The following is a 51,136-nucleotide window of genomic DNA, read 5'->3' as shown; positions in this document are numbered from 1 at the left end:
GGGTCGGACGATAGCGACGGGAACGACGGGTCGGACGATAGCGACGGGAACGACGGGTCGGACGATAGCGACGGGAACGACGGGTCGGACGGTGCGGGTGCCGGTGGCGCGGATATCAACCCGGACGTGCCCAACCCGCTGGACTTACAGACCGACGGCGACGACTCGGCGAACGGTTCGACCAACGACTCGGCGGTGTCGGTCGCGGCCGTTCGGACGAGTCGGGCGACCGTCGACGCGGGCTCGCGGGTCGAGATCACGGTCGAGTTCGACGGGACCGGCAACGGAACGGAGCAGGTGCCGCTGACGGTCGACCGCCGGGATGCGAACGGGACCGACAGCGTGGCCGAGGAACTGTCGGTGGCCGTGCCCGATACCGAGACGGAGACGGTCTCGGTTGCGACGACGATGGAGCGACCGGGCGAGTACCGCGCCACCGTCGGCAACCGGACGGCAGCGTTCTCCGTACTGGCACCCGTGCCGGACGGGAGCGACGACGGGTCGGCGACCGACCGGTCGACGGCCAGCCGATTCGATGCGTCCGCCCCTGCGGACGACCCCGGCGAGTCGACCGCAGCGACGACGACAGACACGACGACGACGGCCGACGGTCCCGGATTCGGACCGCTCGCGGCGGCGATCGGGCTGGTGCTGGCCGGGTTGCTGGCCGCCCGTCGGCGGCTCGACTAGCGCTCTCGCTGGGCGAGTCCGGCGAGATGTGGGGCCTGTTCGACGATGATCTCCTCGGCCCCGAGGCGGGCGGCGTTCTCGCTGCCCGGGAGACAGAAGACGACAGCGCTGTCGACGATGCCCGCGGTAGCGCGGGTCGCGACGACTTTCGTCCCGATCTCGTCGTAGGAGAGGGTTCTGAACAGTTCGCCGAAGCCGGGTAACTCCTTGTCGAACAGTGGGGTGACGGCCTCGATGGTCACGTCGTCGGGTGTGACGCCGGTACCGCCGGTGGTGACGACGGCGTCCACGTCGCCGCGGCCGGCGACCGCGTCGACGGTGTTTTGCACGCCGTCGTGGTCGTCCCGGATCACGTCCCTGACGGCGACCTCGTGGCCCGCGTCGGTCAGGGCGGCCTCGATGGTGTCGCCCGCGGGGTCGTCCTCCCGTGTCCGTGACGACGAGACCGTCACGATGGCCACGCCGAGGGACTCGGGATCGTGTGCGTGGTGATCGTGGTCGTGTTCGTGGCGATCGTGATCGTGGTCGTCACTGTCGTGGCCGTCGTCCGCCTGGTCCGACGGCTCCGTATCGGCCGCCTCCGCGTCGGCCTCGGCGTCGTCTTCGTCCTCGTCGAGAGAGCGTCGCGTGTCGCGTGACTGGAAGTCGACCATAGCGGACCTTCCGGTCGCGTCCCCTAAACACTCCCGCACGTCCCCGGTGATCCTGGCCACCGGGACCGATTCGGCCCGCCCCTCGAACCGACGGTTCGATGGCCAACGGTCCAATGTGCCGAAGAGAAGCTATTAATAATAATGCGAACTGAGTTACATATAATGGCACGGTACCATTTCGTCTGCCACGACTGCGAGGCAGAAGCGATCGTGGCCGATCGCGAGTCGGCCGCGGGACGGCGCGACGATCACGTTGCACGGACCGGGCACGAGGCGAGTTTCGCGGCGTTCGTCGCCGCTTCCGACGGGGTGTGACCGAACGGCTCGGTCAGTCGTCAACGTTTTGCACGCGCCGGCCGAGCAGACGGGTATGCAGGCAGTCCAATTCTCCGAGCACGGCGACACCGACGTCATCGAGTACGGCGAGTTCCCGGACCCCGAGCCGGCCGACGACGAAGTCCTCGTGGACGTGAAGGCGGCGGCGCTCAACCACCTCGACGTCTGGACACGGCGCGGCCTTCCGGGCATCGACCTGGAGATGCCCCACATCCCCGGCAGTGACGCGGCGGGCGTCGTCACCGAGGTCGGCGCGGACGTGGACCGCTTCGAGGAGGGCGATCACGTCGCCGTCTCGGCGGGCGTCTCCTGTGGCTCCTGTGAGTTCTGTCGCGACGGCGAACCGACGATGTGCGTGGACTTCCACATCCTCGGCGAACACGTCCGGGGCGTCCACGCCGAGCAGGCCGCGGTCCCCGCGGACAACCTCGTGCCGGTGCCCGACCACGTCGACTGGGAGGTCGCGGGGTCGGCGTCGCTCGTCTTCCAGACCGCCTGGCGGATGCTGGTGACCCGTGCTGACCTCCAGCCCGGCGAGAACGTGCTGGTACTCGGCGCGAGCGGTGGCGTCGGGCACGCCGCGCTCCAGATCGCGAAGTACCTCGGTGCGGAAGTGTACGCGACCGCCAGTAGCGAGGAGAAACTCGACTACGCCGAGGAACTCGGCGCGGACGAGGTCATCAACTACGAGCAGGAGGACTTCGCCGACGCGGTCCGGGAGATTACGGGCCACCGCGGCGTCGACGTGGTCGTCGACCACATCGGGGCCGCCACCTGGGACAACTCGCTTGCCAGCCTCGCGAAGGGTGGCCGGCTGGTCACCTGCGGTGCGACCACCGGGCCCAACCCCGAGACCGACGTGAACCGCATCTTCTGGAACCAGCTGAAAGTCATCGGCTCGACGATGGGTACCCCCGGTGAGGTCGACGACGTGCTGGAACTGGTCTGGGAGGGCGAGTTCGAGCCCCGGATCCGGGACACGCTGCCGATGAGCGAGACCGACCGCGCCCACGAGATGCTCCAGGATCGTGAGGGCTTCGGCAAGGTCGTCGTCAGACCCGACAGCGAACTGTGAGCGACGACACGTACGTCCACGAACCGGGAGCCGTCGAAGACAGCGACGGCGACACGACCGGAGACGGTGACGATCCCGGCGATGCCTACCCGCGCAACACCGTCGGCGACGTGGACGAGGAGTTCGACTGGCGTGGCTGGCTGCTGGTCGCCGCCATCGTCGTCGCCTTCCTGCTGGTCCCGGGCGCGCTGTACCTGCTGCCCGCGGCCCGCGGGAGCGTTGCCGCCCTCGGCTGGGGCTGGCGGAACACCTATTTGGCCCTGCCGCTGATCCCCGCACTCGTACTGGCCGCGATCGCGGTCTGGTCGGCAGTCAGTTCGCGCTCGAGCTGAAGCTGCTCTCAATTTTGATAGCGACGAGGGAACCCTTATTCTCGGGGTTGGCGTTGTCCCGACAATCGGAGCGATGCAACTCCAGTATACGCCCTACACTGCGCCCGTGTTTCTCTCGGCAGTCGTCGGGCTCGGTGTGGGTGCCTTCGCGTTGAAACATCGGGAGCGTCCAGGGGCCTTCCCGCTCGCGGTGTTTCTCATCGGCGCGAGCTTCTGGTCGTTCGCGGAGGGAATGAACCTCGCGACGGTGCCGCTCGAGTCGAAGTTCTTCTGGACGCGCATCGAGACCGTGTTCTCGTGTGTGATCGCGTTGGCCTGGCTGACACTTGTACTGGAGTACACCGGGAACGACGAGTGGGTCACGCCCCGAACTATCGCGCTCTTGCTGATCGAACCGGTCGTCGTCGTCGGGGCGACCGTGCTTCGACCGGCGCTGCTGTGGACGGAAGTGTCGACCGTCGAGACCGCCGGGTTCGTCGCGTTCGAATCGGTCACCGGGCTGCTCTACGACGTCCACGTCATCTACTCGTACCTGCTGGTGTTGCTCGGCGGGGCGCTGTTGTTGCGTGTCATCCTCTTCGCCGAGGGCGTCTACCGGACGCAGGCCACCGCGCTGTTGATCGCGATGTTCATCCCGCTCGTGGGTAACGCACTGTACGTTTTCGGGTACCTGCCGCCGGGAATCGACCCGACGACCGTCGGGTTCCTGATCAGCGGGATCATCGTCGCCGGCACGATCCTGCGCGGCCAGTTACTGGAACTGGTTCCGGTCGCCCGCCATCTCGCACGCGACGAGATTCTGGAGAACATGGAGGATCGCGTGATCGTCCTCGACGACAACCAGCGGATCGCGGACATCAACCCGGCTGCCGCGGAGTTGCTCGATCGGTCCGAAGCCGCCGCGATCGGGGAGCGACTCGAGACGGTCCTGCCTGACCTGGCCGCCTTGCTGGACGACGAGGCTGGGACACACGTCCAGACGGAACTCTCGCTGGAGGGTGAGGAAGGTGCCCGATACTACAACGTTCGGGTCTCGCCGCTTCGCCGTGCGCGCGGTGCCGTCGCCGGGACGCTCATCAGCCTGCGTGACGTGACCGACAAACGCCAGCAGCGCCAGCGACTCGAGGTCCTCAACCGACTGCTCAGACACAACCTTCGCAACGAGATGAACGTCGTCGCGGGCAACGCCGAACTCGTCGAACGTCAGCTAGCGGATCCGGACCTCCGTGAACGCCTCGATCGGATCACGGAGACGGCGACCCGGATCACCGACCAGAGCGACAAGGTCGGACAGGTCTCACGGACGTTCGACGAGGACGGGACGGTGATGGTCGACCTCGGCGAGGCAGTCAGGACCGAAGTTCGGGACGCCCGCGACCGCTATCCGGCCGCGGAGATCACCGTCGACGTGTCGACGGATCTGGACATCGAGGTCGACCCCGCCATCGCCATCGCGCTCGACGAACTCATCGCCAACGCCGTCCAGCACAACGACACCGATCACCCGACGGTGACCGTTCGGGTCCGCGAGGCCGACGACTTCGCGGCCCTGGAGGTCGCCGATAACGGCCCGGGGATCGACCCCCACGAACTGGCCGTCCTCGAAGAGGGCGAGGAGACGGCGCTCGAACACGGGAGCGGCGTCGGACTCTGGGTCGTCTACTGGACCGTCGAGCAGTTCGGCGGCCGTCTGGAGTTCGAGAACGACGACTCGGGCTGTACCGTCACGGCGTTGCTCCCGGACGCCGACGAGGAAGACGATCCGGGGACCGAGCAGTCCGACGGTATCGACGGCTTCCGACAGGCCCTGAACCCGTCGGATATCGGGTTCTCGGCCGACGACTGAGTTACCAGTCGATCACCTGCCGGTCCCGCCAGAAGCGCCCGCGGGGGCAATCGGGCTTGAATCGCGCGAGCCAGACCGGCGTATCCGCGCCTTCCTCGGGACTGCGCTCGGCGTCCGGGCCGCCCATAGCCGTGCGGGTCCAGCCCGGACAGGCGGCGTTGGCGATGAGCCCTTGATCGCCGTACTCGGCGTCGAGGTAGGCCGTCAGCGCGTTCAGGCCGGATTTGGAGATCCGGTAGGCGGGCATTCCGCGTCCGCCGTCTCGCCGGAGCGCCGCCAGCGCCGAGGAGACGTTGACGACCCGACTGCCCCTGCGCCAGAGCAAGAGCGGGAGCGCGTACTTCGTGAGCAAGAGCGGACCGCGAAGATTGGTGTCGAGGGTCTGGTCGATGACGCTCGTCGGCATCTCGGCGAGCCCCGACCGACTGTCCATCACGCCGGCGTTGTTCACGAGGACGTCGAGCCGGCCCTTTTCGTCGTCGACACGGTCGACCGCGTCGACGACGGCGTCCTCGTCGGTGAGGTCGAGTTCGAGCGGGACCAGCTCCGAGCCAGTCACGTCTTCGGGGTCCCGAGCGCCCGCGTACACCGTCGCCCCGCGGTTCGCGAGGTCCGAGGCGATAGCCGCCCCGATGCCGCGGGTCGCGCCGGTGACCAGGGCGACCTGGCCCCCGAGCGAGTTGTACGTCTCGACCTCCATGCGTCACCGAGCGACGGCCATCGGCAAAAAGCCGACCCGCCAGTTACCAGCTCTGAGAACCCTTCTCCACCGATCCCGCTCCTCGCTCGACGATTTAGTTACACCCTCGAAGGGGTAAATTACGCCAAATATATAGCAAAATATTATATGTGTGGAACAACCTATGAAGATGTGGGGGTAGCGGAATGCAAACCTTGCAAGCAAATCGTAAGTTACTGTACTCAGCCGGGTTGACGGCACTGCTTATCGCTGTAGTGGCGATGGGGATGGTGGCGGTCCAGCCCGCAGCGGCGACAGGCGTATCGACACAGACGACGGACGAGGCCGAATTCGGGAACGTTACTGCCGAAGTAACGAAAGAGACGCTGTTCACCGGGAAGGTCTCGAAAGTCGAAGTCACGTACACCGCACCTGAGGGGGAAACCGTCGACATTACGGTCGCGGACGAAACGGAGACCGTGACGGCCGACGGGACCGAAAGTCACGTGACGCTCCGCGTCGGGGCGTTCTTCTTCTTCGGTGAACACTACCCGGTCGACGTGTCGGCGTCCATCGAGGGCGGCGAGACGGTCGACGGGACGATCAACGCGGACGACGGCGTAGTCACGCTCAAGTCCGTCGGCGGCGAGCCGGAACCGGAACCCGAACCGGCGAACTTCGACGTCGGAACGCCGAGCAGCAACTCGCCAGTCGTCGAAGGCGAGACGCTGACGGTCGACGCGACCGTCGAAAACACCGGCGAGTCCGCCGGCACGCAGACGGTCGAACTGAACGTTGCGGGTAGCGTGCAGGACAGCACGGACGTCTCCCTGGACGCCGGCACGAGCGAGACCGTCTCGCTCTCCTGGACGACGACCGAGGGTGACGCTGCTGACTACACTGCGACGGTCAGTAGCGCGAACGACAGCGCGTCCACCGACGTGACGGTTACTGCACCTGCCACGCCCGCCGACTTCCAGGTGTCGAACCTGAACGCGCCGGCCGAGGCGACCGTCGGCTCGACGATCAGCGTCTCCGCCGACGTGACCAACGAAGGCGGTCAGGAAGACACGCAGTCCGTCGCGTTCGGTATCGACACCGACGACGACGGCGAGCTGGAAGAGATCACCGCACAGGACGAGACCCTGGCGAGCGGTGCCAGCACGACGGTGACGTTCGACGTGGACACCAGCGACCTCGCCGCGGGCACCTACACTCACGGCGTCTCCACGCAGAACGACACCGACACTGCCCAGATCACCCTGAACGCGCCCCAGCAAGCGCCGAACTTCCAGGTGTCGAACCTGGACGCGCCGGCCGAGGCGACCGTGGGTGACACGATCTCCGTCTCCGCCGACGTGGAGAACGTCGGTGACGGTGACGACACGCAGTCCGTCGCGTTCGGTATCGACACCGACGACGACGGCGAACTGGAGGAGATCACCGCGCAGGACGAGACCCTGGCGAGCGGTGCCAGCACGACGGTGACGTTCGACGTGGACACCAGCGACCTCGCCGCGGGCACCTACACTCACGGCGTCTCCACGCAGAACGACACCGACACCGCCCAGATCAGCCTGAACGCGCCGGTCGTTGATGGTACGATCGAAGGGACGGTCACCGACCAGAGTGACAGTGCCATCGAGGGTGCCACCGTCTCGGCCGGCGGGCAGTCCACGACCACCGCCGCCGACGGCAGTTACTCGCTGACCGTCGAGGAAGGCGACTACACGGTCGAGGTCACTGCCGACGGCTACCAGTCCGACAACGCCACCGTCTCCGTGACGGCCGGCGAGACGACCACGCAGGACTTCTCACTCAGCGAGACGGGTCCGACCTACCAGTCGTTCACGGCGTACGCCGAGAGCGGCTATCTGCAGGTCGGGACGAACAACCTGCGCTCGCCCCTGCCGGACTGTCCGAACGGTGTGCCCGAGAACGAGTCCAAAGGCTGTGTGAAGTTCACGGCCGACTACGACCCGGAGACGGGTGACTACACGGTCTCGCCGGAGAACTTCGAGTTCCCGCCGATTCCGTTCGACGACACCACGCTGGGTACGGTCCCGGCCAACAACACGCTTCAGGGCACCATCACCGGCAACCTGAACGCAGAGACGGGCGAGGCGTCGTTCAACGCGCCGATCTTCTCGTTCCTCGAGGACCCCGCGCTCGACGACAGCTGTGGGCTCGAGGTCAACGTCGAAGGGACGACCGGCACGAGCGGCAACCTGACTGGCTCACCCGGTCCGGTTCAGGACGACGGCACGGCCCGCTCGACCCTGGTCGACGGGACGTTCAGTATTCCCGCAGCGACCCAGGAGACCTGTGGCTTCCTCGCCACCGCGGTCAACAACGACGTCGGCCTGCCGGCCGGCGCTGGCGAGAACGAGATCGTCCAGAACCTCTACATCGAGTTCAGCGAGGAGACGGTCGAGAACAACCCGGACGCCCCGAGCAACTCGGGTAGCTAATCCGGATCGCGACGCGGACACTCACTTCATTTTTCACGACCCACACACGACGAGCAACAGCACGGCTCTCCGGCGTCGGACAGCCGGGACTCGGGCACGGAAAACGGCGAGAGAGTTGTGAAACGTCGAGAAAACGAGTTTACTCTTCGGTGTCCCGGCGCATCGCGATCTCGAACCAGGGACAGAGCCGGAGCTGGCGGTACCACTTGGGGTTCTGGTGGAGCCGTTCGTAGGGGACCCACATGATGCCGGCCACTTCCTCGGGGTCGGGATCGAGCGTCCGGTCGGTCAGGGTGGCCTGCAGCACGGAACAGACCTCCCACTCGATGCCCTCGTTGGGGTAGTAGCGTTTGTACTCGAAGCGGTCGGTCACTTCCAGATCATCGTACTGGTCGGGTGTGACGCCGAGCTCCTCTTCGAGGCGCTGGCGGGTCGCGTCTTCCTGACTCTGGCCCTGGACGGGGTGGGACGCGACGGTGCCGTCCCAGTGGGTGTCCCAGAGGCGCTTGTCGGGGCTGCGCTGGGCCAGCAGGATGTTGTCGTCCTCGTCGAACAGCAGCGACGTGAACGCGCGGTGTCGGATCCCGTCGCCGGTGTGGGCATCGAGGCGATTGACCGTCCCGAGCTCCGTGTCGTCTTCGTCGACCTTTACGACCGCCTGTCGGGCGTTCTCGTGTTCGGTATCGCCCCCGTCGGAGTCTATACCTCCAGCCGTCTCCTCTGAACTCATGGCTGTGCAATCGGCGAGCGGGTTGAAAAAGGAATCGAGGTTGCTCAATCAGTCCGTCGCCGGATCGGGGCGGTAGGTCGGGCCGACCGGAAGCCGGACGGTCCCCGGATCCGTCCGCAGATGGACCGCACTCGCCGTCCGGAGTTCCCCGTCGAGGCTGAACGTCGCCGACGCGTCCTCGACGACCGACACCGACAGCGCCGGCGTCCGGAACCGGGTCACGCCCTCGGCGTCGGTACCGAGTACCCGTTCGAGCATCGCGGAGCGCGCGAGGTCGGCCAGGCTCGACCCCGGTCGCTCCTCGACGACGGTCACGTCGAACCACGGGTTCGCGCCGCGACCCACGCCGGCCGCCCGCCCGGGTGCGAGAGCGCCCGCAGCGGTCGTCGACGCCATCCGCGAGGATCGGGTCGCGCCACGGGTCGACACCAGGCCCCCACCGACTGCACGGAGTTCTCTACCGGCGGATACACTCCGAGAAGGGGAACCTGACCGAACCGGAGTGGGTTTCGCCAGGCGTCGGCGCACCGCCCGGAGCGGAGTGACCGCGACGGCGGCGTCCGTCTACAGAGCTACTCCCAGTCGTACCCGAACTCCTCGGAGGACCGGTGGATGTAGTCGTTTTCGAGGACTTCGCTGACGATCCGACCGAGGTCGTCGAGTTCCCCTTCGATCTCTCGGGCGTCGTCCCGATCCAGCCCCGCCTCGGCAAGCGTGTCCGGACCCTCGGGGAGCGACGGCGCGCGGTAGCCCACGTCCTCGGCGGTGGGGTTGTAGTGGAAGTCGAGGCGCTGGAACGCCCCCAGCTCGCAGGTAGCCTCGAACTGCGCGACCGAGAGGGAGGTCCCTCGGCGCCACTCCTCGAAGCCGTCCTCCCACGCTCCGGCCGACAGCATCTCCGAGAGCGCTCGCCGGGGCGCGTCGTCGCCGGTCCACTCCTCCGCTTCCTCGACTGATTCGTAATCGCCCGGATCGCCGGGGCCGCTGAGCCGTGGCGGGTCGGGAACCTCGACATCGAGTGACATGGGCTACCGTTCGGTCGGCAGGTGTATGTGCGTTCCCCCGGCCTGCGCTCGGCGAGGCCGACCCGGGGGCTCGCGGGCAGGTTCGCTCCCAGATTCCGAGGTCGCGGCGCGACTTCGCCTCGCTACCCGAGTCGTTCGTCCAAGATTCGGCTCAGATCGATTTCGTGAAACGGACGGGTTCGCGCGGTCGCTCACCCGAGCCGCTCGTCCAAAATCAATCTGGTCTTCGTACTCACGACTTCGTCCAACTCCCGGGCTTTCGTAATCAACTCGTTGACCCGCTCGGTGTCGGCGGCGTCGACGACCAGCACGATATCCTCCTCGCCCGAGACCTGCCAGACCGAATCGACCTCCTGCCACTCGACGATCCGATCCGAGACCGCGGCGGTGTCGACGTTGACGTCGACGCTGATCTCGATCATCGCCTTGACGTTCCCGGTGGACGTGGCGACGGTAAAGCGCTCGATGACACCGTCCTCGACCAGCCGCTCGACGCGGTTCCGGACCGTCCCCTCCGAGGTCCCCACCCGATCCGCGATCTCCGTGTAGGCCGTCCGGGCGTCCCGGCGCAGAATGCTCAGGATCTGCCGGTCCAGCTCGTCCATTGAGATATGCAGGTACTCACCCGCCGTACTTGAGGATTGCGAAATTCGTAACTGCGCTTCGAAAGCAACACTTATCAGCGCCGGACGGATACGCATCTCGTAATGACGGACGCCTACGTGGCTATCGAGGGCGGACGCGTCGTCGAGGCGCGCTCCCGCGCTCCGGGCACGACTCGTGGGGAACTGGTATTCACGACCGCGTACACGGGATACGAGGAGAGCCTGACGGATCCTTCCTACGAGGAACAGATCCTGACGTTCTCGTACCCGCTGATCGGGAACTACGGCGTCCGAGAGGAACGCTTCGAGTCCGACCGCGTCCACCCGCGTGGCGTCGTCGCCCGCGAACTCACCGAGGACGTGGCCGAGTGGCTCGAATCCGAGGGCGTCCCGGCGGTCGACCACCTGGACACGCGCGAACTCGTCACGGGCATCCGCGACGAGGGCGCGATGAAGTGCGGGATCGCCGCCGGCCCGGACGCCACCGAGGAGGACGCACTGGCCGAACTGGAGCAGTGCAAGCACATGTCCGATCACACGGAGATCGGCGCGCAGGTCAGCGTCGGCGAACCCGAGGTCTTCAACGAGGACGGTGACGGCGAGACCGTCGCGCTGATCGACTGCGGCGCGAAGGGCTCGATCATCGACTCGCTGGTCGAACGCGACGCGACCGTCCACGTCCTGCCCTACGACGCCACCGAGGACGACGTGGCCGCGGTCGACCCCGACCTGCTGTTCATCTCCAACGGCCCCGGCGACCCCGAGAACTTCGAGCAGACCAAGACCCTCGTGGACAGCTACGCCGGCGAGACGCCGATGGCTGGCATCTGTCTCGGCCAGCAGGTCGTCGCCAGCGCGCTGGGCGGCTCGACGGAAAAGATGGAGTTCGGCCACCGCGGCGTCAACCAGCCCGTCCGCGACCTCCGGACCGATCGGGTCGTCATGACCACCCAGAACCACGGCTACACCGTCGCCGAACCGGGCGAGAAGCTGGAAGTCACCCAGATCAACGTCAACGACGACACGCCCGAAGGACTGGAGAACGACGACCTCGAGATCATCACCCGCCAGTACCACCCCGAAGCGAACCCAGGGCCCAACGACTCGAAGGGCTTTTTCGACGACGTGCTGGCGATGGCCGAGGACTAGTCCCGCTCGACCGGTTGGCCCCGGTAGGTGACAGTAAACTCTTCCTCCGTTTCGCCGTCGGCCGACTCCGCCGAACCACTGCTACCGTCACCCGACCCGTCGGTCGGGTCCCGTGCGACCGGTCGCCCGCGATACATCACGCGGCTCATCGCCCCGTCGTCCTCGACTGGCTCCGGTCGCTCGACCATGTGTTCGCTGACGAACTCGGTTATCCCGTCGAGGACTGCCTCCTCTGTCTTCCGGTGGACCCAGCAGTGGTACGCGCTCTCCGGCGTCTGTAAGACGAGCCTGTGCTTCCGGAAGCCGGTACTGTACCGGACCGCCGCGACCGACTCGTGGGGAACCGTGACGACTGCGTCGCCGTCGCTCTGACCGACGAGACAGAGCGTTCGGCGGCCGGTCACGAGGACGACCGTCCTGAAATCCCCATCTGGCGCGATGGTGTTGCTCTTTATGCCGCGGCCGATTCCTCGCTTCCCGTTCGTCAGGACGTACACCGGTGCCTCCGTCTCTTCGAGGTACGTCACCGGCGGGTCGTTCAGCGGAGCCTGCTGTGAGAACCGGCCCTCGCGCCCGGCCAGGACTGACATCGTCACCGAATCGTCGGACGCCATCTCCGCGAGCACGAACGCTCGCTCGGCGACATCGGAGTCCGTCATTCCGCCTCCAAGTCGACGTAGACAACTACCGTTGGGTGGCTCACACGACAGTCGTCGTATCGCTCCGTTATCAGGGTTCCGAACGTAGTGTTTTATGTCTTATATGGGTCTATTATTCTCTTGTCTGTGAATTGAGCGAACGTATGTCCAGCAAATAGATGATTCGTGTGGGATGCGCCGATTCGGGGTCGCGGTGCTGACGGGGGACTCGTGGTTCGTCGCTCGCAGTGAGAAGGAGACAGCAAGGATAGTCACAGGGTCGGGCCGACTCTACACCGCCGACCGGCCGCCGGCCTTGATCTCGCCGAGTTCGGTCTCCATGATCTCGTACTCGGCGAGGTACTGGCTGCGCACGTCCTGGAGGCGTTCTTCCATGTTCTCGTCGTTCTCCTTGAGCGTCTCCAATTTCCGGTGGACCAGATCGATCTGGTCGGCAACCGCCTCCTCGCCCCGCAGGTTCATGAACTCCCGGCGGTAGGCGTCGACCAGCAGGACGGCGTAATCCTCGGTGTCGAGGTAGGCCGATCCGTTCAGGGACGGTTCCGGGTTCGTCAGCACGAGGCGGGCGAACAGGCGCGGGTGGGCGTCGACGAACTCGTCGGGTTCGGCCCACGGGTCGACGCCTTCGGCGCGGGCGGCCCCCTCGTAGTTCTGGGGGACCACGTCGTCGATGACCTCGGGCGGGTCCGAGAGCTCGAAGGCGTGGTCGACGATCCGTGCGAGGTCGGTGTGGAGGTCCTGCCAGGCGTCGCGGTACTCGCGGCTCGCCGTGAGGAAGGCGCTCACGTCCGAGACGAGATCGGGGTAATCGCGGGAGATGTCGGCGACCACGTCGTCGGGCACGCCGGTGTCTTCGATCTCGGGATAGGCGGGCATCCCCGCCGGCGGGTTCGTCCGGTCCCAGCGCTCGCGGTTGGTCGTGAGCCACTCCAGAATCCGGTCGATGCCCGTCGCGACGATCCGTTTGACGTACGGTCGGCGACGGAGCTTGCGGCTCTCGGCCGCGGCGTCTTCCAGCCGTCTGGCGTACCAGCCCACGATCACGAGCAAGACGACCGTCCCCAGCGCGCCCGCGATCGTCGCCAGCGTCTGGGCCGCCTGCAGGCTCTCCGTGAAGGCGGTGATGAGCACACTTACGACGACCCCCACCACCGCGATCGCAAGTATCTGAACCACTACCGAAAGTATCCGTGTCGTACTGTTGTCCCTATCTAGCATCTCCCGTCCCCTCCGATACGTCTCCCCGATAACCTGTGTGGGTACTTAGGGACTAGCATCTTTCACATCTCCTGTCAAGCGTCCCGGATATCGGCGCGGGCCACGGCCCGAACCGCCGCGAGGCCGCTTCGTCGGCCCGGCGGACGATCCGAGTTTGGGAAGACGTCGCGGACAGGCTCGCGGCTCCGATCCCGAGATCACCACAGCGGGTGAAAAACAGTCCCGGCAGATCCGGGTCGCGACGTTGCGCGTTCAGACGCCCGTGCGACCGGCTGACTGGTTCTGCTCCCGGTTCTGTGCCAGCACTGCGCCGATCGCACCGAGGACGAGCGGGTAGAGCAGACCCGTGAGGAGGACCGCAGTCGCCAGTTCGGGGCCGATGGTGACCGAGACCGACCGACCGCCGATACTCGCCGACTCGGAGTACTGGAAGAGAAAGCGCCCGATGACGGCGAGTGCGAGATAGCCGGCGACGACGGACGCACCGACCGCGGCGACCCGGTCCGTCTCCAGGCCGCGAACACCGGCCTGCTGGTAGGCAACGTAGCCCGCGCCGATCAGCACGACGACCGGCACGAGCATATAGACGAACGACGGGATCGTACTGGTCAGTCCCGTCCCCGCCGAGGCGAACTCGTTCCCGGCCATCTCGAAGATGTTGTAACTCTGTGACCGGCTCTGTCCGGCCGCGGTCTGTGTCGAGGATAGCTGGACGTTGTGCGCGCCGTAGAACACCCACCCGACTGCCTTCCAGGCAGCGAACTCACCGGCTGACTCCAGGCCGTCGATCATCGTCAACAGAAAGGTGACTAGATACCCGACGACGTACGCTGCGGCCCCAACGATGGCCCCCGTCTGGAGGCTCTGCTTGAACACGTCTCCGACACTCGCCGACTGCTGTCTAACACCTGCCATACTGTCGTGTTGTGAAACACCTGTGAAATTACTGCTGATTTACTCGATCGCCCCATCCGCGACGCTAGGGACCAGTGAAAACTGGCAGAAAAGGGTACAGCGACCGGACGAGCGACGGCGTCGCGCCCTCAGTAGTCGCCCCAGTCGCGGGTGTCCTTGGGACGGGTCGCCACGTCCTGGACGTTCAGCGGCTGATCGGCCGACTCGATGGCCTCCAGGGCCGCCTCGGCGCTCTCGATGGTCGAGAAGTACGTGATCGTCTCCTCGACACAGACCTCGAGGATCTCGCGGTTGCGCGAGACCACCAGGTCGATCTCGCCGTCGCGGAGGCGCTGTTTCACGTTCTCGATGTCGGCGCTGTCGAGGTCTTCCACGTCGAAATGGTCCTCGAAGCCGATCACCGGCAGGTCGACGACGGCCGTCCCCTCGGTGGGAATCGGCTTGCCGACGGACATCTGGGCCTTCTGGTAGGCCTTCCCGAAGGAGCCGGCGGTACCCATGACCTCACCGGTCGATTTCATCTCCGGACCCAGCCGCGGGTCACTGCCCGGCAGGCGGTCGAACGGCAGGACGACCTCCTTGACCGAGACCTGATCGGGAATCTGTTCGTCCACGTCCAGATCGTCGAGGGTCGCGCCAGCCATGACCTTCGCGGCGAGTTTGGCGATGGGGACGCCGGTCGCCTTCGAGACGAACGGCACAGTGCGCGAGGAGCGCGGGTTGGCCTCCAGCACGTACACCGTCTCGTCTTTGACGGCGAGCTGGACGTTGAGCAGGCCAACGGTATCGAGTGCGGTCGCGATGTCCTCGGTGACCTCGCGGACGCGTTCGAGTACGTCCTCCGAGAGCGAGCGCGGCGGGATCATACAGGCGGAGTCGCCGGAGTGGACACCAGCCGTTTCGACGTGTTCCATGATGCCGCCGATCAGCACGTCGTCGCCGTCGGCCACGGCGTCGACGTCCAGTTCGACGGCGTCGGCGAGGAAGTCGTCGATGAGGATCGGTTTGTCCGGGGAGACCCGAACCGCTTCCTCGATGTAGGTTTCGAGGTCCTCGTCGTTGTAGACCACGTCCATCGCGCGGCCGCCGAGCACGTAACTCGGGCGCACGAGGACGGGGTAGCCGATCGACCGGGCGATCTCCAGGGCTTCCTGCTCGGAGGTCGCCGTGCCACCCTCGGCCTGGGCGATGCCCAGGTCGTCCATGAGTTTGTTGAAGCGGTCCCGATCCTCCGCGAGGTCCATCGCCTCGACGGCGGTGCCCATGATCTCACAGTCGAGGTCGCGGCGTTCGAGCTCGGCTTCGAGGGGTTCGCCGATGTCGACGGAGGTCTGGCCACCGAACTGGACCATCACGCCGTCGGCGTTGGTCGTCTCGACCACGTCGGCGACTTCCTCGGCGGTGATGGGCTCGAAAAAGAGGCCTTCGGAGGTGTCGTAGTCCGTCGAGACGGTCTCGGGGTTGTTGTTGACGACGTGGGCGTCGATGCCCATGGCCTCCAGCGCCTGGACGGCGTGGACCGAACAGTAGTCGAACTCGACGCCCTGCCCGATCCGGATGGGGCCCCCGCCGACCACGACGACGCTCTCCACGTCGGTGTCGACCTGGACCTCGTTGCGGCCCAGTCCCGAGAGCGGTTCCCGGGCGGAGTAGTAGTACGGCGTCGAGGCGGCGAACTCGCCCGCGCAGGTGTCGACCTGCTTGAACGCGCGGTCGGGGGTCTCGGCGTCGACCTGCTCGACGGTGACGCTCCCGCCGTCAGCCTCGACCTCTTCGCTGTCGACCTGCTGTGCCTCGTCGCGGTCGGGCAGCCAGGAGGCGTGGGTGTCGTTGAACTCGCCGCCGGCGATGGCGGTGATCTCCTGGTCGGTGAACCCTTCCTCGGCGGCGGCCGCGAAGTCGCCCGCCGCGGCCGCGGTGGCGGAGTCGGCGATGCGCTTGTAGCGTTCGAGGTACCACTCGCGAATCTCGGTGAGGGCGTTGACTTCCTCGACCGTGTAGCCGCGCTCGAAGGCCTCGAAGATGGCGTAGGTGCGGTCGGGCGTCGGCCGCTCCAGATAGTCGCTTTCGAGTTCGTCGTCGCTCACGTCCGCCCAGTCGACGGCGGGGTCGTACTCGCTCGAACGCAGGGCCTTCAGCATGGACTCCTCGAAGGTCCGGCCGATGGCCATCGCCTCGCCCGTGGACTTCATGGCCGGCCCCAGCTCGAACTCCACGTCGCGGAACTTGTCTTTGGGCCACCGGGGCACCTTCGTCACGATGTAGTCGATCGCCGGCTCGAAGGCGGCGGTGGTCTGGCCGGTGATCTCGTTTTCGATCTCGTGGAGGCGCTTGCCCATCGCGACCTTGGCGGTGACGCGGGCGATGGGGTAGCCGGTCGCCTTCGAGGCCAGCGCGGAGGAACGGGAGACACGCGGGTTGACCTCGACGACGCGGTACTCGCCGCCGGGCGTGCCGTCGTCGTGCCAGGCGAACTGGATGTTACAGCCGCCCTGGATGCCGAGCTCGCGGATCACCTTCAGCGCGGTGTCGCGCATATCCTGATGGCCCTCGTCCGGGATGACCTGACTGGGCGTGACGACGATGGACTCGCCGGTGTGGATGCCCATCGGGTCGATGTTCTCCATGTTGCAGATGATGATACAGGAGTCGTCGGCGTCCCGCATGACCTCGTACTCCAGTTCGATCCAGCCGTCGATGGACTCCGTGATCATCACGCGGTTGTCCCGCGAGAGGCTGAGCCCCTTCCGGGTGGCCTCCTTCAGCTCGTCCATGTCGTCGATGACGCCCGACCCCTGGCCGCCGAGCGTGTAGGTGGTCCGCATGATGACCGGCAGACCGCCGACCTGTTCGACGGCGTCCTCGACCTCGTCCATGGATTCGATGGTCACCGACTCGGGGACGGGTTCGTCGATGGACTCCATGCGCTGGCGGAACATATCCCGGTCCTCGGTCGCGTAGATGGTGTCCAGCGGCGTGCCCATGACCTCGACGTCGTGTTCGTCCAGCACGCCCTCCTCGGCGAGTTCGGCGGTGACGTTCAGCCCGGTCTGGCCCCCGAGGCCGGCGATGACGCCGTCGGGCTGTTCCTTCCGGATGATCTCGGCGATGGCCTCGGTGTTGATCGGCTCGATGTACACCTTGTCGGCCATCTCCGGGTCTGTCATGATCGTCGCCGGGTTCGAGTTGACCAGCACGACCCGCGCCCCTTCCTCCTGGAGCGCACGGCAGGCCTGCGCGCCGGAGTAGTCGAACTCCGCGGCCTGTCCGATCTTGATCGGCCCACTCCCGATCAACAGGATCGTCCGGTCTTCTGAGTCGTCCGTCATTGTCCGTCCCCAGTTCGCTCATCGTAATAAGCCCGGCGATAGGTTGCGAGCATCGTAAGCGAATTTCGAAATTCGTATTGTGTCGGGTTGGCACGGCTCGGTCGCCGCGGCGACCGGCCAGTCAGCGCAGTCGGTCTGTGAGTTTGCCGACGCGGTCACGGACGATATCGTCGTGTCGGTCCCCGAACTGCCGGATTCGGATCGCGGCGACGACCGAGAACGCGGCCAGCAGCAGGCCCGCGACCACGTCGGTGCCCCAGTGGATGCCCAGGTACATCGTCGAGACGGCGACGCTTCCGGCCGCGAAGACGGCCACCGGAAGCCAGTATGGGTACGCGTCGCGGGTCCGGTAGGCCATCAGTGCGACGGTCGCCGACAGCGACGTGTGCAGGGAGGGGAAGACGTTGGTGTTGCGGTTGATCTCGCTGGTGAGCAGTTGCGAGCGCGGCCAGTGCGTATAGAGGAGGGGCTCGACCACGTCCGGCATGAAGTTTCGCGGGCCGTACGCGATGAAGGCGAGATAGCAGATCAGCCCGATCCCGTAGTTGAGGATGTACGCGATGGTCAACTCCCGCATCGGTCGCTGGTCGTCCATGGCCAGGTACGCGACCAGCGGGAAGATCATCAGGAAGGCGTAGCCGTAGACGTACACGTTCGAGAAGTACGTCGTCAGGATCGGGGCGGCGAACGTCTGGACCTGCCCGACGAACGCCCCCTCGATGGCGTGGATCGTACTGGTGACCCGGACCCCGACCAGCTGGGACAGGTTGGTACTCATGTCGCGGATGAAACTGTTCATCGCCAGCACGCCGGCCAGCACGGCCGCGACCGGTCCCGTTTCGCGGAGCCGATTCCGGATCTCGGTTCGCGTCTCCCGGAGCCGTCGCGGGCCGACGAACACGAGCGACGCGACGACGAGCATCACGCCGACCACGCCGAGCACACGAGCGGAGAGTTCGAGTAGTGTCACTGTATCACCGTCCGAGGAGCCTGCCGCTTTCGTAGCGGAAGCCTGCCTCCTGCCAGGCCTGCTGGATCTGCGTTTCGTCCAGTTCGCCGTCGGCCCCGAGGAACGGGAGGACCGGGTGGTCGCCGTTCCATTCGAGGGTCGACGGGAGCCAGTCCGTGCCCGCGAGCGGGCTCGCGGCGGGTTCCGCGTACCCGTCAAACACCGCGTCGGCGAGGTGGCCGCGGTCGAGCAACCGGCCCAGAACGCGGCGGAACTGGTAGTTGTGCAGCGGCGGCCGCCGCGTGTTGTATCCCAGCACGTAGTAGGAGTTCGCGGGCCGGGTCAACAGTTCCAGTTCGGCCGCGTTCTCGATCCGGTCGACGGTGTCGACCCCGATCCCGTTGATCGCGGCGTCGAGCGTCCCGTCCGCGGCTGCCTCGACGAGGATCCCGTCGGATACGTCCGCCTGCACGACCAGTCGCTCGAAGGGGAGCCCACCGTCCATCCACGCCGGAAATTCCCCGCTGCCGGCCCGGTGGAGGAAGTGCTCGTCGAACCGCCGCAAGACGAGTTCGACACCCGAGGGCTGTTCGGCAAAGGCCACCGGCCCGCTCCCGACCGCGGGGACGTTTTTCGTCACCAGTGCCTCCGTCACCTGCCCGCCGACGTCGACGCCGCCGAGGGTAGCCGGTCGCCGCCGCTGTTGCCAGACGTGTTCGGGCAGGATCGGCACGGTGAACGCGCGCCGGGCGACGGCCGCAGAGCAGTCCGCAAACGCGAACTCGACAGTCCGGAGGTCGTTCGCCCGCACGCTCTCGATCAGGCTGGCCTGGCCGTGATACCGCGGGACGGGGACGAACCCGTCGGTGTCCGAGGCCGACGTGTCCGTGATGAACCCGTAGGTGAAGGCTACGTCGTCGGCGGTCAGCGGTTCGCCGTCGTGCCAGCGCTGGTTGGGCCGCAACCGAACCGTCGCCCGGAGGTCCTCGCCGCGGCGCTCGAACTTCCAGCTGTCGGCCAGCCAGGGCTCGATCCGGTCGCCACCGACGGCCCGGCCCAGCGAATCGTACAGCAGGTTGGTCAGGATCGTGTTGTCGCGGTACCGCACCGACAGCGGGTTGAGGTTCTGGATCTCCTGCTGGTAGGTCGTCCCGATCCGGAGTGTGCGCGGACTCGCCGCCGCATCGGCGGTCGCTTCCAGTCCCAGGTATCCGAGCGGCGAATCCAGATTCGCTTGCTCCCAGCCGGTGAACCGGTCGGTCCGGACCGCCCGGATCGTCTCCGGGAACCCGAGGATGCTGAACGGCTGGGTTCGCGCGATGGTCCCCTGGAGCGTTGCGACCACGTCCCGCCGTTCCTGTCCGGTCGCGCGCCGCTGGCGCTGGAGCAGGTCGTCGACCTGCGCGTTCGAGTAGCCGAAGGGATTGCGCCAGCCCGGAGCCAGGACGCCCGTCGAGTGCAGGAGTGGGTACAGGGTGTCCGGCGTCCGGGGAACGTCCGGCGTCCGCCCGACGAACAGGTCGAACTGATGGTTGACGAGGATCTGTCGCCGCAGTTCGTCCTCGGCCGTCGGGACGATCCGGGCGTCGACACCCGCGGCCTGGAGCCACTCCCCGACCGCCCGCGCCAACCGGAGCGCGTAGGGGTCCGCGTCCGCCGGCAGCGTCTTGATCCGCAGTGTCGTCTGGCCATCACCACGCCAGCCGAGCAGGGCCTGGAGCCGGTCGAGACAGCCGGCGCTCGCGCCGGCCGCGCCCGTCGCGGCTCCGGCGAGGAGCTTCCGCCTGGTCACGCCGTCTCGGCCCGACGACATTGTGTTGCGATTACGTTTAGCCGTGCCCGCTATATCCCTTCTGTCTTCGGGAACCTCAGGTTCCCGGTCGTCATCCACCGTTTCAGGCCGCGTCTTGGTCCCGGGATCGCTCACAACCCGAACAGCGGGACGGCCAGCGAGACGAGCCAGGCGAGGAGGGCGATCCCGACCAGCGCGCTCCCGATCCGTCGCCGCCGACTCCCGGGGGCACCTGCGGCCCGCGCGCTCGCGCCAGCCGCCAGCAATCCCGCCGCGAGCGCGACGCCGACCCGGTGCTGGACGAGTTGGGGTCCCGGGAACCCGACGCCGACTACCGCGAAATCGGCGGCGAACGCGACCAGCAGTGCCGCCACCGTCACGCCGAACGCCCGGAGCGGGCCGACCGCGGACCCCTGCCGGTACGCCATCGCGGGCACGCCCAGCGCCACGACCGGGTACAGCACCGCCGCGAACAGCTTCGGGTGTATCCACGGCAAGATCGTTTCGAGCGCCATCCCGGCCAACCTGACGCCGAGATAGAGGCCGCCGACGCCCGCGGCCAGGCGCAGTTCGTCGCCGACCCAGTCGTCGCCGGTCCGCACGACCTCGAGTGCGCGGCGACGGAGCGAGTCGGTCCGGCGACCGACGGCGAGGGCAACCGCCGGCAGTGCCAGCGCTAACAGGTCGACGACCGTGATCCCGCCCGCGCCGCGACTGCCGTACCCCGAGAAGTTCCGGCCGCGGACGCGGACGCCGGGCTCGTCCGCGAGGTCTTCTTCGAGGAGTTCCTGTGAGCCCCGCGTCGAGGTGACCGTGTGGCGCAGTCGGAACCAGTCCCACCACTCGGCGTGGACCTGGACGGCCGTCCACGCCCCGTCGGGTGCGCCGAACGCCCGGACGTGCTGGCGCGTCCCCAGGTACGTGCCCGCGTGGAGCTGGAAGTCCTGTTCGAGCCAGCGCGCGCGTCCGCCTGCGGGGTCGACGTACGTGTACCGCAATGCACCGTGGGTCGCCGCCCACGTCAGGTGGATCGCGGGACCGTCGACGCTCAGGTTCCCCTGTGGCCCGGTGTCGACGTCGATGTCCTCCATCCCGGGAAGCGGGACCGACGCGTCGCCGGACGGTTCCGCCACGTTCGCTCGCTCCCAGTCGACGGCCGCCTCGCGGGTCAGCACCTGTCGCGCACGGGCGGTATCCCCGCGAACCAGGACGTTGATCGCGAGCGTCTTCCCGTCAGTCGACCGTCGCTTGCTCGTGTAGGGCCAGAGCCGACTCTCGCCGTCGGCCGGTTCGATGAACGCTCGCGTCGGCGCGTCCGCGTCGGCGACGCCGAAGGCCCCGCCGCCGACGGCGAGACAGGCCACTGTGGCGACGAGCGCGACGGCCCAGCCCAGTCGCATACGACCATACATCCGACAGAACGATCAAAACTGTCCCGGTCGTGACCCGTCCGGTCACGGACCCCGGGACACGACCGCTCGTGTGGCGGTGCGACGCTTCAGGACCCGTCCTGGAAGCGATATCGGTAGGGCTGGTCGCGGATGACCTCGACTTCGCCGGTCTCGGCGTGTCGACCCAGCACCGTCGCGATCTGGTGGGCACTGTCGAACTCCTCGCCGTGCTCGTCCAGCAAGTCAAGAATCTCCCGCGCTGTCAGTGGCTCGTCGGCGTCCGCGTCGTCGAGCACGGTGCGGATGCGTTCGAATCTGCCCTGACGTAAGCGCATACGCATACACACGCCCTACTATCACATTAAACGGCGTCAGACACCCGTCGGACGGCCGTTCGACGAAAACCCACCGACGGCACCAACCCGTCTGTGTCAGCCACTGTCATACGAACCGTTCGATTCGGCGAACGCGATTTAAATTCGCTGTGCACCCGGGCAAACCTCGCCGGTCCGTGTCAGGGCGCGGCGCGCGACGCGGTCTCCCGGACGATCACGTCGTCGCCGACTCAGACCGCCCGGTCGTGTTCGGACTCGAAGTCCCGCTCGCGCCGGTACGTCTCGACGAACTCGCTCACGTCGAACTGGAGCATCTGCTCTTCGAACTCGGCCATGGCGTCGTCGTCGCCGGCGTGACTCATCGCGTGTTCCATGAGTTCGACGAGCAACTCGACGACCACCTCGTGGAGTTCCCGGGAGTCGAAGTCCGTGACCCAGATGGCGCTGTAGCCCACGTCGCCGTCGTCCGAGAGGTCCGCGCTCGCTACCTCCCCGGGGAACTCCTCGATCATCATCCCCATCAGGTGGGCGGTGGTGAACTCGTCGAACTCGTCTGCGGGTTCGACCGTGGCGCGCAACACGTCCGCCATCGACTCCGGGACGAACCGGCCCAGCGGGTGGACGTCCATCACGACCCCGTGGGCGTCGCCACAGTCACAGTCGAACTCCCGGACGCCGAGGTCGAGTTCGCGGGGACCGACGACTTCACCACAGGCTAGCTCCAGGTCGTCGCTCCCGTCGCCCGGTACGCGCGGTTCTGGCATCGCCGACGGGTAGGATTCGCGCTCGGTTAAACGCCGCGGGTCGGGACCGGCTCAGTACACGTCGTTCTGGCTCCCGGGCTCCTCGTACTCTTCTTCCACGTCAGTGGGTGCCGCCTGCCCGGTCCGGAGTTGCTGGTACGCCCGCGTGGTCACCGCGATACCGAACACGCCGATCACCGCGCCGACCACCACGCTGACGAGGGCGTTCACTGTCGGGCCGAGGACACTGCCGATCATACCGCTGACGAAGCCGATGACGCCGCCGATCACGCCGAGGATGATGAGCAGCCCGAAGAGGTACCAGCGGTTCCCCTTGGCGACACTCCAGCTCTCGCTCAGGGCGCTGATCGCGTTCTCGTCTTCGAGCGCCACCGCCTGCCGGACGAAGACCAGCGACACGGCGAGGAACGTAGCCAGAACGAACCCGCCGATGATGAGGCCGATCAGTCCGACCACGAACCCGACGGTGACGATCACGAACACGAAGATCCCGGCGAGGAACCCGTTCACGGTCGCCAGCGGTAGATTGTCCGTGAGCCCGTCGGGCAGTCGATTCGGGTTGGACGCGGCGAACACGCGCACCCCGACGATGCCCAGTGCCTCGCCCACGAACGCCAGCGCGACGAACGCCACGGCCAGCAGTGTGGGCGGGAGCGACACGGCGAACGGCAACACGCCGACTTCGTTCTGGAACTGGTCCAGACTTCCCGTCTCGGCCATCTGCGGGCCGAACTCCTCGATGACGAACTCGACTACGACATCCATCAACGACTGTACGACGACGGTGTTCGCGAACCCGAGCGCGAGAAACGCACCGACGAGGTACGCGCCCGGTTGCGTGAGTATTCGGTCGATTCCGTCGCTGAGGGCCTGCTCGATGTCCAGGGACATAATGACAGGCTCACAACAGGACGTGATAACAGTGTCGCTCTGGATCGGTCGGTGGCGTGTCGTCCGTCGGTCGGGACGGCTGTGTGACGGTCAGGGCCAGTCGTCGCGGCTGTCTTCGACGTTCTGGTCGGGGGTGTCCGGTTCGCCGAGCTCCCAGTCGGCGGCTGCGGCGGCGTCTTCGACCGGTAGGAACTCCCAGCCGACGGCCTCGGCCAGCGCTTCGTCCTCGTCGTCGGTCCCGACGAAGACGTGCCGTTCGGTCTCGAACTGCCCTTTCACGTTGTCGAGGCTCTCCTCGCGGCCCCGTGGGCCCGAGAAGAAATCCTGGCGGATCCGGTGTTTGCGCGTGAAGTTGGTCACGACGTAGGTCGGCTTCTCGGAGACGACGCCGACGTACTCGCTCCACTGGCGCGCGTCGTTGAACACCGAGTCCGGATGGGCCAGTTCCTTGAGCGCGCTCAGATCGAACGCAAGGGTCATGTCGCTGCTCGCGCCACCGTTCATACCACACGGTCGGCCCGGCCCGGAGAAAACGCCTTCGATACGCGGGTTCACGAACGCGCGGCGGCCCTCCTATCCGCTCACTCGGACTCGGCGGCCGCGGGCGCGTCGAGGTTCTCCAGATCCACGTCCTGTTCGAGCAGGACCTCCTTCTGGTCGGCGACTTCACGCTCCTCGCGGATCAGCTGTTTGTACTTCGACTGCGGGGCGAGGTCGCCGATGAGGACCCCGCCCACGAGCTTGCCGTCCTTGAACGCCAGTCGCCGCCACTCCGTGTCGGAGTACTTCCGTTCGGCGTGGTCGTCGCCAAGCGTCGGATGGCCAAACGAGAGGAAGGGGAAATCGAAGTGCGTGATCGAGTAGGAGGAGACCCAGCGGAACGCCTCGCTCGCCTCGTCGGCGACCATGTTCTGCCCGGCGACCGCGCCCTGCTCCTTGGCCGAGCCCCAGGCCCCGTTCTGGGTGTAGTCGTCGAGGATGGTGTCGTAGAAACGGGTGATGTCGCCCGCGGCGTACACGTCCTCGACGTTGGTCTGCATATACTCGTCGACGACGATGCCGTCGTCGAGTTCGACGTCGGTGTCCCGGAGGAACTCCGTGTTGAAGTTCAGGCCGATGGCGACGCCGACGAACTCGCCCCCGTAGGCCTCGCCGTCGGGATCGACCGCGCCGGTGACGACGCCGTCGTCGTCGGTCGTGAAGTGATCCACACCGGAGTCGAAGACCGGGGTGACCCCGTTCTCTTCGAGCGCGTCGTGGATGATCTCCGCACCCTCCAGCGAGAGGGCGTAGCGCCACCAGCGGTTGCCCCGCATCAGGTAGTGGGCGTCGATGTCCTGTGCGGCACAGATGGCCGCGAGGTCGATCCCGAGCAGACCCGCCCCGACGACGATCCCCGTGTCGGACTCGTCGGCGTGCTCGCGGATGGCCCGGGCGTCCTGAAAGGTCCAGAAGTGGTGGATTCCCTCGGCGTCGGAGTTGTCCACGGGGAGCTGGGTCGGCGTTCCCCCGGTCGCCAGCAGGAGTTTGTCGTACTCGATCTCGCCGCTGTCGTGGGTGGTGACGACCTTCTCGTCGGTGTCGACACCGGTCACGACCGTGTTGAGTTCGAGGTCGATGTCCCGTTCGGCGTACCAGTCTTCCTCGTGGATCGAGATGGGGGCTTCGGGTAGTTTCCCTTTGGCGAACTCCTTGATGAGAATCCGGTTGTACAGCGCCTCACCCTCCTCGGTGACGACCGTGATGTCGGCATCGGGGTCCTGTTCCCGGATTGTCTCAGCCGCGGAACTCCCCGCGATACCGTCTCCGATGATCACGTGCGACGCGCTCATAACTCGTCGTTTGCATACCGGGCCTAATGTGCATTGCTATCCGCGTGAGTTTCGCCCGCCGACCCCGCCACCGTGGTCCGATCCCATCGCCGCCGGGAACCCGGGACGTTTTAGGATATCCCGTCCTTACGAATGGGTCGAGATGAAGATCCGTCAGAACGTCCGCCACTGGGCCGCGAAGAAGGCACTGACAGCTCCCGTCATCGGCCAGCGGGTCAACGACCGCCTGGTCGACCTCCACACCGGCGTCTTCCTCGACAAGGCCGAGGAGGGCCACCGCGAGGCCCGGCGCGCCCACCTCGACGACTTCTTCGACGCGACGATGGACACCTACGTCGCCGCGCTCGATTCCGGCTTCACCGAGGCCGAGGCCCGCGAGATCACCCACGTGCAGGCCAACTTCGACTTCTACAACCACGGCTGGACGGAGATGATGGAGTTCCCGAGCGACGAACTCGAGGACCACTACGAGCGCTACGCGGACTTTTTCGAGCGCTGGGGGATCACCATCGACGACCCGCTCGGCGAGTTCCGTCCCGCGGGCGGCGTCGCCGACGCCCCCTCGACCCCCGAGAAACTCGACGACCCCGAACACCCCCACGCCGAGGGCGGCTTCGCGGACGACGTGTACGTCGAGACCGGCGACGGTGAGGTCGTGGCCGGCGGCCAGGACGAACCCGGTGAGGTAAACGTCGAGGAGGCACCCGGCGTCGACGCCGAAGCGGACGGCTGATCCGACGAGCGCTGGCGGCTGCGGGTTCTCTAGGTTTTCAGCGCTGAGAATCGTGCCCACACCGTTATACACAATTCTCACTACACTTCGGGCATGGTCGACACGTCACCGGGTGAAAAAGAAAGTTCCGACCGTCATATTATCTCGCCGGCACGATCGTGGACGGACGCGCTGTGGTTCCTGCAGTCGGCCGTTTCACTCCGCGCGAAACAGTACACGCCTGGTGTCCTGAAGCGGACCCTCAACCGCCAGCTATGGGCTCACGCGACCATCGCGACGCTGTTCCCGATCCTGGTCGCGTACTTCGTGGTCGAGTCGCTCGTGATGGTCGCGACGATCCTGTTTTTCACGTTTTTCGTCGGTGGGTTCATCTACGGTGAGATGTACGTCATCATCCAGCAACTCGACGCGGCGACAGACGCCATCGGTCGTGAGGAGTACGACTTCGTCATCGGGGAACAGCGACCCGACGAGATCGAAGGGGTCTATCGCGGCTTGGAGCAGACGGCCACCGACTTAGACCAGCGCATCACGGAGGCCAAAGAGGCCAAAGAACAGGCTCAGCGCCAGCAGGAACGCGCCGAGGAGGCTCGCGCCGAGGCCGAGGCCGCCAAACAGGAGGCCGAAGCCGTCGCCGACCAGCTCCGCACCCGTGCCCAGGAGTACAGTGAGGTCATGCACGCCGTGGCCGACGGTGACCTGACCCGCCGGCTGGACACGGACGCCGACAACGAGTCGATGCGCGACATCGCCGAGGCGTTCAACGAGATGCTCGACTCGCTGGCCGAGACCGTCGCGGAGGCAAGCGAGTTCGCCGACACCGTCGCGAGCGTCAGCGAGGACGCCGCCGCCAGCGGCCAGGAGATCCGCCGCGCCAGCGACGAGGTGAGCGGCTCGATGGAGGAGATCGCCAGTGGCGCCGAGGACCAGCGCGAGCAGGTCACCGATGCCTCAGAGCGGATGAACGACCTCTCGGCGACCATCGAGGAGATCGCCTCCTCGGCGACCGAGGTGGCCGGAACCGCCGCGGACGCGGCCGACACCGGAGAGCAAGCGCGTAACGCCTCCGAGCAGGCGGGCGAGGAGATCGCCTCCATTCGGGAGAACGCCGCTTCGGCCGCCACGGAGGTGGAGACGCTCGATCAGCGCATCGAGCAGATCGACGAGATCGTCGACCTGATCGACGGGATCGCCGAACAGACCAACACGCTGGCGCTGAACGCCTCCATCGAGGCCGCTCGCGCCGGCGAGGCCGGTGAGGGGTTCGCCGTCGTCGCCAACGAGGTGAAAGACCTCGCCGAAGAGACCCAGGAGGCGACCGACGAGGTCGAGTCGGTGATCGCGGAGATGCGCGAGCAGGCCGCCGCCGCGACCGACGAGATGGACGACATGGAAGACAGCGTCGAGAGCGGGGCCGACACCATCGAGGACGCCATGGCAAAACTCGAATCGGTCGTCGCGACCATCGAAGACGTCAACGCCGGGGTCCAGGAGATCGACGACGCGACCGATCGCCAGGCCTCGACGACCCAGGAGGTCGTCGCCATGATCGACTCCGTGGCCGCGATCAGCGACGAGACCGCCGACGAAGCCCAGTCCGTCTCGGCCTCGGCGGAGGAGCAGACCGCCGCCACCCGCGAGGTGACCGAGACGATCCAGCAACTCTCGACGGAAGCCGACCAGCTCTCGACCCTGCTCGACGGGATGCGGGTCTCGAAGGGTGGTTCCGGGGCCACTATCGACGCGACGCTGGAAGACTAGCGGTCGACCTCGAAGAGTGCGACACACTCGACCCAGGTCGTTCCACTCGTTTCCCCGCCCAGCGATCCCGCGATCGCGAACGCGTAGACCCCCGATTCGAGGGCTTCGACCAGTGTCATGTGATCGTCACGGTCCGGTGACGGATGGGTCTCGACACTCAGCCGCCAGGTGTACGTCCCGCCGTCGTCGACGGTCGTCCAGGGTTCGACGTGCTCCTCGGGCGCGACGTGTTCCCAGCCGTCGGCCGTCCGTCGTTTTATCGCCCAGGCGTAGGGGTTCAACCCGAACGATTCGCCCGACTCGTTGCACAACGTGAACGTGATCGTCTCCACGGTGTCGTCGTCGGTCGTCGGCTCGAACAGTTCGCGGTCGGGTTCGATCCACACCTCGGCCGACCCGTTCCCGAGCGCGTGGAAACAGACCGTCCTGTCGACGCTGTCGCTGAACGCGGGACAGTCCGCCCCGTCGAACCGCCCGGAGGGTGCCGTCGGGGTCCGACTTTCGTCGGCCGTTCCGGCCGGCGTCTCCGTTCGGTCGGTGCTCCCTGGCCCGTCCGTGTCGGTCGGCGTCGATCCGTCTCCCGATCGGTCGAGACAGCCCGCGGTCGCCACCGTCGCCGTGCCGAGCGCGGTCAGCATCGTGCGGCGTTTCATATCGGACCCGAGGGCGCCGCCGATAACCTGTCTTCTGGAGAGTCAAACGGCGGTTTCACTCACTCCGACAGCGCGTCGGCCGCAGCGAACCCGGCCTCGATAGCGCCGTTGAGACTGCGCTCGGGGTACTGGGCGCGGCTGGCCATGCCGGCGTATGTGACGCCCTCGGCGACCGCCGCCGAGAGGTCGTAGGGGATCACCATGTCGAGATACCCGCGTTCGTAGACCGGCGCAGTCCGGGGATTTCGGGCCGTCTCCACCCAGTTCACGCTGTCGGGATCGAACTGGGGGAACAGGTCGGCGATGCCGTCCTGCCACAGCTGTTCGACCGCCGCGTCGTCCATTTGCCACAGGTCCTCGTCGAGGTCCTGGACGTAGCTGGCAGTGTAGTAGAGGTGTTCGCCGCCGTAGCGTTCCGCCGGGACGAAGTTGGTGTGTTCGATGAACACGCCGAAGGGGGCCTCGTCGGCGATGTTCAGCCAGTAGGTGTCGGTCAGTGACTCGTCCATGCTCCAGACCGAACAGACCGTGCCCTGGAAGTCGATCTCGCAGGGGTAGCCCGTCAGCGCCTCCAGCACGTCGGGCATCGCCGCGACGACCACGCCGTCCACGTCGTGGCGCTCGGTCGCCCCGTCGGTCTCGACGGTCAGCGACTCGACGCGCCCGTCGCCGGTCGCGAGGTCGGTCACGCGCGCGCCAGTGGTGACGTTCTCGCGCCCCACGGCCTCGACCAGCGCGTCGAGGAAGGGTGCGAAGCCGCCGTCGAGGTAGCCGAGGATCTCGCCGCGCAGGAGGTCCCGCTCGCCGCGGAACTTGACTCGGCCCAGCAGCCACGCGGCGCTCACGTCCTCCTTCCGGGAGCCGAACTTGGCCGAAAGCAGCGGCTCCCAGAAGTTCTCGTAGACGCTCCGGGAGGTGTGGTCGAGCAGGAACTCCGTGATGGGTACGTCCTCGAAGGCTTCGAGGTCGTCGTAGGTGTCGAACGAGGGGACGCCGCCGCGCACGTCGACCTCCATCGTGAGCATCGCCAGCCGGAACTTGTCGTACAAAGAGAGGTGCGGGTAGGCCAGGATCTCCCAGGCCGTGTCCAGCGGGTGGACGACGCCGTCGACGTAGTAGGCGTTCTTCCCGATCCGCCACTCGATCCGGTCGCCCAGGCCCAGGTCGTCGGCCACCTCGACGATGGTCTCCTCGGATTTCGAGAGGTGGTGGTAGAACTTCTCGATGGAGTCGCCGGCGGTCTCGTAGACGGCCGCGAGCCCGCCCACGTCGTCGCTCGCCTCGAACACCTGTACCTCGTGGCCGGCCTGCTGGAGTCGGTGGGCCGCGGCCAGTCCAGCCACCCCACCGCCGACGACACCGATCATGTACCCCGCTCCGCCCGGCGGGCATATTTGCGTTGCCTTCGCCGCCTACTCCCCGCCGGCGAGTCGCGGCCGCGGGCCTTCGGCCCGCTCACGGGTCGCTTCGCTCCCCGCTCGCCCAGTCCGAGGTCTCCCGCAGGTCGCCCTCGCGCCGCTCGAACTCCTCCTCGTCGATCTCGCCCGCGGCGTACCGCCGGCGCAGGGTCGTGAGCGCGTCGTCGCCCTCGGCCCCGCCGCTACCGCTGTCCCGCGTCGTCAGCGCGTACAGCGCTATCGCCGGCACGCCGAACACGACGAGCAGGCCACCGAGCATCCAGAGCCAGCCGAAGCCGCCCCACATCCCGCCACCGGCGTGGCTCCCCATCCACCCGTCGTGGTGGTGCATCCCGTCGTCGCCGGAGTGACCCGCCGCGACCCCACCAGTCGCGGCTACCAGTGCCAGTGCGACACCGATCGCCAGTGCGACTCTCGCGAGCCGCGTCGTCGTTCGACTCATGGTCGATAGTACGTCACCCACCTTTACTCCGATTGTGGTTGTGTCTCGAAAGCCGATCGGGACCGAAACCTTCGGAACCAAACCCTGGCCGGTCACGCCCCGTACGAATGTGGTCGCCGTGACCTGTCCGATCGCCGTGACTGATCCCCTGACACAGCGGCTATACGTCCGCGCGTGGTACCATGGAACATGAACGAACTGGAACTCGGTCAGGCCACGATCATCTACGACGACCCCGAGTCGGGGACGGTCACCGAGACCGTCGACAACGAGGACCTTGTCTACGCGCGCGACCACTGGATGGTCAAGACGGGCACCGACGAGGACGGCAACGATCTGATGCACCAGATTCCGCGCGACCGCGTCCACCACGTCACCCGCAACGCCGAGGCCTTCGAAGAACAGATCCAGACCGTCCGCCACCGGGTCGAGTCCATCGCCAGCGACCTCCGGGAGCGCCTCCCCGTCGACATCGGCGAGGGCGGGCGGCGCGGCGGGGAGCCCCCCTCGGAGAGTACGACCGTCCAGATCGAGACCGAATCCGACGAGCGCGAGCACGGCGAAGGATCCGAAGCCGAAAACGAACCCTGAGACCACGGTACCTGCTCGCCGCCCGGTCGACGCCGCTTTTTCTGCCCACGATTCCGTGAACCGTCGGACGCCCCTCGATTCGTCGCTCTCTTTTTTCACGCCGAACCCATCGCTATCAAATACTGTTTGATTCAAAGACTATTTGCTATTCAATTATACATTGTCTAGTATACATGATCGTGGGGTCGCGGTTGAAATGAGGGTGGAACGGCCAACGAACGAGGGTTTCAGAGAGCTGTCCGGGGCATTCGGTTGCCGACACGATGACGGAGAGACAGGACGATGACGGGGCGATCCTCCGGCAGGGCGATCCTCGTCCTGGCGGTCGTTGCCACCGTCGGGTTGACGGCGGTCGTCGGTGGCTCGGCGGCGACTGGCATCGACGCGTCGGCGGGCAACGCGCCGACGGACGACTCGTCGGGCGCGACGGTTACCGACTGTCGGCAGATCAACGAGTCGGGCACGTACGAACTGGGCGCGAACATCACGGCTGACGCGACCGAAGAGTGCATCTTCATCAACGCCAGTGACGTGACGCTGGACGGGAACGGGTACACGCTGAAAGGCGCAGTCGACGGCGGTGCCCACGGGCATCCGATCCTCGTGCGGGGCACGTCCTCGCCCAGGGGGTTCAATCCCGACCAGCTAGCCAACGTGACCGTGCGAAACGTCGGCGTCGCCAACTGGTCGCAACCGGTCGAGTTCGATAGCGTCGACAACGCGACTGTGCTGGATTTGGTCGTGCGCGACGGGTTCAACGTCGGCGGCACCCAGACCGGGTGGGGACTCCGAATCCGCGGCGGCACGAACGCGACTATCGAGCGAACGACCGTCCGGAAGCAGCCCGGACGCGGGCTCGAACTGCGACAGACGAAAAACGCCACCGTCTCGCAGTCGACGATCAGAGACAACAGCTACCAGGGCGTGTTCGTGGGTGACGGCGACAACACCACGGTCCTGAACAACACGATCGTCGGGAACGACCACGGAATCCAGTCCGACGGGCCGCTCACGGGTCTGACGATCACGGCCAACAACGTCAGCCACAACAGCGGCAACGGGATGAAACTCGGCAACTCCGAAGGCGGACTGATCGCCAACAACACCGTCGTCTCGAACAACCACGGCATCTTGCTCCAGGGCTACGGGAGCGGCAACAACACCATCCGGGACAACACGGTCGTCGACAGCTATCGCGTCGGCATCTACCCGCGAGTGCCTTCCACGCTGGTCGAGGACAACAGGATCGTCGACAGCGGGAGCCACGGCATCAACTTCCGTGCCAGCATCAACGGTGATGCCTCCGAGGGGGTCGCCCGGAACAACACGGTCCTCGGCAGCGGCAGTTCCGGTGTCGTCGTCAACGGCGCTCGCAACGTCACGGTCAGGGAGAACGATGTCGCGAACAGCACCGACAACGGGCTGAAACTGCAGGGTGACGTGCCGGAATTGCACGCGGTCGGGAACCGCTTCCGGAACAACACCCGTGGCGTCAGCGTCGAGACCAGCACCGCCTCCGGGACTATCGAGCGCAATGGCATCGTCAACAACAGCGAGTGGGGGCTCCACTTCCTGTGGGATTCCGTCCCGACGCTGCGGGTGACCCACAACATCATCAGGGGCAACGGGAACCCGGGTATCAACTACAGACAGGACGACGGTGACCCGGTGAGCGCGAGGAACAACTGGTGGGGCGACCCGAGCGGGCCGTCGAGTGCCAGCGGCGTGAACCTGACCGACCCCGTGACGGGCGCGGTCGCCAACGGAACGGGCGACAGCGTCTCGAAGAACGGCTCCACGCAGAGCACGGCGAACGTCCGGTTCGATCCGTGGTTGACGGCCCCGCCGACCGTCCCCTTCGGGACCGCGGGTCCGGTCATCGTCACGGACACGCTGCCCCGCTCGAAACTCGGGGATTTCACGTCTACTCGGATCGACATCCAGTCCGGTGGAGCCGTCGAGTCGTTCGCAGTCGTGAACGGGTCGCTACCGCGGGGACTGGAACTCCACGACGACGGTGTCCTCAATGGAACCGTGGGCGAAGTCGGAAACTTCACCTTCACGGTCCGGGTGACCGACAGCGAGAACGCGACGGCCAACAGAACGTACACGAAACGCGTGACTGCGACGATTCCGTCCGCAAAGCTCCAGATCGAGAAGGAAGGCGGCCGCGCGGTGCCCGGGCGCAAACAACTGTATCTCATCCGTCTCACCAACACCGGCCAGACCGTCGCGACGAACCTCTCCATCGAGGAGTACCTCGAACCGTGGTTCACCTACGCCGAGTCCAATCCCGATCCGGACTCGCTGAACACCACGACCACGTACAACGGGACGGCGGCGGGCTTCGACGACGACCTCACGCGGACCACGATCCGGTGGAACCTCTCAGATCTCCAGCCCGGTGAGAGTCACCTGCTCACATACCAGGCGCGGCTGGACGACGGGCTTCCAGACGGCATGACCGTCACCGGCGAGGCCTGCGCCAGCGACGACACCCCCTGCGACACCCGCTACAGGCGCTGTCGGCGGGTGGGTACGCGGAAGTGTGACGACGAGGTCGGTGCGCTCGCGCAGGCCTCGAAGGTGCAGGACTGCGTGACGGGAAGCATCTCGGAGTGTATCGCGTCCCACGAACTCGACGCGGTCCAGAGCTGCAAGGACCTCGTGAAAGAAGCCTGCAAGGCCAGATACCAGAAGTGCGAGAAACTACAACAGACCAAGAACCTCCGTGGGGACCGACACCTGACGCCGCCCTGTGCGCCCGACGAGAACCAGGTCGACACGTCGAGCGATCCCAACGAGAAGATCGTGGGGGCAAAGAAGTACGTCACGCCCAACACCACGCTGCCGTACGTCGTCCACTTCGAGAACGTCGGCAACGCGACGGCGACGAACGTCACGATCACCGATGAACTCCCCGACACGCTCGATCTCTCGTCGGTCGAGGTGTTCACCGCTGACCGGGAGCGCGTCGCGCTGAACGACAGTCAGCCCGCGACACTGTACAACGGGAGCCAGACCCGCACCCGGAACGTCACCCTCGGGAACGAGACGGTGACCCGAACCGACACCGTCGTCGAACGGCACACGGCCACCCTCGACGGGCGGACCGTCGAGTGGCACCTGCAAAACACCGACCTCGAACCGAACGAGACGGGCACGGTCCTCCTGTCGGCCGACCCCAAGCCGGGGCTGGCCGACGGCACTCGCATCGAGAACGACGCCACGATCCGGTTCGACGAGGTGAGTAGCCTCACGACCGACGAGACGGTCAACGTCATCGACACGGCGGCCCCGAGTTGCCGGGTCGACCCGCTCCCGGCCCGGAGCCCGGAGAACCTGACGCTGTCGTGGACGGGCACCGATCCCGTCGGCGAGATCGACTACGTGACGATCTTCGTCTCGTCTGACGGCGGGGAGACGTGGCAGGCCGCCAGAGTCGGTGTCGAGAACCGTACTACCACGTTCAGTGGCGAACTCGGCGAGTCCTACCGGTTCATGTGTACTGCAGTCGACACCGCTGGCAACCGGGAGACCGAGACGCCGTCAGCGGACGCCAACACGACCGTCGCGACGGTCGACGTGACCGGCTCCGTTCGCGAAGCTGACGGGGATCCGGCTGCGGGCGCCACCATCACCGTAGCCGACGCGACGCGGAGCCGGAGTCCGGTCGTCGTCAACGACTGGTACGGCACCGTCTGTCGGCTCATCGGACTCGAGGACGAGGTCATCACCGGGAGCGACGGCGGCTTCGAGATCACGACGGCCCCCGGGAGCCCACGGGAGATTTCCTACTATCAGGCCCATCCCGCGACCTTCCCACAGCGCAACGGGACGGTCCCGGACGACGCCGCCGTGTTCCCCAGGGACGGGTCGCCGGACCTGTACGGTTTGACCCACTTCACGCCGACCGGGGACGAGGACCTCGGTAGCGCGACACTCCCGGACGCTCACCCGCTCGACGTGACCGTCGTGACCGAAGCCGGCGATCCGGTCGAGAACGCTTCCCTGAAAGTGCAACACACCAGTCCGACCGGTGCCCGGGCGTCGGTCATCTTCCCGAACGCGACCACCGACGACGGGCTGTTCGTTCCCGAGGCCACCAGGAGGCCGGGAATCGAAGTCACGGGGAACGTCACCGTGACGGTGCTACTGCCGAACGAAAGCCGCTTCGACGGGCGAGTGTACGGCCGGTCGCTGACCGTCGACTCCCCGCGGGACCTGACGATCACCGCGAACCTGACCGACCAGTCGCCGCCGCGGATCGAACAGTTCGAATCCGCACGCGGTGCCGGGCCGGTCAACGAGACGGCGCCGACGACGATCTCGGTCGCCCTCGCCGACGAGAACCCGGCCAGCGCGACGCTGGCCGTGCGCAACGGAAGCAACGCGACAGTCCTCGAACGCGACGTGACGGCCGCCTTCGACAGCACGCTCCCGATCGAGTGGAACGGGACGAACGGGACCGGCGCGCCGCTCGCTCCTGGCGAGTACGACCTCGTGCTGACCGCCTCCGACACCAACGGCAACGAGGCGACCGCGTCACTGTCGACCGTCGTCGACGGCGAGGACGACGAGAGTGAGGAAGAAGAGGAGGACGACGACGAGAGTGAGGGAGAAGAGGAGGACGACGACGAGAGTGAGGGAGACGAGAGCGATAACGACGGCGGGAACGGCGGTTCCAGCGGGAACGGCGGGTCCAGCGGATCGGTCGGGGGCGGATCCGGCGTCAGCTCGGGGAACCTAGTCAGGCCCGAGATCACCGTCGATGCGGCGGTCCAGTCGCGGGTCGTCGCGGCCGGCGAGCCGTTGACGGTCACCGCGACCGTCCGAAACACGGGCGGCAAAGCCGGCGAGTACGACCTGTCGCTCTCGGTCGACGGTGCGGCGACGGACGCCACCCGGGCCGGTGAAATCGCGCCGAACGACGAGACGACCCTCCAGTTCAGGCACAACGTTACCGAGCCCGGCGCCTACGACCTCGGGGTGGGCGGGACGGATCTCGGGTCTGTGACCGTCCTGGAGGAACCGGCCGAGTCGACCTCGACGGCGCAGTTCGACGGTGACACCGCCGCCTTCGAGAACGGCTCCGTCGAATCCGTCAGCGTTCCCGGCCAGTCCGGTGTCGTCAGCGTCGCCGAGCGGTCGGGGCCCCCCGCCGGCGCGCGGATTCCCGACGGGACGATGCTCGCGTTCGTCCAGGTCGCCCTCCCCGAATCCGACACCGAGGCGTCGGTGCGAGTCGGCGTGTCGCGTGCCGAACTGACGGATGCGGGCGTCGCTCCCAGCGACGTCCGGGCGCTCCGATACGTCCCGGCCACAGACGAGTGGCAGTCGCTGTCTGTACGCGTCGTTCGGGACGACCGGGACCGCACTACCTTCGCCGTCGACGGCGTGAACTCGACGCTCGCGATCGTGGCGCCACCCCAGACGGCGCCCGAGACACCGACCACCGAACCGACCCCGGTCCCGGTCACCGAGTCCGCACCCGCGGCCGACCCCGCGCCGGACCCCGGGACGACAGACTCAGCGACCACGACAACCGATGCGACTGGCCCAGGATTCGGCTTCACCGCAATGGTCGCGTCGCTCGCGCTACTCGTGGCTCTCGTCGCCCGACGACGCGCCCGACAGCGATAGCGGGGGTCGGCCCCGCTCACGGTCCGGGCGAGCGACCGCGACTGGATTCTCGCCCCTCTGAACGATCTCGTCTCGCGCCGATGTGAGCGACCACACAGCGGTCGCTCACGAATTTGCGCTCGACAGAAATGCGCTGGCCGAGATTTGAACTCGGGTTAGGACCGTGGCAGGGTCCTGTGATACCACTACACCACCAGCGCGCTACTTCGCTACATCACACAGTAATCATGGTGGAAGGTATAAGGCTTCCGAATCGGTTCGAAACCGCCGGCCGGCGTGCCAGTCCGTCCCGAACGCGACCTACGCGTCACCCGGATACGCCACGGTCGACAACAGCGCGTTCTCGGCCTGCCGGGAGTCCAGTCGGGTGTGCTGACAGACGACGGGCCGGTCCGACTCGATCACGCTGGCGAAGGCCACTCCTCGGGGGATCTCGGGCGCTTCGAACTCGTTGAACTGGACGTGTGTCGTCCGTTCGGCGGGCACGGTCACCTCGTAGGGGCCGACAGGCTCGCGGTCCTCGAAGTACACCGTCACCTCGACGTGGGCGTCGTCGTCGGTCGCGTTCAGCAGGCAGATCGTCTCGTGGCTCTCCAGTTCGAGCGGCCCGTGGCTTGTCTCGGGAATGTACCCCTCCGGAATGGCCCACTGGGTGCGTCCGATCATGGGATAGCGGTTCCACGTCCGACATCATAAGTGGTCGCGCGTGTGGCGCGCTGCTCGGCCCGAACCTGCTTGAACGCTGACCCGTGTGAACGCGACTCAACGCGCACGCGAAGCGGGGTCTTTTTAACCTGGCAGTAGAGTAGATTCGGCACAGTCTAGTGGCGTGGCGTGGAAGCGTCACGGCATGACAGTCAGCGTACTCGTGCCGTCATCGCTGACCCGGGAAGCCGAGGACAAACGCGAGGCCACTCGCAAACTCGGTTACGTCGCCCGCGCGGCGGCGGTGTTCCGGGTCGATCGTCTGGTCGTCTTCCCCGATTCCGGGGCCGAAGGCCGGTGGGGTGACGGGTTCGTCGAAACCGTGCTGCGGTACGCCGCGACGCCGCCGTACCTCCGAAAGGAGGCGTGGGGCAAGCGGGACGAATTAGAGTACGCGGGCGTCCTGCCGCCGCTCCGCGTCGCCTCACGGACCGGCTCCGGATCGGACGATTCGGGGTCGTTAAGACAGGGAATCGTGACCGAGGTCGGATCTGACGGACGCGTTCGGGTCAATTGCGGACTGCAACACCCGATCTCCCTCCCCATGCCCGACGAGGGCGTGGCCGAGGGGGAGCGCGTATCCATCAGGGTCTCTTCGCGACGGCCGGTCCGCGCCAAGTTCGTCGACGAGTCCCCACCGGGATTCGTCGTCGAGGCGTCGGACCTCTCGACGGAGCTCTCGCGTGACGACGCCGGCGTCCGCCTTGCCACATCACGGCACGGCGAACAGCTGAGTGTCGACCGTCTCGGCGACATCGTCGCCGACACGGGGCCGCGAGGCATGACGGTCGCGTTCGGAGCGCCCGAGCGCGGCCTGCCGGAGATACTCGGTGTCGCCCCACCGGGCGGCGACGAGGGCGGTGAAGAGACCGAGCGAGAACGGACGGATCTACCCGCGGACGAACCGGATGGGTCCCGGTTCGACCTCTGGTTGAACGCGGTTCCGAATCAAGGCAGCGAGGTCGTGCGAACGGAAGAAGCGATGTTCGCCGTGCTCACCTGCCTCTCACTCACGGAGTGACCAACGAATGCCACAACCAAGCAGACCACGCAAAGGCTCGCTGGGCTTTGGCCCGCGTAAGCGGTCGGGCAGTGAAGTGCCGCGCTTCAACACCTGGCCCGACGACGAGGGACAGCCGGGCCTCCAGGGCTTCGCCGGATACAAGGCCGGCATGACACACGTCGTTTTGATCAACGACGAGCCCGACTCCCCGCGCGAGGGGATGGAGGAGACGGTGCCCGTTACCGTCGTCGAGACGCCGCCGATGCGCGCCGTCGCCGTGCGAGCCTACGAAGACACGCCCTACGGCAAGCGACCGCTCACGGAGGTCTGGACCGACGAGTTCCACCCGGAACTCGACCGGACCCTGGACCTGCCCGACGAGCACGACGCCGAGGGCGCGCGCGACGAAGTACAGACCGCGCTGGAGAACGGAGACCTCGCGGACGTGCGTGTCATCACGCACTCGGTCCCCGACGCCGTTCCCAGCGTCCCCAAGAAAAAGCCCGACGTGATGGAGACTCGCGTCGGCGGTGGCTCCCTTTCCGACCGCCTCGAGTTCGCGCTCGACCTCGTCGACGACGGCGGGGAACACGCCATGAACGACGTGTTCCGCGCCGGCGAGTACATGGACGCCTCCGGCGTCACGAAAGGCAAAGGGACGCAAGGTCCCGTCAAGCGCTGGGGCGTTCAAAAGCGGAAAGGCAAGCACAAGCGCCAGGGCTGGCGGCGCCGGATCGGTAACCTCGGCCCGTGGAACCCCTCGCGTGTGCGCTCGACCGTCCCCCAGCAGGGGCAGATGGGCTACCACCAGCGGACCGAGCTGAACAAGCGGCTCATCGACGTGGGCGAGGGCGACGAACCCTCCGTCGACGGCGGTTTCGTCAACTACGGCGAGGTCGACGGGCCGTACGCGCTGGTGAAGGGCTCGCTGCCGGGGCCGGACAAGCGCCTCCTGCGCTTCCGCCCGGCGGTCCGACCGAACGACCAGCCGCGCCTCGATCCCGAGGTGCGCTACGTGTCTCAGGAGAGTAACCAAGGATGAACGCGACAGTACACACCCTGGACGGCGACGAAGACGGGGAGGCCGAACTCCCCGAGGTCTTCGACACGCAGCTCCGACCGGACCTGATCCGGTCGGCGGTGCTGGCCGCCCAGGCAAACCGGAAACAGGACTACGGCAGTGACGAGTACGCCGGCCTGCGAACGCCGGCCGAGTCCTTCGGCTCCGGCCGCGGTATGGCTCACGTCCCCCGTGAGGGTGGCAAGGCACGTCGCGTGCCCCAGGCCGTCAGCGGCCGTCGGGCCCACCCGCCGAAGTCCGAGAAGGATCGCACGCAAGACATCAACGACAAGGAGCGCAAGCTCGCCGTCCGGTCGGCCGTCGCGGCCACGACCGACGAGGAGACCGTTCGCGAGCGCGGGCACGAGTTCGACGACAGCGTCGACCTGCCCCTGGTCGTCTCAGACGAGTTCGAGGACCTCCAGAAGACCCAGGAAGTCGTCGACGTGCTGGAGGCGCTGGGCCTCGAAGACGACATCGAGCGCGCCGACGAGACGAAGATCAAGGCCGGTCAGGGGAAGACCCGCGGCCGGAAGTACCGTCGGCCGTCCTCGATTCTGTTCGTCACCAGCGAGGAGCCTTCGCGTGCCGCCCGCAACCTCGCGGGCGCGGACGTGACGACCGGTCGGGAGGTCAACGCGGAAGACCTCGCGCCCGGCGGCCAGCCCGGCCGGCTCACCGTCTGGACCGAGAGCGCGCTCGAGGAGGTGGCCGAACGATGAGTTCGGTCCTCCGGTACCCCCACGTCACGGAGAAGGCGATGAACAAGATGGACTTCGAGAACAAGCTCCAGTTCATCGTCGATTCCGGCGCGGGGAAAGACGAAATCGCCGAGGCCATCGAAGGGCAGTTCGACGTGTCGATCGTCGACGTGAACACGATGGTCACGATGAAAGGCGAGAAGAAGGCGACGGTGACGCTCTCCGAGGAGGACGACGCCGAAGAGATCGCCTCCCGGATCGGGGTGTTCTGACCATGGGACGACGAATTCAGGGACAACGACGCGGTCGCGGTGGTCCGACGTTCCGGGCCCCGTCGCACCGCTACAAGGCGGACCTGTCGCACCGAACGGTCGAAGACGCCGACGTCGTCTCGGGCACGGTCGTCGACATCGAACACGACCCGGCCCGCAGCGCGCCGGTCGCGGCCGTCGAGTTCGAGGACGGCGATCAGCGCCTCGTGCTCGCGCCGGAAGGGATCGGCCTGGGCGATCAGATCCAGGTCGGGATCTCCGCGGCTATCGAGCCGGGCAACACGATGCCCCTGGCCGAGATCCCGGAAGGGGTCCCGGTCTGTAACGTCGAGGCCAACCCCGGTGACGGTGGGAAGTTCGCCCGTGCGTCGGGCGTCTCCGCCAACCTGATGACCCACGACCGCTCGGTCGCGGTGGTGAAGCTCCCGTCGGGGGAGATCAAGCGGCTCGATCCGGACTGCCGGGCGACCATCGGGGTCGTCGCCGGTGGCGGCCGGACCGAGAAGCCCCACGTCAAAGCGGGCAACAAGTACCACAAGATGAAAGCGCGAGGGACGAAGTGGCCGAACGTCCGCGGTGTGGCGATGAACGCCGTCGACCACCCGTTCGGTGGTGGCGGTCGCCAGCACCCCGGCAAGCCCAAGTCCATCTCGCGGAACGCGCCGCCGGGCCGGAAGGTCGGGGACATTAGCTCCCGGAAGACCGGCCGCGGCGGGAAGGGTGGTTCTGAATGAGTTCGGAGTACCAGATCGGCCACGAGGGAGAGTTCTCCTACCGTGGTCACAGTCTCGAGGAGTTGCAGGACATGGACATCGACGAGGTCGCGGAACTGCTCCCCGCACGCCAGCGGCGAAGCATCCAGCGCGGCCTGTCCTACGAGAAAGAACAGCTGCTCGAGGAGGCCCGCGAGGCCGGTGAGGAGGAGACCGCGAACGATCCGATCCGCACCCACCTCCGGGATATGCCGATCCTGCCGGAGATGATCGGACTCACGTTCGCCGTCCACAACGGCCAGAGCTTCGAGCGCGTCGAGATAGAGCCCGAGATGCTGGGCCACTACCTCGGCGAGTTCCAGCTCACACGGACATCCGTCGAGCACGGACAGGCCGGGATCGGGGCGACCCGATCCTCCAAGTTCGTGCCACTCAAGTAACACATGGGAATCAGCTACTCAATCGACCCGGACCCGGACACCACGGCGAAAGCCATGCTTCGGGAACGGCAGATGAGCCACAAGCACAGCAAGGCCATCGCCCGCGAGATCAAGGGGATGACCGCCGGCGAGGCCGAGGAGTACCTCGAAGCGGTCGTCAACGAAGAGCAGTCGGTGCCCTTCAAATCTCACAACTCGGGCGTCGGTCACCGCAACGACATCGACGGCTGGGACGCCGGTCGCTTCCCGGAGAAGGCCAGCGAGGCTTTCCTCGACCTGCTCGAGAACGCGGTCGGCAACGCCGACCACCAGGGATACGACGGTGAGACCATGGAGATCATCCACGTCGCCGCCCACAAGGTCGGCGAGACCCGCGGCCGCAAGCCCCGCGCGATGGGGCGGGCCACGGAGTGGAACTCCCCGGAAGTCGACGTCGAACTGATCCTCCAGGAGGGTGATGCCTGATGGCTGACGAACACCAGTTCATCGAGGACGGCCTCCAGCGGACCCAGATCGACGAGTTCTTCGCCGACGAGCTGGGCCGTGCGGGCTACGGCGGCATGGACGTCGCCAAGACGCCGATGGGGACCCAGATCGTCCTCAAGGCCGAAAAGCCCGGCATGGTCATCGGCAAGGGCGGGAAGAACATCCGGAAGGTCACGACCGAACTCGAAGATCGGTTCAACCTCGAAGACCCCCAGATCGACGTCCAGGAGGTCGAGGAGCCGGACCTGAACGCCCGGATCGTCGCCGACCGCCTGGCCAACGCCCTCGAACGCGGCTGGTACTTCCGGAAGGCCGGTCACACCACGATCGACCGGATCATGGAAGCCGGCGCACTCGGGGCCGAAATCGTCCTCTCGGGCAAAGTCACGGGCGCACGCTCACGCGTGGAGAAGTTCAACCGTGGCTACATCAAGCACAACGGTGAGCCCGCAGAGGAGATCGTCGACCACGGGCAGGGTACGGCAGTCATGAAACTCGGCACGATCGGCGTGGACGTGAAGATCATCCCGCCGAACGCCCAGCTCCCCGACGACTTCCGCATCTACGAGGACGCGGACGTCGAGGACTACGTCGAAGACGTCGAGGGCGAGAGCGTCGAGGAACTGCTGGAAGGCGAGCCCGAGGAAGGCGAGGCCGAGGCAGAGCCCGAAACCGGGGCTCCGCCGGAGGAGGCCGACGAAGCCGACGAGGAAGCAGTCGAGGAAGTCGTCGACGAGGAGATCGTCGAGGAAGACGTCGAGGTTCCAGACGAGGAACCCGACGACGTCGACATCGACGAACTCGACGACGCCATCGAGTCGGAAGTCGACGAGGAGACCGAGGCGGAAGCCGAGGAACTGATGGACGAGATGGAAGACGAAGACGTCGAAGAGGGTGACGACGAATGACGATCCTGCACCCCGACGAGATCCGCGACATGACGCCTCCCGAACGGGAAGCGGAACTGGAGGATCTGGAGACGGAACTGCTGAACACCCAGGCCGTCCAGGCCGCGGGTGGTCGCCCGGAGAACCCAGGCGAGATCAAAGAGATCCGGAAAGCCATCGCCCGGCTGAAGACGATTCGCCGGGAAGAAGGCGATCTGGACGAGGAATAGACTGATGCCACTGACACCCGCGACGCTCACGCGACACGAACTCATCGGCCGCCCGGTTCGGGTGGTCGCCGCGTCCAACCCCGACCTGGTCGGCATCGCCGGCGAGGTCGTCATGGAGACGACGCGGACGCTCTCCGTGGAGGGGAGCGCGAACGGTGAGCGGCGGGTGTGGCAGGTGCCGAAGGCTGACGCGACGTTCGAGTTCACGCTGGACGATGGCGACACGCAGGTCGTCACCGTCGAGGGTGAACAGTTGGTCGCGCGGCCTGCGCGGCGCACGGAACGAACAGGTGATTCGAAATGGCGCTAGGACTTAACGTAGAACGGCCGGAGGAGGCCTGCTCCGACGAGAACTGCCCGTTCCACGGCACACTCAGTGTGCGTGGGCAGACGCTCGAAGGGGAGGTCGCCTCCACGGACATGGACAAGACCGTGATCGTCGAACGCGAGTACGACGTGAAGGTGCCCAAGTACGACCGATTCATGAAGCGTCGGTCGCGCGTCCCGGCTCACGCACCCCCGTGCGTGGACCTGGAAGTGGGCGACACGGTCCGTATCGCAGAGACACGACCGCTCTCGAAGACGAAAAGCCACGTCGTCGTGGAACGCGTGGCTTCGGCGGACGCCACCGAGGTGGCGGCAGCTGGAGGTGGCGACTGATGGAGGCACTCGGTGCCGACGTCACCCAGGGCCTCGAGAAGGGCTCGCTGATCACGTGTGCCGACAACACGGGCGCACGCCAGCTGAAGGTGGTGAGCATCTCGGGCTACTCCGGGACGATCAACCGCCACCCGAAGGCGGGCCTCGGTGACAAGATCACCGTCTCGGTCACCAAGGGGACGCCGGAGATGCGTCGCCAGGTGCTCGAAGCGGTGATCGTCCGCCAGCGCAAGCCGATCCGGCGGCCGGACGGCACGCGCGTGAAGTTCGAGGACAACGCGGCGGTCATCATCGACGAGAACGAGGAACCCCGCGGGACCGAGATCAAGGGTCCCATCGCTCGCGAGGTCGCCGAACGGTTCGGCTCCATCGCGAGCACAGCGACAATGATCGTCTAGTATGACACGACAACCACACAAACAGCGAACCCAGACCGAGCGCGCGCCGCTGCACGAGCGCCACTCGCAGGTGCGGTCGACGCTGGCCGACGACCTCCGCGAGGAGTACGACCAGCGAAACGTCCGCGTCAACGAGGGCGACACGGTCGAGGTCCTGCGTGGCGACCACGCCGGCGAGGAAGCCGAAGTCGTCGCCGTGGACCTGACCGATCAGGTCGTCCACGTCGAGGACGTGACGCTAGAGAAGGCCGACGGGGAGGAAGTCCCCCGTCCGCTGGACGCGTCGAACCTCCGCGTGACGGCACTCAATCTCGACGACGACCGGCGGCAGGCGCGACTCGAATCGGAGGCGGATAGCGCATGACGAAACATCAGAAACGACTCTCCGTTCCCAAGAGTTGGCCGGTCGAGCGCAAGACCGAGACGTTCACCGTGAAGGCAGATGCCGGTCCGCACGGCGAGGCAGGGGTCCCTCTGCTGATCGTCCTGCGGGACGTACTCGAGTACGCCGACTCCCGGAAGGAGGCCCGCTACGCCCTCAACCAGGACAATGTCCTGATCAACGGCAAGGCGGTCTCCGACGAGGAACGGCCGGTCGGGATGTTCGACATCCTGGCCTTTACCGAGCGCGAGGAGTATTACCGCGTCTTCCCCGGCAAGGGCGGACGGCTCGCTCTGACGCCCATCGACGAGGAGTCGGCGGGCTCGAAGCTGGGCAAGATCGTCAACAAACAGCACATCCCCGGTGGGGAGGTACAGCTGACCCTGCACGACGGCCAGACGCTGACCGTCGACGAGGACAGCGAGTACGGCGGCAACGACTCCATCGTCGTCGCCAACGACGACGACGAGATCGTCGCCCACTTCCCCTACCAGGAAGGCGAACTCGTCACGGCGGTCGCCGGCGCACACGCCGGTGACATCGGTCGGATCGAGGAGATCCAGATCACGCCGGGCAGTTCCGAGAACAACGTCATCGTCGAACAGGACGACGGCGACGGTTTCGAGACCGTCGAGGAGTACGTCGTCGTGATCGACGAGAACTTCACGGGTGATGACGAATGAGCTCCGAGACTGAGTCCGGTGGCGACTTCCACGAGATGCGCGAACCGCGCATCGAGAAGGTCGTCGTCCACATGGGCGTCGGGCAGGGTGGTCGCGAACTGGCCAACGGCGAGGACATCCTCGCCGAGATCACGGACCAGCAGCCGGTCCGGACCACGGCCAAGGAGACCGTCGGCGAGTTCAACATCCGTCAGGGCGACCCCATCGGCGCGAAGGTCACCCTTCGCGACGAGGAGGCAGACGAGTTCCTCCAGACGGCGATCCCGCTGGTCGACCTCTCGGCGTCCCAGTTCGACGACACCGGCAACTTCAGTTTCGGTGTCGAGGAACACACGGACTTCCCGAGCCAGGAGTACGACCCGAACATCGGGATCTACGGGCTGGACGTCACGGTCAACATGGTGCGCCCGGGCTACCGGGTCGCAAAGCGTGACAAGGCCTCGCGGTCGATCCCGTCGAACCACCGACTCAACCCCGACGACGCGGTCGCGTACGTCGAGGCGGCTTACGACGTGGAGGTCAACGAATGAGCGAAAGTGAAACGGAAGCCGACGCCGAGGGCGAGGAGACCGAGGAGGTCCGTGACCCCACCGGCGAACAGACGGCGAAACGCACGGAGCAACTCCGCTCTTGCCAGCGGTGTGGTCGCGAGCAGGGACTGGTCGGCAAGTACGACATCTACCTCTGTCGCCAGTGCTTCCGCGAGATCGCACGCGGCATGGGCTTCAAGAAATACTCATGACAGGCAACGATCCGCTGTCCAGCGCCCTTTCGGGTCTGAACAACGCCGAAAGCGTCGGACATCTGGAGCAGACGGTATCGCCCGCCTCGAACGAGATCGGCAGCGTGCTCGAGGTCTTCTACGACCGCGGGTACATCGACGGGTTCAGCTTCGTCGACGACGGCAAAGCCGGCGAGTTCGAGGTCGAACTGAAGGGTGCGATCAACGAGTGTGGCCCCGTCAAGCCCCGCTACTCGGCGGGCGCTGACGAGTTCGAGAAGTGGGAGAAGCGGTTCCTCCCCGCTCGGGACTACGGGACACTCGTCGTGACCACCAGCCACGGGATCATGAGCCACTACGAGGCCCGCGAACAGGGCATCGGTGGCCAGGTGATCGCGTACGTCTACTAACAATGCCACGCACAGAACTCGAAATTCCGGACGAGGTAAGCGCCGAGATGGACCATCTCGACCTGACGGTCGAGGGTCCCAACGGCAGTGTGACGCGCCGGCTCTGGTACCCCGACGTGGACGTCTCCGTCGACGACGGGGCCGTCGTGATCCAGAGCGACGAGGACGACGCCAAGACGAACTCGACGGTCGGTACCTTCGAGAGTCACGTCAGGAATATGTTCCACGGCGTGACCGACGGCTGGGAGTACGAGATGGAAGTCTTCTACTCTCACTTCCCGATGAAGGTGCGCGTCGAGGACGACGAGGTCGTCATCGAGAACTTCCTCGGTGAGAAAGCGCCCCGGCGGACCACCATCCACGGGGACACCGAGGTCAGCGTCGACGGCGAGGAACTGACCCTGTCGGGCTCGGACATCGAGGCCGTGGGCCAGACTGCCGCCGACATCGAACAGCTCACCCGGGTCAAGGACAAGGACATCCGGGTGTTCCAGGACGGCGTCTACATCACCGCGAAACCGAACCGAGGTGAGGCCTGATGACGGAGCTAGAAGACATCGCAGGTGTCGACGAGGAGAAAGCCGCGACCCTTCGCGGGGCCGGCTACGAGACGGCCGAGGACCTCGCGGAAGCGAGCCAGGACGACCTCTCGGACATCGAGGGAGTCGGCAACGCACTGGCGGCCCGAATCAAGGCGGAAGTCGGCGGCGTCGAAGTCGACGAAGAGGCCGACGCCGAAGTCGAAGACGACGGTTCGGCGGCCGACGAGGCCGACGAGCAGGAGAGCTACGACGACCTGACCGACATCAGCGGCGTCGGCGACTCGAAGGCGGCCGCGCTGGAAGGCGCGGGCTACCGGACGGTCGACGACGTGCGCGGTGCGACCCAGGACGACCTCGCGGAGGTCGACGGCATCGGGAACGCGCTGGCGGCCCGCATCAAGGCCGACGTGGGCGGACTCGAAGTCAGCGAGGAGACCGAGGCGGAAGTCGAAGACGAGTCTCCCGAACCCGAGGAGACCGAGGCAGTCGAGACGGAACTGCAGGCCCGCGGCCTGACCGAGAAGACGCCCGACCTCAGCGAGAACGAGGAACGGCTCCTGAACCAGCGGAGCCACGAAGGCAAACCGCAGTTCAACCGGCAGGACTACCACAAGAAAAAGCGAGTCCCCACCTCGTGGCGTCGCCCGCGCGGCCAGCTCTCGAAGCAGCGCCGCGGCATCAAGGGCAAAGGCGACACCGTCCAGGCCGGGTTCCGTACCCCGAAAGCGGTTCGGGGCAAGCACCCGAGCGGCTTCGAGGAGGTTCGCGTCCACAACGTGGACGACCTCGAAGGCGTCGACGGCGACCGCGAGGCGGTCCGGATCGCCTCGAAGGTCGGTGGCCGCAAGCGCGAACGCATCGAGGAGGAAGCCGAGGACCGCGGCGTGCGCGTCCTCAATCCCACCTACGTCGAAGTGGAGGTCGAAGAATGACGGATCTGAGCGCACAGAAGCGGCTCGCGTCGGACATCCTGGACGTCGGGAAGAACAAAGTCTGGTTCGACCCCGACGAGCAGGGCGAGATCGCCGACGCGATCACCCGCGAGGACGTTCGAGAACTGATCGAGCAGGGCGTGATCCAGTCCGAGGACGCGAAGGGCAACTCCCGCGGTCGTGCCCGCGAACGCGCGGAGAAACGCGCGTACGGGCACCAGAAGAACGCCGGCTCCCGGAAGGGGAAATCCGGCGGCCGCCAGGACTCCAAGGAGGACTGGGAGAGCCGTATCCGCGCACAGCGGTCGCGGCTCCGCGAGATGCGAGACGACGGTGACCTGTCGAGTTCGGAGTACCGCGACCTCTACGACAAGGCCGGCGGTGGCGAGTTCGACAGTGTCGCCGACATGGAACGATACATCGACAACCAGTACGGAGGCGAATGACAATGGCAACAGGACCACGATACAAAGTGCCGATGCGGCGCCGCCGCGAGGCACGAACGGATTACCATCAGAGGTTGCGCCTGCTGAAATCCGGGAAACCCCGGCTGGTCGCTCGCAAGAGCAACCAGCATACTACGGCGCAGCTGATCGTCACTGGCCCGCAGGGCGACGAGACGGTCGCGAGCGCACACTCCAGCGATCTCGAGGAGTTCGGCTGGGAGGCTCCCACGGGGAACCTGCCCGCCGCCTATCTCACGGGACTGCTGGCAGGCAAGCGCGCACTCGCGAACGGATTCGAGGAGGCCGTGCTCGACATCGGCCTCAACACCGCCACGCCGGGCAGTAAGGTGTTTGCAGTACAGGAAGGTGCAATCGACGCCGGGCTCGAGATCCCCCACAACGACAGCGTGCTCGCCGACTGGGAGCGGACCAGCGGCGAACACATCGCCGAGTACGCAGAACAGCTCGACGAGCCGCTGTACGCCGGGGAGTTCGACGCCACGGACCTGCCGTCGCACTTCAGCGACGTGCGAGAGACACTGATGGAGGCTGAACTATGAGCAACGGATGGGAACCGCGCACGCGGCTCGGTCGGAAGGTACAGGAGGGCGAGATCGACTCGATGCAGGAGGCCCTCAACTCCGGCCTGCCGCTGAAGGAACCGGAGGTCGTCGACCAGCTGGTCCCCGACCTCGAAGACGAAGTGCTGGACATCAACATGGTCCAGCGGATGACCGACTCCGGCCGCCGAGTGAAGTTCCGGTGTGTCGTCGTCGTGGGCAACCGCGACGGCCTCGTCGGCTACGCCGAGGGGCGTGACGACCAGGTCGGCGGTGCGATCCAGAAGGCCATCGACATCGGGAAGCTGAACCTGATCGACGTGTCCCGTGGCTGTGGGTCCTGGGAGTGTGGCTGTGGGCGACCCCACACCGTCGCGCTCCGGACGACCGGCAAGGCGGGCAGCGTCGAGGTCGAACTCCAGCCGGCCCCGCGCGGGCTGGGACTGGCGGGCGGGGAGACCGTCCGGCACGTCCTCGAACTCGCCGGGATCGAAGACATCTGGACCCGTTCCTCTGGGAACACGCGGACCACGGTCAACTTCGCGAAGGCGACGTTCAACGCGCTTCGCAACACGGCCGAGGCCCGGGTCCCCCAGCGGACCATGGAGAAACGAGAGGTGATCGAGTGATGCAGGCACTCGTTCAGCTTCGCGGTGACGTGAACATGGCCGAGGACGTGAGCGACACGCTGGAGATGCTGAACGTCCACGACGTGAACCACTGTACGCTGATTCCCGAGACGGACGCCTACCGTGGGATGATTCACAAGGTCAACGACTACGTCGCCTACGGCGAACCCAGCCAGCAGACCGTCGAGACGCTGCTGCAGACCCGCGGCGAACCCCTCGAGGGTGACGCCGACATCGACGACGAGTGGGTCGACGAGCACACCGATTACGACTCCGTCGAGGGCCTGGCCTTCGCACTGGTCGCCGAGGAGACGACCCTGCGCGAGCAGGGCTTGGCACCAGTTCTCCGCCTGCACCCGCCGCGTGGCGGGCACGACGGGCTGAAGGGGCCGGCCGTGACGGGCGGACAACTCGGCAAACACAGTACCGAGGAGATCGACGATCTCCTCACAGCGATGCGATAACAATGACGAGCAAAAAGAAACGACAGCGCGGCACACGCACGCACGGTGGCGGCAGTCACAAGAACCGTCGTGGCGCGGGCCACCGCGGTGGCCGTGGCCGTGCCGGTCGCGACAAACACGAGTTCCACAACTACGAACCGCTCGGCAAGTCCGGATTCAAGCGACCTCAGAAGCTCAAAGAGGAGATCGCGGAGATCGACGTCCGTGAACTCGACGAGGACGCCGCGCTGCTGGCGGCCGACGGCGTCGCCGAGGAAGACGGTGACGGCTACCGGATCGACGTCCGGGACGTCGTCGAGGACGGCCACGAGGTCGACGCGGTGAAGGTCCTCGGTGGCGGCCAGGTTCGGAACGAACTGACGGTCGTCGCGGACGACTTCTCGGAATCGGCACGCGAACTGCTCGAATCGGCCGGTGGCAGCGCCGAGCTCACCGACCGCGGCGAGAAACGGCAGGCCGAGCGCGAAGACGAATCCGATAAGGATACAAGCGAGGAAGAAGGGTCCGCGTAGTATGGGCTGGAAAGAAACCGCCGAACCGGTACTCACCCGCATGCCCTCGGTCCAGCGACCGGAGGGCCACGTTCCGTTCAAACGGAAGCTGGCCTGGACAGCCGGCGTGCTGGTGTTGTACTTCTTCCTGACGAACGTCTACCTGTACGGACTGGGCACGCAAGGTGGCGACATCTTCGGGCGCTTCCGCTCGATCCTCGCCGGCGGCCAGGGGACGATCCTCCAGTTGGGGATCGGTCCGATCGTCACCGCATCCATCGTCTTGCAGTTGCTCGGCGGTGCCGACCTGCTGGGGCTGGACACCCAGAACAACCCCCGTGACCAGGTGCTGTACCAGGGCCTCCAGAAGCTGCTGGTGATCCTGATGTGTATCCTGACGGGGCTGCCGATGGT

At 66.5% G+C, this 51,136-nt stretch carries 58 protein-coding genes, 1 tRNA gene and 1 pseudogene (1 of these 60 running past the window's edge); 37 read left to right on the top strand and 23 right to left on the bottom strand.

Features of this window, described 5'->3' with window-relative positions; translation table 11 throughout:
• A partial coding sequence (locus BMX17_RS24960) for a PGF-CTERM sorting domain-containing protein (protein WP_211611260.1) occupies positions 1–690 on the top strand: 690 nt, incomplete at its 5' end.
• Here the strand turns inward: BMX17_RS24960 and BMX17_RS01520 are convergent.
• Positions 687–1,343: a MogA/MoaB family molybdenum cofactor biosynthesis protein gene (locus tag BMX17_RS01520; RefSeq protein WP_092656919.1), complete on the bottom strand. Its 657-nt coding sequence runs from the start codon at positions 1,341–1,343 to the stop codon at positions 687–689. The genes BMX17_RS24960 and BMX17_RS01520 overlap by 4 nt on opposite strands.
• 162 nt (positions 1,344–1,505) lie before the next feature.
• Between BMX17_RS01520 and BMX17_RS25800 the strand changes: the two genes are divergently transcribed.
• The 4 genes from BMX17_RS25800 to BMX17_RS01505 all read left to right on the top strand — a co-directional run bounded on the left by BMX17_RS25800 (position 1,506) and on the right by BMX17_RS01505 (position 4,932).
• On the top strand, positions 1,506–1,658 hold the full coding sequence (locus tag BMX17_RS25800) for a hypothetical protein (protein ID WP_170845282.1): 153 nt from the start codon (positions 1,506–1,508) through the stop codon (positions 1,656–1,658).
• 55 nt (positions 1,659–1,713) lie between these two features.
• Positions 1,714–2,754, top strand: coding sequence for a zinc-binding dehydrogenase (locus BMX17_RS01515; RefSeq protein WP_092656917.1), 1,041 nt, complete (start codon positions 1,714–1,716; stop codon positions 2,752–2,754).
• Positions 2,751–3,086 carry a DUF7977 family protein gene (locus tag BMX17_RS01510; protein WP_092656915.1) on the top strand — a complete coding sequence of 112 codons (336 nt, stop codon included), beginning with the start codon at positions 2,751–2,753 and terminating at the stop codon, positions 3,084–3,086. Before BMX17_RS01515 ends, BMX17_RS01510 begins: the two co-directional genes overlap by 4 nt.
• A 73-nt stretch (positions 3,087–3,159) precedes the next feature.
• On the top strand, positions 3,160–4,932 hold the full coding sequence (locus BMX17_RS01505; protein ID WP_092656913.1) for a histidine kinase N-terminal 7TM domain-containing protein: 1,773 nt from the start codon (positions 3,160–3,162) through the stop codon (positions 4,930–4,932).
• 1 nt (position 4,933) lies between these two features.
• Here the strand turns inward: BMX17_RS01505 and BMX17_RS01500 are convergent, their stop codons facing one another.
• On the bottom strand, positions 4,934–5,632 hold the full coding sequence (locus tag BMX17_RS01500) for an SDR family NAD(P)-dependent oxidoreductase (RefSeq protein WP_092656911.1): 699 nt from the start codon (positions 5,630–5,632) through the stop codon (positions 4,934–4,936).
• A gap of 260 nt (positions 5,633–5,892) precedes the next feature.
• Here BMX17_RS01500 and BMX17_RS01495 point away from each other — a divergent pair, with 260 nt between their 5' ends.
• The gene (locus BMX17_RS01495) at positions 5,893–8,082 is read left to right on the top strand and encodes a CARDB domain-containing protein (RefSeq protein ID WP_170845296.1); all 2,190 of its coding nucleotides are present in this window, start codon (positions 5,893–5,895) and stop codon (positions 8,080–8,082) included.
• Between the two features lie 139 nt (positions 8,083–8,221).
• On the opposite strand, the gene idi is transcribed toward BMX17_RS01495, so the two are convergent.
• The 4 genes from idi to BMX17_RS01475 form a co-directional block, all read right to left on the bottom strand.
• Positions 8,222–8,812 (bottom strand): isopentenyl-diphosphate Delta-isomerase, encoded by a 591-nt coding sequence (idi, locus tag BMX17_RS01490; RefSeq protein WP_092656907.1) that lies wholly within the window; start codon positions 8,810–8,812, stop codon positions 8,222–8,224.
• A 48-nt stretch (positions 8,813–8,860) separates the two neighbouring features.
• Positions 8,861–9,241: a hypothetical protein gene (locus BMX17_RS01485; RefSeq protein WP_139203398.1), complete on the bottom strand. Its 381-nt coding sequence runs from the start codon at positions 9,239–9,241 to the stop codon at positions 8,861–8,863.
• 143 nt (positions 9,242–9,384) lie between these two features.
• Positions 9,385–9,837 carry a DUF7992 family protein gene (locus BMX17_RS01480; protein ID WP_092656903.1) on the bottom strand — a complete coding sequence of 151 codons (453 nt, stop codon included), beginning with the start codon at positions 9,835–9,837 and terminating at the stop codon, positions 9,385–9,387.
• 191 nt (positions 9,838–10,028) lie between these two features.
• Complete coding sequence (locus tag BMX17_RS01475) at positions 10,029–10,442, bottom strand: Lrp/AsnC family transcriptional regulator (protein WP_092656901.1); 414 nt, start codon at positions 10,440–10,442, stop codon at positions 10,029–10,031.
• Between the two features lie 102 nt (positions 10,443–10,544).
• Between BMX17_RS01475 and carA the strand changes: the two genes are divergently transcribed.
• The gene (carA, locus tag BMX17_RS01470) at positions 10,545–11,591 is read left to right on the top strand and encodes a glutamine-hydrolyzing carbamoyl-phosphate synthase small subunit (RefSeq protein WP_092656899.1); all 1,047 of its coding nucleotides are present in this window, start codon (positions 10,545–10,547) and stop codon (positions 11,589–11,591) included.
• Here the strand turns inward: carA and BMX17_RS01465 are convergent.
• From BMX17_RS01465 to BMX17_RS01410, 12 genes are all read right to left on the bottom strand, one after another.
• Positions 11,588–12,250, bottom strand: a complete 663-nt coding sequence (locus BMX17_RS01465; RefSeq protein ID WP_092656897.1) for a hypothetical protein — start codon at positions 12,248–12,250, stop codon at positions 11,588–11,590. The two genes, carA and BMX17_RS01465, sit on opposite strands and share 4 nt — an antisense overlap.
• Positions 12,251–12,520: 270 nt before the next feature.
• Entirely contained in the window at positions 12,521–13,381 is an 861-nt protein-coding gene (locus BMX17_RS01460; RefSeq protein WP_139203395.1) for a hypothetical protein, read from the bottom strand.
• A gap of 339 nt (positions 13,382–13,720) precedes the next feature.
• Positions 13,721–14,383 carry a DUF7978 family protein gene (locus BMX17_RS01455; RefSeq protein WP_211611257.1) on the bottom strand — a complete coding sequence of 221 codons (663 nt, stop codon included), beginning with the start codon at positions 14,381–14,383 and terminating at the stop codon, positions 13,721–13,723.
• 128 nt (positions 14,384–14,511) lie between these two features.
• On the bottom strand, positions 14,512–17,712 hold the full coding sequence (carB, locus tag BMX17_RS01450; protein WP_092656891.1) for a carbamoyl-phosphate synthase large subunit: 3,201 nt from the start codon (positions 17,710–17,712) through the stop codon (positions 14,512–14,514).
• Positions 17,713–17,833: 121 nt separating this feature from the next.
• A complete protein-coding gene (locus BMX17_RS01445; protein ID WP_211611256.1) occupies positions 17,834–18,682 on the bottom strand; it encodes a phosphatase PAP2 family protein in 849 nt (282 codons plus the stop codon).
• A 4-nt stretch (positions 18,683–18,686) separates the two neighbouring features.
• A complete protein-coding gene (locus BMX17_RS01440) occupies positions 18,687–20,474 on the bottom strand; it encodes an ABC transporter substrate-binding protein (RefSeq protein WP_092656889.1) in 1,788 nt (595 codons plus the stop codon).
• 110 nt (positions 20,475–20,584) lie between these two features.
• Entirely contained in the window at positions 20,585–21,853 is a 1,269-nt protein-coding gene (locus tag BMX17_RS01435; protein ID WP_092656887.1) for a hypothetical protein, read from the bottom strand.
• 98 nt (positions 21,854–21,951) lie between these two features.
• Entirely contained in the window at positions 21,952–22,179 is a 228-nt protein-coding gene (locus BMX17_RS01430; protein ID WP_092656885.1) for a hypothetical protein, read from the bottom strand.
• 230 nt (positions 22,180–22,409) lie between these two features.
• Positions 22,410–22,943, bottom strand: a complete 534-nt coding sequence (locus BMX17_RS01425) for a DUF5815 family protein (RefSeq protein WP_092656883.1) — start codon at positions 22,941–22,943, stop codon at positions 22,410–22,412.
• 51 nt (positions 22,944–22,994) lie between these two features.
• On the bottom strand, positions 22,995–23,834 hold the full coding sequence (locus tag BMX17_RS01420; RefSeq protein WP_092656881.1) for a DUF7847 domain-containing protein: 840 nt from the start codon (positions 23,832–23,834) through the stop codon (positions 22,995–22,997).
• Between the two features lie 90 nt (positions 23,835–23,924).
• Positions 23,925–24,338, bottom strand: coding sequence for a DUF7124 domain-containing protein (locus BMX17_RS01415; protein ID WP_092656879.1), 414 nt, complete (start codon positions 24,336–24,338; stop codon positions 23,925–23,927).
• A gap of 77 nt (positions 24,339–24,415) precedes the next feature.
• Complete coding sequence (locus tag BMX17_RS01410; RefSeq protein WP_092656877.1) at positions 24,416–25,666, bottom strand: NAD(P)/FAD-dependent oxidoreductase; 1,251 nt, start codon at positions 25,664–25,666, stop codon at positions 24,416–24,418.
• 142 nt (positions 25,667–25,808) lie between these two features.
• On the opposite strand from BMX17_RS01410, the gene BMX17_RS01405 reads away from it, so the two are divergent.
• Together BMX17_RS01405 and BMX17_RS01400 are read left to right on the top strand one after the other, a co-directional pair.
• The gene (locus BMX17_RS01405; RefSeq protein WP_092656875.1) at positions 25,809–26,399 is read left to right on the top strand and encodes a DUF6149 family protein; all 591 of its coding nucleotides are present in this window, start codon (positions 25,809–25,811) and stop codon (positions 26,397–26,399) included.
• A gap of 93 nt (positions 26,400–26,492) precedes the next feature.
• Positions 26,493–28,160 (top strand): methyl-accepting chemotaxis protein, encoded by a 1,668-nt coding sequence (locus BMX17_RS01400; protein ID WP_092656874.1) that lies wholly within the window; start codon positions 26,493–26,495, stop codon positions 28,158–28,160.
• Here BMX17_RS01400 and BMX17_RS01395 read toward each other — a convergent pair.
• The 3 genes from BMX17_RS01395 to BMX17_RS01385 form a co-directional block, all read right to left on the bottom strand.
• Positions 28,157–28,813 carry a hypothetical protein gene (locus tag BMX17_RS01395; protein WP_092656872.1) on the bottom strand — a complete coding sequence of 219 codons (657 nt, stop codon included), beginning with the start codon at positions 28,811–28,813 and terminating at the stop codon, positions 28,157–28,159. The two genes, BMX17_RS01400 and BMX17_RS01395, sit on opposite strands and share 4 nt — an antisense overlap.
• Positions 28,814–28,872: 59 nt before the next feature.
• Positions 28,873–30,180: an NAD(P)/FAD-dependent oxidoreductase gene (locus BMX17_RS01390; RefSeq protein WP_092656870.1), complete on the bottom strand. Its 1,308-nt coding sequence runs from the start codon at positions 30,178–30,180 to the stop codon at positions 28,873–28,875.
• A gap of 88 nt (positions 30,181–30,268) precedes the next feature.
• Positions 30,269–30,673 carry an SHOCT domain-containing protein gene (locus tag BMX17_RS01385; RefSeq protein WP_092657124.1) on the bottom strand — a complete coding sequence of 135 codons (405 nt, stop codon included), beginning with the start codon at positions 30,671–30,673 and terminating at the stop codon, positions 30,269–30,271.
• A gap of 189 nt (positions 30,674–30,862) precedes the next feature.
• On the opposite strand from BMX17_RS01385, the gene BMX17_RS01380 reads away from it, so the two are divergent.
• Positions 30,863–31,264 carry a hypothetical protein gene (locus BMX17_RS01380; RefSeq protein WP_092656868.1) on the top strand — a complete coding sequence of 134 codons (402 nt, stop codon included), beginning with the start codon at positions 30,863–30,865 and terminating at the stop codon, positions 31,262–31,264.
• A gap of 282 nt (positions 31,265–31,546) precedes the next feature.
• Positions 31,547–36,907 carry a right-handed parallel beta-helix repeat-containing protein gene (locus tag BMX17_RS01375; protein ID WP_092656866.1) on the top strand — a complete coding sequence of 1,787 codons (5,361 nt, stop codon included), beginning with the start codon at positions 31,547–31,549 and terminating at the stop codon, positions 36,905–36,907.
• A gap of 129 nt (positions 36,908–37,036) precedes the next feature.
• On the opposite strand, the gene BMX17_RS01370 is transcribed toward BMX17_RS01375, so the two are convergent.
• Together BMX17_RS01370 and BMX17_RS01365 are read right to left on the bottom strand one after the other, a co-directional pair.
• Positions 37,037–37,107 (bottom strand) — tRNA-Gly (locus tag BMX17_RS01370).
• Positions 37,108–37,207: 100 nt separating this feature from the next.
• Positions 37,208–37,573 (bottom strand): sensory rhodopsin transducer, encoded by a 366-nt coding sequence (locus BMX17_RS01365; RefSeq protein ID WP_092656864.1) that lies wholly within the window; start codon positions 37,571–37,573, stop codon positions 37,208–37,210.
• A gap of 184 nt (positions 37,574–37,757) precedes the next feature.
• Here BMX17_RS01365 and BMX17_RS01360 point away from each other — a divergent pair, with 184 nt between their 5' ends.
• The 26 genes and pseudogenes from BMX17_RS01360 to secY all read left to right on the top strand — a co-directional run.
• Positions 37,758–38,633, top strand: coding sequence for a putative RNA uridine N3 methyltransferase (locus tag BMX17_RS01360; protein WP_092656862.1), 876 nt, complete (start codon positions 37,758–37,760; stop codon positions 38,631–38,633).
• A 7-nt stretch (positions 38,634–38,640) separates the two neighbouring features.
• Positions 38,641–39,657, top strand: a complete 1,017-nt coding sequence (locus BMX17_RS01355; RefSeq protein WP_092656859.1) for a 50S ribosomal protein L3 — start codon at positions 38,641–38,643, stop codon at positions 39,655–39,657.
• Positions 39,654–40,397, top strand: a complete 744-nt coding sequence (gene rpl4p / locus BMX17_RS01350; protein WP_092656857.1) for a 50S ribosomal protein L4 — start codon at positions 39,654–39,656, stop codon at positions 40,395–40,397. The genes BMX17_RS01355 and rpl4p overlap by 4 nt, the downstream gene beginning before the upstream one ends.
• Positions 40,394–40,648, top strand: a complete 255-nt coding sequence (locus tag BMX17_RS01345; protein ID WP_092656856.1) for a 50S ribosomal protein L23 — start codon at positions 40,394–40,396, stop codon at positions 40,646–40,648. The genes rpl4p and BMX17_RS01345 overlap by 4 nt, the downstream gene beginning before the upstream one ends.
• 2 nt (positions 40,649–40,650) lie before the next feature.
• Positions 40,651–41,382, top strand: a complete 732-nt coding sequence (locus BMX17_RS01340) for a 50S ribosomal protein L2 (protein ID WP_092656854.1) — start codon at positions 40,651–40,653, stop codon at positions 41,380–41,382.
• Complete coding sequence (locus BMX17_RS01335; RefSeq protein WP_092656852.1) at positions 41,379–41,801, top strand: 30S ribosomal protein S19; 423 nt, start codon at positions 41,379–41,381, stop codon at positions 41,799–41,801. Before BMX17_RS01340 ends, BMX17_RS01335 begins: the two co-directional genes overlap by 4 nt.
• Before the next feature lie 3 nt (positions 41,802–41,804).
• Positions 41,805–42,266 (top strand): 50S ribosomal protein L22, encoded by a 462-nt coding sequence (locus tag BMX17_RS01330; protein ID WP_092656850.1) that lies wholly within the window; start codon positions 41,805–41,807, stop codon positions 42,264–42,266.
• On the top strand, positions 42,266–43,195 hold the full coding sequence (locus BMX17_RS01325) for a 30S ribosomal protein S3 (RefSeq protein WP_092656848.1): 930 nt from the start codon (positions 42,266–42,268) through the stop codon (positions 43,193–43,195). The genes BMX17_RS01330 and BMX17_RS01325 overlap by 1 nt, the downstream gene beginning before the upstream one ends.
• The gene (gene rpmC, locus BMX17_RS01320) at positions 43,192–43,404 is read left to right on the top strand and encodes a 50S ribosomal protein L29 (protein WP_092656846.1); all 213 of its coding nucleotides are present in this window, start codon (positions 43,192–43,194) and stop codon (positions 43,402–43,404) included. The genes BMX17_RS01325 and rpmC overlap by 4 nt, the downstream gene beginning before the upstream one ends.
• Positions 43,405–43,408: 4 nt before the next feature.
• Entirely contained in the window at positions 43,409–43,714 is a 306-nt protein-coding gene (locus tag BMX17_RS01315; protein ID WP_092656844.1) for a ribonuclease P protein component 1, read from the top strand.
• Positions 43,705–44,064, top strand: coding sequence for a 30S ribosomal protein S17 (locus BMX17_RS01310; RefSeq protein WP_092656842.1), 360 nt, complete (start codon positions 43,705–43,707; stop codon positions 44,062–44,064). Before BMX17_RS01315 ends, BMX17_RS01310 begins: the two co-directional genes overlap by 10 nt.
• A complete protein-coding gene (locus BMX17_RS01305; RefSeq protein ID WP_092656840.1) occupies positions 44,064–44,462 on the top strand; it encodes a 50S ribosomal protein L14 in 399 nt (132 codons plus the stop codon). The genes BMX17_RS01310 and BMX17_RS01305 overlap by 1 nt, the downstream gene beginning before the upstream one ends.
• 1 nt (position 44,463) lies before the next feature.
• Positions 44,464–44,826: a 50S ribosomal protein L24 gene (gene rplX, locus BMX17_RS01300; RefSeq protein WP_092656838.1), complete on the top strand. Its 363-nt coding sequence runs from the start codon at positions 44,464–44,466 to the stop codon at positions 44,824–44,826.
• Positions 44,823–45,527, top strand: coding sequence for a 30S ribosomal protein S4e (locus BMX17_RS01295; RefSeq protein WP_092656836.1), 705 nt, complete (start codon positions 44,823–44,825; stop codon positions 45,525–45,527). Before rplX ends, BMX17_RS01295 begins: the two co-directional genes overlap by 4 nt.
• Positions 45,524–46,057, top strand: coding sequence for a 50S ribosomal protein L5 (locus BMX17_RS01290; RefSeq protein WP_092656834.1), 534 nt, complete (start codon positions 45,524–45,526; stop codon positions 46,055–46,057). Before BMX17_RS01295 ends, BMX17_RS01290 begins: the two co-directional genes overlap by 4 nt.
• Positions 46,054–46,269, top strand: coding sequence for a 30S ribosomal protein S14 (locus BMX17_RS01285; RefSeq protein WP_092656832.1), 216 nt, complete (start codon positions 46,054–46,056; stop codon positions 46,267–46,269). The genes BMX17_RS01290 and BMX17_RS01285 overlap by 4 nt, the downstream gene beginning before the upstream one ends.
• Positions 46,266–46,658: a 30S ribosomal protein S8 gene (locus BMX17_RS01280; RefSeq protein WP_092656830.1), complete on the top strand. Its 393-nt coding sequence runs from the start codon at positions 46,266–46,268 to the stop codon at positions 46,656–46,658. Before BMX17_RS01285 ends, BMX17_RS01280 begins: the two co-directional genes overlap by 4 nt.
• 2 nt (positions 46,659–46,660) lie before the next feature.
• Positions 46,661–47,197, top strand: a complete 537-nt coding sequence (locus BMX17_RS01275; protein WP_092656827.1) for a 50S ribosomal protein L6 — start codon at positions 46,661–46,663, stop codon at positions 47,195–47,197.
• Positions 47,197–47,346, top strand: a pseudogene (locus BMX17_RS27690) (helix-hairpin-helix domain-containing protein); the annotation flags it as partial. The gene BMX17_RS01275 and the pseudogene BMX17_RS27690, both read left to right, overlap by 1 nt.
• 108 nt (positions 47,347–47,454) lie before the next feature.
• Complete coding sequence (locus BMX17_RS01270; RefSeq protein WP_342027682.1) at positions 47,455–48,132, top strand: 50S ribosomal protein L32e; 678 nt, start codon at positions 47,455–47,457, stop codon at positions 48,130–48,132.
• Positions 48,129–48,578: a 50S ribosomal protein L19e gene (locus BMX17_RS01265; RefSeq protein WP_092656823.1), complete on the top strand. Its 450-nt coding sequence runs from the start codon at positions 48,129–48,131 to the stop codon at positions 48,576–48,578. Before BMX17_RS01270 ends, BMX17_RS01265 begins: the two co-directional genes overlap by 4 nt.
• 2 nt (positions 48,579–48,580) lie before the next feature.
• Complete coding sequence (locus BMX17_RS01260; RefSeq protein WP_092656821.1) at positions 48,581–49,138, top strand: 50S ribosomal protein L18; 558 nt, start codon at positions 48,581–48,583, stop codon at positions 49,136–49,138.
• Positions 49,135–49,767: a 30S ribosomal protein S5 gene (locus BMX17_RS01255; protein WP_092656819.1), complete on the top strand. Its 633-nt coding sequence runs from the start codon at positions 49,135–49,137 to the stop codon at positions 49,765–49,767. The genes BMX17_RS01260 and BMX17_RS01255 overlap by 4 nt, the downstream gene beginning before the upstream one ends.
• Positions 49,767–50,231, top strand: coding sequence for a 50S ribosomal protein L30 (rpmD, locus tag BMX17_RS01250; RefSeq protein WP_092656817.1), 465 nt, complete (start codon positions 49,767–49,769; stop codon positions 50,229–50,231). The genes BMX17_RS01255 and rpmD overlap by 1 nt, the downstream gene beginning before the upstream one ends.
• Positions 50,232–50,233: 2 nt before the next feature.
• Positions 50,234–50,743, top strand: coding sequence for an uL15m family ribosomal protein (locus tag BMX17_RS01245; protein WP_092656815.1), 510 nt, complete (start codon positions 50,234–50,236; stop codon positions 50,741–50,743).
• Between the two features lies 1 nt (position 50,744).
• On the top strand, positions 50,745–51,136 hold the 5' end (the start) of the coding sequence (gene secY, locus BMX17_RS01240) for a preprotein translocase subunit SecY (RefSeq protein WP_092656813.1). It continues 1,084 nt past the right edge of the window; the window shows 392 of its 1,476 coding nt (coding positions 1–392); the start codon lies at positions 50,745–50,747; the stop codon falls past the right edge of the window.

This window comes from Halorientalis persicus (genome assembly GCF_900110215.1).
Lineage (GTDB): Archaea > Halobacteriota > Halobacteria > Halobacteriales > Haloarculaceae > Halorientalis > Halorientalis persica.
The sequence above is the reverse complement of the archived record's forward strand: the minus strand, read 5'-3'. Positions and strand labels throughout refer to the sequence as shown.

Coding starts and splice junctions, on each gene's coding strand:
- BMX17_RS01520 (WP_092656919.1), bottom strand. CDS start 1,343: ATGGTCGACTTCCAGTCACGCGACACGCGACGCTCTCTCGACGAGGAC.
- BMX17_RS25800 (WP_170845282.1), top strand. CDS start 1,506: ATGGCACGGTACCATTTCGTCTGCCACGACTGCGAGGCAGAAGCGATC.
- BMX17_RS01515 (WP_092656917.1), top strand. CDS start 1,714: ATGCAGGCAGTCCAATTCTCCGAGCACGGCGACACCGACGTCATCGAG.
- BMX17_RS01505 (WP_092656913.1), top strand. CDS start 3,160: ATGCAACTCCAGTATACGCCCTACACTGCGCCCGTGTTTCTCTCGGCA.
- BMX17_RS01500 (WP_092656911.1), bottom strand. CDS start 5,632: ATGGAGGTCGAGACGTACAACTCGCTCGGGGGCCAGGTCGCCCTGGTC.
- BMX17_RS01495 (WP_170845296.1), top strand. CDS start 5,893: ATGGGGATGGTGGCGGTCCAGCCCGCAGCGGCGACAGGCGTATCGACA.
- idi (WP_092656907.1), bottom strand. CDS start 8,812: ATGAGTTCAGAGGAGACGGCTGGAGGTATAGACTCCGACGGGGGCGAT.
- BMX17_RS01480 (WP_092656903.1), bottom strand. CDS start 9,837: ATGTCACTCGATGTCGAGGTTCCCGACCCGCCACGGCTCAGCGGCCCC.
- BMX17_RS01475 (WP_092656901.1), bottom strand. CDS start 10,442: ATGGACGAGCTGGACCGGCAGATCCTGAGCATTCTGCGCCGGGACGCC.
- carA (WP_092656899.1), top strand. CDS start 10,545: ATGACGGACGCCTACGTGGCTATCGAGGGCGGACGCGTCGTCGAGGCG.
- BMX17_RS01465 (WP_092656897.1), bottom strand. CDS start 12,250: ATGACGGACTCCGATGTCGCCGAGCGAGCGTTCGTGCTCGCGGAGATG.
- BMX17_RS01455 (WP_211611257.1), bottom strand. CDS start 14,383: ATGGCAGGTGTTAGACAGCAGTCGGCGAGTGTCGGAGACGTGTTCAAG.
- carB (WP_092656891.1), bottom strand. CDS start 17,712: ATGACGGACGACTCAGAAGACCGGACGATCCTGTTGATCGGGAGTGGG.
- BMX17_RS01440 (WP_092656889.1), bottom strand. CDS start 20,474: ATGTCGTCGGGCCGAGACGGCGTGACCAGGCGGAAGCTCCTCGCCGGA.
- BMX17_RS01435 (WP_092656887.1), bottom strand. CDS start 21,853: ATGCGACTGGGCTGGGCCGTCGCGCTCGTCGCCACAGTGGCCTGTCTC.
- BMX17_RS01430 (WP_092656885.1), bottom strand. CDS start 22,179: ATGCGCTTACGTCAGGGCAGATTCGAACGCATCCGCACCGTGCTCGAC.
- BMX17_RS01425 (WP_092656883.1), bottom strand. CDS start 22,943: ATGCCAGAACCGCGCGTACCGGGCGACGGGAGCGACGACCTGGAGCTA.
- BMX17_RS01420 (WP_092656881.1), bottom strand. CDS start 23,834: ATGTCCCTGGACATCGAGCAGGCCCTCAGCGACGGAATCGACCGAATA.
- BMX17_RS01415 (WP_092656879.1), bottom strand. CDS start 24,338: ATGAACGGTGGCGCGAGCAGCGACATGACCCTTGCGTTCGATCTGAGC.
- BMX17_RS01410 (WP_092656877.1), bottom strand. CDS start 25,666: ATGAGCGCGTCGCACGTGATCATCGGAGACGGTATCGCGGGGAGTTCC.
- BMX17_RS01405 (WP_092656875.1), top strand. CDS start 25,809: ATGAAGATCCGTCAGAACGTCCGCCACTGGGCCGCGAAGAAGGCACTG.
- BMX17_RS01400 (WP_092656874.1), top strand. CDS start 26,493: ATGGTCGACACGTCACCGGGTGAAAAAGAAAGTTCCGACCGTCATATT.
- BMX17_RS01395 (WP_092656872.1), bottom strand. CDS start 28,813: ATGAAACGCCGCACGATGCTGACCGCGCTCGGCACGGCGACGGTGGCG.
- BMX17_RS01390 (WP_092656870.1), bottom strand. CDS start 30,180: ATGATCGGTGTCGTCGGCGGTGGGGTGGCTGGACTGGCCGCGGCCCAC.
- BMX17_RS01385 (WP_092657124.1), bottom strand. CDS start 30,673: ATGAGTCGAACGACGACGCGGCTCGCGAGAGTCGCACTGGCGATCGGT.
- BMX17_RS01380 (WP_092656868.1), top strand. CDS start 30,863: ATGAACGAACTGGAACTCGGTCAGGCCACGATCATCTACGACGACCCC.
- BMX17_RS01375 (WP_092656866.1), top strand. CDS start 31,547: ATGACGGGGCGATCCTCCGGCAGGGCGATCCTCGTCCTGGCGGTCGTT.
- BMX17_RS01365 (WP_092656864.1), bottom strand. CDS start 37,573: ATGATCGGACGCACCCAGTGGGCCATTCCGGAGGGGTACATTCCCGAG.
- BMX17_RS01360 (WP_092656862.1), top strand. CDS start 37,758: ATGACAGTCAGCGTACTCGTGCCGTCATCGCTGACCCGGGAAGCCGAG.
- BMX17_RS01355 (WP_092656859.1), top strand. CDS start 38,641: ATGCCACAACCAAGCAGACCACGCAAAGGCTCGCTGGGCTTTGGCCCG.
- rpl4p (WP_092656857.1), top strand. CDS start 39,654: ATGAACGCGACAGTACACACCCTGGACGGCGACGAAGACGGGGAGGCC.
- BMX17_RS01345 (WP_092656856.1), top strand. CDS start 40,394: ATGAGTTCGGTCCTCCGGTACCCCCACGTCACGGAGAAGGCGATGAAC.
- BMX17_RS01340 (WP_092656854.1), top strand. CDS start 40,651: ATGGGACGACGAATTCAGGGACAACGACGCGGTCGCGGTGGTCCGACG.
- BMX17_RS01335 (WP_092656852.1), top strand. CDS start 41,379: ATGAGTTCGGAGTACCAGATCGGCCACGAGGGAGAGTTCTCCTACCGT.
- BMX17_RS01330 (WP_092656850.1), top strand. CDS start 41,805: ATGGGAATCAGCTACTCAATCGACCCGGACCCGGACACCACGGCGAAA.
- BMX17_RS01325 (WP_092656848.1), top strand. CDS start 42,266: ATGGCTGACGAACACCAGTTCATCGAGGACGGCCTCCAGCGGACCCAG.
- rpmC (WP_092656846.1), top strand. CDS start 43,192: ATGACGATCCTGCACCCCGACGAGATCCGCGACATGACGCCTCCCGAA.
- BMX17_RS01315 (WP_092656844.1), top strand. CDS start 43,409: ATGCCACTGACACCCGCGACGCTCACGCGACACGAACTCATCGGCCGC.
- BMX17_RS01310 (WP_092656842.1), top strand. CDS start 43,705: ATGGCGCTAGGACTTAACGTAGAACGGCCGGAGGAGGCCTGCTCCGAC.
- BMX17_RS01305 (WP_092656840.1), top strand. CDS start 44,064: ATGGAGGCACTCGGTGCCGACGTCACCCAGGGCCTCGAGAAGGGCTCG.
- rplX (WP_092656838.1), top strand. CDS start 44,464: ATGACACGACAACCACACAAACAGCGAACCCAGACCGAGCGCGCGCCG.
- BMX17_RS01295 (WP_092656836.1), top strand. CDS start 44,823: ATGACGAAACATCAGAAACGACTCTCCGTTCCCAAGAGTTGGCCGGTC.
- BMX17_RS01290 (WP_092656834.1), top strand. CDS start 45,524: ATGAGCTCCGAGACTGAGTCCGGTGGCGACTTCCACGAGATGCGCGAA.
- BMX17_RS01285 (WP_092656832.1), top strand. CDS start 46,054: ATGAGCGAAAGTGAAACGGAAGCCGACGCCGAGGGCGAGGAGACCGAG.
- BMX17_RS01280 (WP_092656830.1), top strand. CDS start 46,266: ATGACAGGCAACGATCCGCTGTCCAGCGCCCTTTCGGGTCTGAACAAC.
- BMX17_RS01275 (WP_092656827.1), top strand. CDS start 46,661: ATGCCACGCACAGAACTCGAAATTCCGGACGAGGTAAGCGCCGAGATG.
- BMX17_RS01265 (WP_092656823.1), top strand. CDS start 48,129: ATGACGGATCTGAGCGCACAGAAGCGGCTCGCGTCGGACATCCTGGAC.
- BMX17_RS01260 (WP_092656821.1), top strand. CDS start 48,581: ATGGCAACAGGACCACGATACAAAGTGCCGATGCGGCGCCGCCGCGAG.
- BMX17_RS01255 (WP_092656819.1), top strand. CDS start 49,135: ATGAGCAACGGATGGGAACCGCGCACGCGGCTCGGTCGGAAGGTACAG.
- rpmD (WP_092656817.1), top strand. CDS start 49,767: ATGCAGGCACTCGTTCAGCTTCGCGGTGACGTGAACATGGCCGAGGAC.
- BMX17_RS01245 (WP_092656815.1), top strand. CDS start 50,234: ATGACGAGCAAAAAGAAACGACAGCGCGGCACACGCACGCACGGTGGC.